50 protein-coding genes (1 of these 50 only partly in view) are annotated in these 57,671 nt (G+C 58.2%); 19 read left to right on the top strand and 31 right to left on the bottom strand.

Features of this window, described 5'->3' with window-relative positions; all coding sequences use genetic code 11:
* Positions 1-17 precede the first annotated feature (17 nt).
* From ACXAD0_RS12665 to ACXAD0_RS12645, 5 genes are all read left to right on the top strand, one after another.
* Positions 18-668: a YiaD family glycine zipper/OmpA-like lipoprotein gene (locus ACXAD0_RS12665; protein ID WP_475088830.1), complete on the top strand. Its 651-nt coding sequence runs from the start codon at positions 18-20 to the stop codon at positions 666-668.
* Between the two features lie 106 nt (positions 669-774).
* The gene (locus ACXAD0_RS12660; RefSeq protein WP_475088829.1) at positions 775-1,233 is read left to right on the top strand and encodes a hypothetical protein; all 459 of its coding nucleotides are present in this window, start codon (positions 775-777) and stop codon (positions 1,231-1,233) included.
* A gap of 331 nt (positions 1,234-1,564) precedes the next feature.
* Complete coding sequence (locus ACXAD0_RS12655) at positions 1,565-2,035, top strand: hypothetical protein (RefSeq protein WP_475088828.1); 471 nt, start codon at positions 1,565-1,567, stop codon at positions 2,033-2,035.
* 76 nt (positions 2,036-2,111) lie between these two features.
* Positions 2,112-2,480, top strand: coding sequence for a SpoIIAA family protein (locus tag ACXAD0_RS12650; RefSeq protein ID WP_475088827.1), 369 nt, complete (start codon positions 2,112-2,114; stop codon positions 2,478-2,480).
* A gap of 151 nt (positions 2,481-2,631) precedes the next feature.
* A complete protein-coding gene (locus ACXAD0_RS12645; RefSeq protein ID WP_475088826.1) occupies positions 2,632-3,435 on the top strand; it encodes a class I SAM-dependent methyltransferase in 804 nt (267 codons plus the stop codon).
* 30 nt (positions 3,436-3,465) lie between these two features.
* Here ACXAD0_RS12645 and ACXAD0_RS12640 read toward each other — a convergent pair whose 3' ends face one another.
* The 4 genes from ACXAD0_RS12640 to ACXAD0_RS12625 all read right to left on the bottom strand — a co-directional run bounded on the left by ACXAD0_RS12640 (position 3,466) and on the right by ACXAD0_RS12625 (position 9,657).
* Complete coding sequence (locus ACXAD0_RS12640; RefSeq protein ID WP_475088824.1) at positions 3,466-4,851, bottom strand: L-serine ammonia-lyase; 1,386 nt, start codon at positions 4,849-4,851, stop codon at positions 3,466-3,468.
* A 163-nt stretch (positions 4,852-5,014) separates the two neighbouring features.
* Positions 5,015-5,989, bottom strand: a complete 975-nt coding sequence (gene cmoB / locus ACXAD0_RS12635) for a tRNA 5-methoxyuridine(34)/uridine 5-oxyacetic acid(34) synthase CmoB (protein ID WP_475088822.1) — start codon at positions 5,987-5,989, stop codon at positions 5,015-5,017.
* Positions 5,986-6,732: a carboxy-S-adenosyl-L-methionine synthase CmoA gene (cmoA, locus tag ACXAD0_RS12630; RefSeq protein ID WP_475088820.1), complete on the bottom strand. Its 747-nt coding sequence runs from the start codon at positions 6,730-6,732 to the stop codon at positions 5,986-5,988. Before cmoA ends, cmoB begins: the two co-directional genes overlap by 4 nt.
* A gap of 15 nt (positions 6,733-6,747) precedes the next feature.
* Positions 6,748-9,657: an insulinase family protein gene (locus tag ACXAD0_RS12625; protein ID WP_475088818.1), complete on the bottom strand. Its 2,910-nt coding sequence runs from the start codon at positions 9,655-9,657 to the stop codon at positions 6,748-6,750.
* A gap of 202 nt (positions 9,658-9,859) precedes the next feature.
* On the opposite strand from ACXAD0_RS12625, the gene ACXAD0_RS12620 reads away from it, so the two are divergent.
* From ACXAD0_RS12620 to ACXAD0_RS12610, 3 genes are read left to right on the top strand one after another with little or no spacing between them, the layout of a single operon-like run.
* Complete coding sequence (locus tag ACXAD0_RS12620; protein ID WP_475090385.1) at positions 9,860-10,567, top strand: DUF599 domain-containing protein; 708 nt, start codon at positions 9,860-9,862, stop codon at positions 10,565-10,567.
* A gap of 21 nt (positions 10,568-10,588) precedes the next feature.
* Positions 10,589-10,912, top strand: a complete 324-nt coding sequence (locus ACXAD0_RS12615; protein WP_475088817.1) for a nucleotide pyrophosphohydrolase — start codon at positions 10,589-10,591, stop codon at positions 10,910-10,912.
* Positions 10,905-11,681 (top strand): methyltransferase domain-containing protein, encoded by a 777-nt coding sequence (locus ACXAD0_RS12610; protein ID WP_475088815.1) that lies wholly within the window; start codon positions 10,905-10,907, stop codon positions 11,679-11,681. The genes ACXAD0_RS12615 and ACXAD0_RS12610 overlap by 8 nt, the downstream gene beginning before the upstream one ends.
* Before the next feature lie 15 nt (positions 11,682-11,696).
* Here ACXAD0_RS12610 and ACXAD0_RS12605 read toward each other — a convergent pair whose 3' ends face one another.
* On the bottom strand, positions 11,697-12,203 hold the full coding sequence (locus ACXAD0_RS12605) for a J domain-containing protein (protein ID WP_475088813.1): 507 nt from the start codon (positions 12,201-12,203) through the stop codon (positions 11,697-11,699).
* A complete protein-coding gene (locus tag ACXAD0_RS12600; protein ID WP_475088812.1) occupies positions 12,191-13,516 on the bottom strand; it encodes a porin family protein in 1,326 nt (441 codons plus the stop codon). Before ACXAD0_RS12600 ends, ACXAD0_RS12605 begins: the two co-directional genes overlap by 13 nt.
* Positions 13,517-13,657: 141 nt before the next feature.
* Between ACXAD0_RS12600 and ACXAD0_RS12595 the strand changes: the two genes are divergently transcribed.
* Together ACXAD0_RS12595 and msrA are read left to right on the top strand one after the other, a co-directional pair.
* Complete coding sequence (locus ACXAD0_RS12595; RefSeq protein WP_475088810.1) at positions 13,658-14,278, top strand: class I SAM-dependent methyltransferase; 621 nt, start codon at positions 13,658-13,660, stop codon at positions 14,276-14,278.
* A gap of 45 nt (positions 14,279-14,323) precedes the next feature.
* Positions 14,324-14,953: a peptide-methionine (S)-S-oxide reductase MsrA gene (gene msrA, locus ACXAD0_RS12590; protein ID WP_475088808.1), complete on the top strand. Its 630-nt coding sequence runs from the start codon at positions 14,324-14,326 to the stop codon at positions 14,951-14,953.
* 61 nt (positions 14,954-15,014) lie between these two features.
* On the opposite strand, the gene ACXAD0_RS12585 is transcribed toward msrA, so the two are convergent.
* The 10 genes from ACXAD0_RS12585 to phhA all read right to left on the bottom strand — a co-directional run bounded on the left by ACXAD0_RS12585 (position 15,015) and on the right by phhA (position 27,223).
* Complete coding sequence (locus ACXAD0_RS12585) at positions 15,015-15,860, bottom strand: sulfurtransferase (RefSeq protein WP_475090383.1); 846 nt, start codon at positions 15,858-15,860, stop codon at positions 15,015-15,017.
* A gap of 140 nt (positions 15,861-16,000) precedes the next feature.
* The gene (gene glsA, locus ACXAD0_RS12580) at positions 16,001-17,065 is read right to left on the bottom strand and encodes a glutaminase A (RefSeq protein WP_475090381.1); all 1,065 of its coding nucleotides are present in this window, start codon (positions 17,063-17,065) and stop codon (positions 16,001-16,003) included.
* The gene (locus tag ACXAD0_RS12575; protein WP_475088806.1) at positions 17,055-18,347 is read right to left on the bottom strand and encodes a DcaP family trimeric outer membrane transporter; all 1,293 of its coding nucleotides are present in this window, start codon (positions 18,345-18,347) and stop codon (positions 17,055-17,057) included. Before ACXAD0_RS12575 ends, glsA begins: the two co-directional genes overlap by 11 nt.
* A 350-nt stretch (positions 18,348-18,697) precedes the next feature.
* Positions 18,698-20,323, bottom strand: coding sequence for an alpha/beta fold hydrolase (locus ACXAD0_RS12570; protein WP_475088804.1), 1,626 nt, complete (start codon positions 20,321-20,323; stop codon positions 18,698-18,700).
* A 42-nt stretch (positions 20,324-20,365) separates the two neighbouring features.
* Entirely contained in the window at positions 20,366-20,980 is a 615-nt protein-coding gene (locus tag ACXAD0_RS12565; RefSeq protein WP_475088802.1) for a trimeric intracellular cation channel family protein, read from the bottom strand.
* A gap of 69 nt (positions 20,981-21,049) precedes the next feature.
* Positions 21,050-22,234, bottom strand: coding sequence for an acyl-CoA dehydrogenase (locus ACXAD0_RS12560; protein WP_475088800.1), 1,185 nt, complete (start codon positions 22,232-22,234; stop codon positions 21,050-21,052).
* 252 nt (positions 22,235-22,486) lie between these two features.
* Positions 22,487-23,656 (bottom strand): cation:proton antiporter, encoded by a 1,170-nt coding sequence (locus ACXAD0_RS12555; RefSeq protein WP_475088799.1) that lies wholly within the window; start codon positions 23,654-23,656, stop codon positions 22,487-22,489.
* 151 nt (positions 23,657-23,807) lie between these two features.
* On the bottom strand, positions 23,808-25,469 hold the full coding sequence (locus tag ACXAD0_RS12550) for an aminotransferase class V-fold PLP-dependent enzyme (RefSeq protein ID WP_475088798.1): 1,662 nt from the start codon (positions 25,467-25,469) through the stop codon (positions 23,808-23,810).
* Positions 25,470-25,587: 118 nt separating this feature from the next.
* Positions 25,588-26,058: an Lrp/AsnC family transcriptional regulator gene (locus ACXAD0_RS12545; protein ID WP_475088796.1), complete on the bottom strand. Its 471-nt coding sequence runs from the start codon at positions 26,056-26,058 to the stop codon at positions 25,588-25,590.
* 349 nt (positions 26,059-26,407) lie between these two features.
* Positions 26,408-27,223, bottom strand: a complete 816-nt coding sequence (gene phhA / locus ACXAD0_RS12540; protein WP_475088795.1) for a phenylalanine 4-monooxygenase — start codon at positions 27,221-27,223, stop codon at positions 26,408-26,410.
* A 199-nt stretch (positions 27,224-27,422) separates the two neighbouring features.
* On the opposite strand from phhA, the gene ACXAD0_RS12535 reads away from it, so the two are divergent.
* Positions 27,423-28,862 (top strand): TyrR/PhhR family helix-turn-helix DNA-binding protein, encoded by a 1,440-nt coding sequence (locus tag ACXAD0_RS12535; RefSeq protein ID WP_475088794.1) that lies wholly within the window; start codon positions 27,423-27,425, stop codon positions 28,860-28,862.
* A gap of 22 nt (positions 28,863-28,884) precedes the next feature.
* Here ACXAD0_RS12535 and ACXAD0_RS12530 read toward each other — a convergent pair whose 3' ends face one another.
* Positions 28,885-29,220 (bottom strand): Mpo1-like protein, encoded by a 336-nt coding sequence (locus ACXAD0_RS12530; protein ID WP_475088793.1) that lies wholly within the window; start codon positions 29,218-29,220, stop codon positions 28,885-28,887.
* Positions 29,221-29,365: 145 nt separating this feature from the next.
* Between ACXAD0_RS12530 and ACXAD0_RS12525 the strand changes: the two genes are divergently transcribed.
* Positions 29,366-30,589: a CaiB/BaiF CoA transferase family protein gene (locus ACXAD0_RS12525; protein ID WP_475088792.1), complete on the top strand. Its 1,224-nt coding sequence runs from the start codon at positions 29,366-29,368 to the stop codon at positions 30,587-30,589.
* Between the two features lie 71 nt (positions 30,590-30,660).
* Here ACXAD0_RS12525 and asnS read toward each other — a convergent pair whose 3' ends face one another.
* The 6 genes from asnS to ACXAD0_RS12495 all read right to left on the bottom strand — a co-directional run bounded on the left by asnS (position 30,661) and on the right by ACXAD0_RS12495 (position 39,874).
* The gene (gene asnS / locus ACXAD0_RS12520; RefSeq protein ID WP_475088791.1) at positions 30,661-32,061 is read right to left on the bottom strand and encodes an asparagine--tRNA ligase; all 1,401 of its coding nucleotides are present in this window, start codon (positions 32,059-32,061) and stop codon (positions 30,661-30,663) included.
* A 286-nt stretch (positions 32,062-32,347) separates the two neighbouring features.
* Positions 32,348-32,902, bottom strand: a complete 555-nt coding sequence (locus ACXAD0_RS12515; protein ID WP_475088790.1) for a DUF934 domain-containing protein — start codon at positions 32,900-32,902, stop codon at positions 32,348-32,350.
* Complete coding sequence (locus ACXAD0_RS12510) at positions 32,886-34,547, bottom strand: nitrite/sulfite reductase (RefSeq protein ID WP_475088789.1); 1,662 nt, start codon at positions 34,545-34,547, stop codon at positions 32,886-32,888. The genes ACXAD0_RS12515 and ACXAD0_RS12510 overlap by 17 nt, the downstream gene beginning before the upstream one ends.
* A gap of 496 nt (positions 34,548-35,043) precedes the next feature.
* Positions 35,044-35,274 carry a DUF2970 domain-containing protein gene (locus ACXAD0_RS12505; RefSeq protein WP_475088788.1) on the bottom strand — a complete coding sequence of 77 codons (231 nt, stop codon included), beginning with the start codon at positions 35,272-35,274 and terminating at the stop codon, positions 35,044-35,046.
* Between the two features lie 27 nt (positions 35,275-35,301).
* On the bottom strand, positions 35,302-38,997 hold the full coding sequence (gene metH, locus ACXAD0_RS12500; protein ID WP_475088787.1) for a methionine synthase: 3,696 nt from the start codon (positions 38,995-38,997) through the stop codon (positions 35,302-35,304).
* Positions 38,998-39,178: 181 nt separating this feature from the next.
* On the bottom strand, positions 39,179-39,874 hold the full coding sequence (locus ACXAD0_RS12495; protein WP_475088786.1) for an MBL fold metallo-hydrolase: 696 nt from the start codon (positions 39,872-39,874) through the stop codon (positions 39,179-39,181).
* Between the two features lie 186 nt (positions 39,875-40,060).
* Between ACXAD0_RS12495 and nfuA the strand changes: the two genes are divergently transcribed.
* Positions 40,061-40,663, top strand: coding sequence for a Fe-S biogenesis protein NfuA (gene nfuA / locus ACXAD0_RS12490; protein ID WP_475088784.1), 603 nt, complete (start codon positions 40,061-40,063; stop codon positions 40,661-40,663).
* A 37-nt stretch (positions 40,664-40,700) separates the two neighbouring features.
* Here the strand turns inward: nfuA and ACXAD0_RS12485 are convergent, their stop codons facing one another.
* From ACXAD0_RS12485 to murI, 6 genes are all read right to left on the bottom strand, one after another.
* Complete coding sequence (locus tag ACXAD0_RS12485; RefSeq protein ID WP_475088783.1) at positions 40,701-41,291, bottom strand: hypothetical protein; 591 nt, start codon at positions 41,289-41,291, stop codon at positions 40,701-40,703.
* Positions 41,292-41,407: 116 nt separating this feature from the next.
* Positions 41,408-42,052: a thiopurine S-methyltransferase gene (gene tmpT / locus ACXAD0_RS12480; RefSeq protein WP_475088781.1), complete on the bottom strand. Its 645-nt coding sequence runs from the start codon at positions 42,050-42,052 to the stop codon at positions 41,408-41,410.
* A gap of 166 nt (positions 42,053-42,218) precedes the next feature.
* On the bottom strand, positions 42,219-43,292 hold the full coding sequence (locus ACXAD0_RS12475) for a 3-deoxy-7-phosphoheptulonate synthase (protein WP_475088779.1): 1,074 nt from the start codon (positions 43,290-43,292) through the stop codon (positions 42,219-42,221).
* A gap of 173 nt (positions 43,293-43,465) precedes the next feature.
* Positions 43,466-46,918 carry a UvrD-helicase domain-containing protein gene (locus tag ACXAD0_RS12470; RefSeq protein WP_475088778.1) on the bottom strand — a complete coding sequence of 1,151 codons (3,453 nt, stop codon included), beginning with the start codon at positions 46,916-46,918 and terminating at the stop codon, positions 43,466-43,468.
* Complete coding sequence (locus ACXAD0_RS12465; protein WP_475088777.1) at positions 46,918-49,608, bottom strand: PD-(D/E)XK nuclease family protein; 2,691 nt, start codon at positions 49,606-49,608, stop codon at positions 46,918-46,920. The genes ACXAD0_RS12470 and ACXAD0_RS12465 overlap by 1 nt, the downstream gene beginning before the upstream one ends.
* A 73-nt stretch (positions 49,609-49,681) precedes the next feature.
* Positions 49,682-50,530, bottom strand: a complete 849-nt coding sequence (gene murI, locus ACXAD0_RS12460) for a glutamate racemase (protein ID WP_475088775.1) — start codon at positions 50,528-50,530, stop codon at positions 49,682-49,684.
* 133 nt (positions 50,531-50,663) lie between these two features.
* On the opposite strand from murI, the gene ACXAD0_RS12455 reads away from it, so the two are divergent.
* From ACXAD0_RS12455 to ACXAD0_RS12445, 3 genes are read left to right on the top strand one after another with little or no spacing between them, the layout of a single operon-like run.
* Positions 50,664-52,052: a DNA recombination protein RmuC gene (locus ACXAD0_RS12455; RefSeq protein ID WP_475088774.1), complete on the top strand. Its 1,389-nt coding sequence runs from the start codon at positions 50,664-50,666 to the stop codon at positions 52,050-52,052.
* A gap of 6 nt (positions 52,053-52,058) precedes the next feature.
* Complete coding sequence (locus ACXAD0_RS12450; RefSeq protein WP_475088772.1) at positions 52,059-53,003, top strand: AEC family transporter; 945 nt, start codon at positions 52,059-52,061, stop codon at positions 53,001-53,003.
* Between the two features lie 15 nt (positions 53,004-53,018).
* On the top strand, positions 53,019-53,483 hold the full coding sequence (locus tag ACXAD0_RS12445; protein ID WP_475088771.1) for a DUF2489 domain-containing protein: 465 nt from the start codon (positions 53,019-53,021) through the stop codon (positions 53,481-53,483).
* Positions 53,484-53,522: 39 nt separating this feature from the next.
* Here ACXAD0_RS12445 and trmA read toward each other — a convergent pair whose 3' ends face one another.
* Positions 53,523-54,611 carry a tRNA (uridine(54)-C5)-methyltransferase TrmA gene (trmA, locus tag ACXAD0_RS12440; protein ID WP_475088770.1) on the bottom strand — a complete coding sequence of 363 codons (1,089 nt, stop codon included), beginning with the start codon at positions 54,609-54,611 and terminating at the stop codon, positions 53,523-53,525.
* A 232-nt stretch (positions 54,612-54,843) separates the two neighbouring features.
* A complete protein-coding gene (locus tag ACXAD0_RS12435; RefSeq protein WP_475088768.1) occupies positions 54,844-55,368 on the bottom strand; it encodes an ester cyclase in 525 nt (174 codons plus the stop codon).
* Between the two features lie 68 nt (positions 55,369-55,436).
* Here ACXAD0_RS12435 and ACXAD0_RS12430 point away from each other — a divergent pair, with 68 nt between their 5' ends.
* The 3 genes from ACXAD0_RS12430 to ACXAD0_RS12420 form a co-directional block, all read left to right on the top strand.
* Entirely contained in the window at positions 55,437-55,991 is a 555-nt protein-coding gene (locus ACXAD0_RS12430; RefSeq protein ID WP_475088767.1) for a MerC domain-containing protein, read from the top strand.
* Positions 55,992-56,123: 132 nt separating this feature from the next.
* Positions 56,124-57,128 carry a CobW family GTP-binding protein gene (locus tag ACXAD0_RS12425; RefSeq protein ID WP_475088766.1) on the top strand — a complete coding sequence of 335 codons (1,005 nt, stop codon included), beginning with the start codon at positions 56,124-56,126 and terminating at the stop codon, positions 57,126-57,128.
* A 90-nt stretch (positions 57,129-57,218) separates the two neighbouring features.
* Positions 57,219-57,671, top strand: partial view of a hypothetical protein gene (locus ACXAD0_RS12420; RefSeq protein WP_475088765.1) — the 5' end (the start) only. Its footprint extends 471 nt past the window's final position; only the first 453 of its 924 coding nucleotides appear in the window; it begins with the start codon at positions 57,219-57,221; the stop codon falls past the right edge of the window.

The raw sequence follows: 57,671 nt of genomic DNA, 5'->3' as shown, positions 1-57,671 counted from the left end.
ATTTAGGAGAAGCTTTTATGAAAAAATGGGTCGCTATTCTTGCCGTCACTTCCCTGGCTGGTTGTACCACCCTGGATCCTTATACTGGCGAAAGCAAGACCAGCAATGCCGCCAAGGGCGCCGGCGCAGGAGCCGTTGCGGGCGCGATTATTGGCGCGGCGACAGCCAGCAAGAAAGATCGTAAGAAAGGCGCTCTGACTGGCGCAGTGGGTGGTGCTGCGATTGGCGGTGGTATCGGTTATTACATGGATCGTCAGGAAGCGGCCCTGCGCCAGCGTCTTGAGGGAACCGGTGTCCGTGTTCAGCGTGAAGGCGACAATATCCGCCTGATCATGCCGGGTAATATCACCTTTGCCACAAATCGTTTTGATATCCGCCAGGATTTCTATCCGACCCTCGATTCCGTCAGCCTGGTGCTGAAAGAGTTTGATCAGACTGCAATTCGCATCAGCGGTCATACTGACTCGACTGGTTCTGACGTCACTAACCAGACCCTGAGTGAGCGTCGCGCGAATTCTGTCGCAGGATTCTTTGGTGATCGCGGCATCGCCGTTGGTCGTCTGCAGGCAGTTGGCTATGGCGAGCGCTACCCTATCGCCACGAACGATTCCGATTCGGGCCGTCAGGCGAATCGTCGCGTAGAGCTGGAGTTGCTACCGCTCAAATAATGTGAGAAAAAAAGGGGCACAACAGTGCCCCTTTTTTTTGTCGAATCCCATTCAACGGCGATCATCAGAAGTCACGATCGAAGGGCACGATGCAGGAGGCTCAAAAATGGACGACACCTATATTGGCGCCTTGAGAAAAGCGATAGGCCGCGGGGTCACCGTGGTGGTTTTGCTTTTGTCCGTCAGCCCGGTTATTGCGTCGAGTAGTGACGCCTTGTTGGCAGAACGTTATCAGCGCGCCGCAGTGGTTGCGCAGGTACAGATTTCAGCAGTGCACCGACAGGTGGACAACGCGCTGTCGGAGCTGGGAATGGTCGCGATACAGGGCTATGTCTACTCTGGCGTATCCCATCAGGTCTGGAAGGGGGAGGTCTCCAAAACCATGGCCTTCCGTATCGGTATCGAAGCGTGTGAAGAGAAACTGTCAAAAGGCGGACGCTACCTGATCTTTGCCAGTCCAGACAGTTACGGTCGCTTGCAGGTTGCAAGCTGCGAGGAAGCCGTACCCGAGCAAGAGGCGGCGCCTCTCCTGTCACAGCTGGAGCAGATTCAGAAGCAGGGCTAAAACACCGTTGTTATGGTGCATTGCGGATACTTCGTTCGACCACGCTAACACCTCTCCAGTCCGCTTTTCTGCGGGCTATACAACTTATGGTTTTAAAAACCGCTCCCGATACGTCAATCTGAACTTGATAAGGGGAACGTTGTTCCTTGAAGAACGGCGTTGGCGGATTATTCTTATCAATATTGGCGTCGGCATCGTCTTAAGCTTTCGGGCCTGGAGCAGCTGGCATCAAAAACCAGGGTCGTGAAGGGCCGATCCCCGGCTGGCGGCGCCCCGACATCTTGTTCTCCCGGATATCGCCCAGCGCGTGCAGGGCCAGAGAGGTATTGATATGGCCAGACTACTTATCCCGTTAATCATTCTGCTGTTGATCATTGGATGGTTTATGTCCCGTGGTGGTGATCAGACCGCCAAGGACGCGTACGACTCGCTGGATTCACCGAAGAACGAGTCGATGGAAAGCCAGACGCCCCCAGACACCGGTTCTCCGACCCCGGATGGCATGGGTACGACACCTGGTGCGACGCCTCCTCCACAGCCGGAAACTCCCGAGACGACGCCTCCTCAGTCTGAGTCTATGCGGGACAAAGTGGAGGGCGCGGCCGAGTCCGCCGCCGGCGCCGCTGATGACGCGGTGGACGCCACCAAGCGCGCAGTGGAAGACGGTGCGGATGCGACCAAGCGTGCCATCGAGGATGGCGCCGAAGATACAAAGAAAGCGGCTGAAGATTTGATGAACAAGGCCGACGAAGAAGTCGACAAGATGAAGGACAAAAAGGACGAGGAATCCGGAGGTAACTAACGCCGCGCTTGTCTAGACTGAAAAGAACCGCTGCAAAGTTGTCTCTGCAGCGGTTCTATTCGTTTCGGGGTTTGAAATGATTGAACATCGCTGGAACCATAATCACGACATTCTGGTGGTGCATCCGCTCGCCCCATTGTCGGAAGAGGACTTCTCATCGCTTGCCGCCCAGGTGGATCCGGTAATCGCAGAGGACGGCAGCCTCAGCGGTCTGATGATCGTTGCTACCGATTTTCCTGGTTGGAAGAGCTTTTCGGCCTTGATGGATCATCTTCGTTTTGTCCGCAACCATCATCGTCATATTCGAAAAGTCGCCGTTGTGTCCGATGAGAGTCTGCTCAAATTCATGCCGCGTATCGTCGGCCATTTTGTCGGCGCTGAGGTCAGGCCGTTTCCCAGCGACGAAGAGCAGGAAGCGTTGGGCTGGTTGTCGACACCGGGCTGAACCCGGTTATTGATGGGACGCTGCTGACCCCTGAATTGCGCTTCCGGAGCGTGTCTCGATAACGGCTTCCGGTAATTTTCTCCAATGAGTCGAATTTTCTCGGCGCGCGCCATAGAATGCTCCGCGAAGTCCTCATCGATTTGAATGTCTAGTGTCCCAGAATCTAGCGGTCGTCGCCGACAGCGATTATTACCAGCAGCAGGCCAGCAACTTGGCGGAAGCCCTGGGCCTGCCGTTTGTCGGTATTTCTCCACCTTCAGCGCTGACAGAACCCGCTCAGGTGATTGCCGTTGGTGAGCGGATTGCGCTGTGCGCCACCGGCCGAAAAGCGCCCGGGCCCGTATTCGTCGACTTTGTCGGCGGTGCTCTGGCACACCGTCGTCGCTTTGGCGGCGGAAAAAGCCAGCAGATTGCCAAGGCCGTCGGGATTCGCGGCGGTTTCCTTCCGCGTGTCTTTGATGGCACAGCAGGCCTCGGGCGGGATGCCTTTGTCCTTGCCTCGCTCGGGTGTGAGGTACAGATGCTCGAAAGAAATCCCGTGGTCCGCGTGCTGTTACAGGACGGTTTACGGCGTCTGCGAGCGGCGGCTGCGGACGACAGCGAGCTCGCGGCGATCTCCGTGAAGCTGTCGCTGCTGGAAGAGCAGGTGACTTCGGAGGACTGGCTGCGCGGACAAGCGGAAGCGTCTGTACCGGTGGTCTATCTCGATCCGATGTTCCCCTCGCGAGAAAAGACCGCCAAAGTAAAGAAGGAAATGGTCGCGTTTCACCATCTGGTCGGCACGGACGACGATGCCGATCGACTGCTCGAGCCCGCGTTGACGGCGTGCTATTACCGTACCGTTGTAAAGCGGCCGCGGCAGGCCCCGTTTCTTGCGGGGCGGAAGCCCAGCTTATCCCTGGAGGGGAAGTCCGGCCGCTTTGATATCTACACCAAGCATGGTGTTCCCGGCTGAGGGGAAAGTCGGAGAGCGGTATCGGCGCAATCAGCAGTTGACTGCGTTAACCGCCAGGCCTCCCAGGGAAGTTTCCTTGTACTTGCTCTGCATGTCGATGCCGGTTTGGCGCATGGTTTCGATGACACTATCGAGCGGCACGATATGCTCGCCGTCTCCGCGTAGCGCCAGTCGCGCTGCATTGATGGCTTTCACCGCTCCCATGGTGTTGCGTTCGATACAGGGCACCTGAACCAGTCCCCCGATGGGATCACAGGTGAGTCCCAGGTTGTGTTCCATACCAATCTCAGCCGCATTTTCAATCTGCAGATTACTGCCGCCTTGCACGGCTGCGAGTCCCGCTGATGCCATAGAGCAGGCGACGCCAATCTCGCCCTGGCATCCGACTTCTGCGGCAGAGATTGAGGCATTCTTCTTGAACAGCATCCCGATGGCGCCCGCGGTTAGCAGGAATTTAACGACCTGATCGCGGAGCTCACCATGCTGTTGCGGATCGTGGACAAAGTTCACGTAGTAGGCAATGACCGCAGGGATGACGCCTGCCGCCCCATTGGTGGGTGCGGTTACAATTCTTCCCCGGGCTGCATTTTCTTCGTTCACGGCCAGCGCATAAAGACTTACCCAGTCGAGAATTGCCAGCCCCTTGTCCCTTTCCTCAGTGCTTTGTTTACGTAGCTCGTCATACAGCTCGGCCGCACGACGCCGGACTTTGAGTCCGCCCGGAAGGAGCCCATACTGGCGACAACCTCGCTGGATCGACGCATCCATAACCTTCCAGATCGCCCAAAGTGATTCCTTTACCGCAGATTCCGAGCGGTAGGCTTTTTCATTCTCGAGCGCCAGGCGAGCGATTGACCAGCCATGTTGGGCGCACACCTCCATCAGGTCGCTGGCGCTGTCAAAGTCATAGGGGAGGAGGGTGGCGATATCTTCTTTGTGGGAAAAATCATCCTCTGACAAAACGAATCCACCACCAATGGAATAGTAGTTTTGCTGGTAAATCAGTTCGGGGCCCTGATAGGCACGACAGGTCATCCCGTTGGCGTGGCGCTCGAGAAACTCTTCATTGTGAAATATCAATGAGGAATCGTGTTCAAACGGCACTGGCTGAACGCCGTTCAGCATCAGTTGGCCAGTGTTCTCGAGATCGGCGAGTTTATCGTCGATAGTGTCGACGTCGATGGTATCTGGCTGCTCGCCAAGTAACCCCATTACCACCGCCATATCGGTGCCATGGCCAATACCTGTCAGTGCCAGGGAGCCGTACAGGTGTATCTCCACGCGTTCGGTTCGCCGGAGTAAACTGCGTTGCTGGAGATCCATGACAAACTGACGTGCCGCAACCATTGGGCCGACGGTATGGGAGCTGGACGGCCCGACCCCGATTTTGAACAACTCGAATACACTGATGCTCATTACCCGCTCTACCTCGCAGCGCCATCTGGCGTTACTGATACTGTCGGGAAAGTGGCGCAATCACTTCCCGTATTCAAGATAGACGGGGTCATTCCGAACGAAATGCTATGGGGAGTGGATTAGGCGAAATTTACGCTGGTGAATGGTGCGGGGACGAAACAACCTACGGTGCATTTGCGACCAAAACGGCCCGCTTGGGCGGGGGGTGACCTTCCGCAGTTGCCGCTTGATCCTCGCTGAGGAAATCCTGCAGCGATTCGAAACGCATCCAGTCGGTCCGACGCTGCTCGCCAACTGAAGTAACCTCGACATCCACGGTGCGCGGGTTGACGAAGCCTGACTTGCGCAACCAGCTTTCCAGCGTCTCGCAGCTGGGCAGGAACCAGACATTACGCATTTTGGCATAGCGCCCCTCCGGAACGAGGCTGTCACCCAGTTCGCCATCCACCACCAGGGTCTCCAGAACCAGCTGGCCGCCCGGACGCAAGGTCTCGCGTAGCTCGCGCAGGTGATCCATCGGCGAGCGTCGATGATAGAGCACGCCCATTGAAAAGGTGGTGTCGAAGGCCTCCAGCCTGGGCGGCAGGGCTTCAATGCCAATGGGCAAAAGGTCTACGGGGCGGTGCGGCCCCAGGTAGCGTTTCAGGGCATAAAACTGCGCGACAAATTTTGCCGAGGGGTCGATCCCGATGACCCGGCGCGCCCCAGCACCGTACTGTCGCCAACAGTGATAACCGTTGCCGCAACCGACATCGAGCACCAGGCGATTCTCGAGGGATTCCAGATGTGGCAGTACCCGGTCCCATTTCCAGTCCGAGCGCCATTCGGTATCAATATGCAGGCCAAAAACATCCCAGGGACCTTTTCGCCAGGGATGCAGTGCTCGCAGGTGTTCTTTCAGTGTCGCGCGCTGTTCATCGGAAATATCTGCGGTGTGCCCGATGCGTACGGACTCCGCTAACTCTATCGACGATGGGGTGAGGTTTGGCAGGGCATTCAGCGCCGCTTGCCAATCCGGCATATCACCCCAGCGCGAGGGGCTTAACCCCTCTGCGATTTGGGCGGGGAGTGTGGCCAGCCAGGATCGCAGCTGGGGGATGTGTTGCAGCCCCTGGTACAGGCTCGAGTAATTGATCATGCCACAGCCTCGTCGGTCTTGATGGCGATCATCGAGGCAAAGTTAAAGCACTGGAACCAGACATCGACGCTGTCGAAGCCAACCTGGCGTAATCGCTCGCGGTGCTCCTGCAGCGTTTCCGGTATCAGGACATTCTCCAGTGAAGTGCGCTTCTGTGCGATTTCGAGGTCACTGTAACCGTTGGCGCGCTTGAACGAGTGATGGAGGTCGATCATGAGCTCCTGATGGTGGGCATCCGAAAACGATACTTTCTCAGAGAGAATCAGCACGCCGCCGGGCCGCAGTCCCTGATAAATTGCACTCAGAATTTCCACGCGCTCGGAGACAGGGATAAATTGCAGGGTGAAATTCAGTACCACCACAGAGGCATTTTCGATAGGTACCTGCTGCAAGTTATCGCAGATAAGTTGCACCGGTACCTGACCGCTGTCGGCTTCGAGCACCGTGCGTGCGCGCTCCACCATCGCGGGGGAGTTGTCGACCGCGACGATTTCGACATTGGCGGCAGGAATCCGGTGTCGCATGGCCAGGGTCGCAGCACACAGCGAACTCCCCAGGTCGTAACAGCGACTGCCTGACTGGGCGTAGCGTTCCGCCAGGGTGCCGATCATGGCCACGATCGTGGTGTAGCCCGGCACAGATCGCTGGATCATATCCGGGAATACGTCGACAACGGATTGGTCAAAGGCAAAACCCGCTACTTCTCCGAGCGGGTTTGCGTAGATACTGTCGCGCTTGCTCATACTTCCGCTCGGCTATTACAGCGTCTCTTCTTCCAGGCCCAGTGCAAGGCCGGCGTCGCGACCCTGGGCACCGGTTACCACAGCAGTGCCTGCCATTTGAGGCTGCAGGTAGGTGGCTGCTACCCGTTGCAGATCTTCCAGCGTGACCTGCGTCACCTGTTGGCGGAATGCCTGGCGCACGGCATGCGTACGACCGTAGAGCGCCGCATGGAAGGCCTTTTTGGCTTCTCCGGCCGGTGAGCCGGGCTTGTCCAGTCCACCGACCACCCCGAGGATGGCTTCTTCAACCTGAGACGCCTGATGGCTATCCCCTGCGAGCCATTCCAGAGAGGCATCAAAATCCTGCAGTGTTTCCGCCATACGAGGATCGCGATAGGAATAGAAGCGGAACACACCCAGGTTGGAATCATGACTCGCACCACCGCCGTAGGCGCCCCCTTGCTCGCGAATCGTACGATGCAGGAAGCCATTACGCAGGAACCCGCCCAGTACTGCGAGAGGTGCCGCATCCGGGTGGGTCATTGGAACGGTTGCATAGGCCTTCGCGCAGAAATTGACCTGGCTGTTGGTCATCCACAGCTGGTTTGTCGGCGCGGCGCTAAAGGCACGCGTATCGACGCCATCAGAGGCCTGGCCTGCAGTTGCCATGGGTTTCAGGGAGTTGGAGAAGGCATCCAGTCGTTCGTCTTCGCCGATTAACAGGAATCGTTTCTGTGCACCGGCGATCTTCTGGTGAATCGCGCTAAAGATCTGCGCCACCTGTTCCAGGCCATCACCGTCGAAAGATTTCACCAGTGCCTTCAGTCGGCGCAGGCCCAGTAGCCCGCCGGTCGCGTGCCCTTCATGGGCGGCCAGGCTGAAACCGGCCCCGGCTGCTGACATGGCGAGTGCATGTCCGTTGCCGACGATACCCTGTTCGCGCCGGGCGAGGGTCTGCATAAAGAGTTCCCGGATTCTGGGTAACTCGTCAAAACGTGGCTGCTCGAGAGTGGCTTGCATCAGTTCGGACAGGCCAGCCTGATTGCGTGCCAGGGCTTTGCCCGAAAGGATGAAGTGTCCCTGCAGATGGTTCAGATCTTCGATACCGGTACGGCTGCTGGTAAATCCATGCAGGGCACCGCAGACTTCCGCCTGCCATTGCTGCACCTGCAGGTAGTCTTTGTCACCCAGGCCAACTTCGCAAAGGGTCTGGCAATAGTACGGCAGTAGCTGCTTTTCCTCCTCGGTCAGGTCGGGCAGGGCGCAAATTGCCTGCTGGTAAACCAGCCCATTGGTGCCGGCATTGTACCGGTCCAGCGAACAGCCATTCAGCTCGACCTGCTGACCTTCGACCTGACGCAGTTCCGGTGGGATGTCTTCGACACCAACCTTGGGCAGGATGGAGGGATCATCTTCACGCTGTTGTCGATCGAGCAGCGCCTTGGCAGTTTGCACAATATGCTGCTTCTGCTCCTCAGTCAGTCCGGCCTTGATACCGGCGAGCTCTTCTTTTTCCGCCTGGTCTTTGCGGGCAGCCAGCTGGTCGTCGGGGGCGAGGATCAGGCGCACCCGATGCTGGTTTTCCAGCAGCAGGGAGCGAGCCTTGTCGGCAATAAATTTGGGATCCTTGATTTGCTCGCGGAGTTTCTCCAGCGTGGCATCGATATTCAGCAGGCCAATGGCATCGCCGCGGTGGGTGGCGCCGGTCAATGCCGTCAGAATCAGCTGCAGGCCATAAGGATAACCGTCACCGCCAATTTCGCGCTGTTGGAGTTCCAGCTGGTGCAGGCTGGCGGCAACCTGTTCATAGGGCACGCCTTTTTCGGCGACGTCACGCAGAACATCCAGTACCTGTTTTTCCAGGGCGTCGGCGCGATCTCGTTCACTACCTTCAATACCGCAGACAAACATCATCTCGCGCTGGGAGTCATCCAGGCCCAGCAGAGGGGATGGGGAGGTGCCCAGATCCGTCGTTTCCAGCAGCTTCATCATCGGCGAGGCGCTGTTATCCAGCAGCACACCGGCCAGTAAGTGCGCTGTCAGGGCTTCCTCCAGATCGGTGACGTCTCCCAGCAGCCAGGCCAGCACGATGTGGGTCTTTTCACTGGTGCCGCCTTCCTCGCTGAGCGGATAGCGCTCTTCAACGGACACCGGTGCAAGATAGCGGTCTTCCCGGCCGACACTAATCTGCTTGTTGAGACGCTCGAACTTGTGCAGCGCGCGCTCTTCGAAGGCAGCCTGGTGCTCCGCGGCAGGAATGTCACCGAACGTCATGAAAATGGCATTGCTGGGGTGGTAATGGGTGCGGTAAAACGCCTTGAGTTGTTCGTAACTGAGCTTTGGAATATCCGCGGGCTCGCCGCCAGAGTTGTAGTGGTACGTGGTTGTCGGGAACAGGTATTTACTGAGCGCTTGCCACAGTTGCGAGCTGACGGAGCTCATTGCGCCCTTCATTTCGTTGAACACGACGCCCTTGTACAGCAGTTCACTGTCGGGGTTGTCGGGCTCCGCGAACTCGAGGCGATGTCCTTCCTGCGCGAAATCCAGCGGGTCCAGCCGCGCAAAGAAGACCGCGTCCAGATAGACATCGAGCAGATTGTCGAAGTCCTTGCGGTTTTCACTGGCAAACGGGTAAGCGGTCCAGTCCGAGCTGGTAAACGCATTCATGAACGTATTCAGTGAGCGCCGGATCATCATAAAGAACGGATCGCGAACCGGGTATTTATCGCTCCCGCACAGGGCGGTGTGCTCAAGGATGTGAGCCACGCCAGTGGAGTCCTGGGGCACGGTGCGCAGTGCGACGAGAAAGACATTCTCGGGGTTATCTGCAGCGATATGCAGGTGCTGGGCGCCGGTGGCGGTATGTCGGTATTCTTCTACCTGTACGCCTAAGGACTCGATTTCTGCGCGGGTAACCAACTCAAAAGCAGGATGTGCGTTGCTCAAGGTACACTCCGTGGGGTTTATAGAATTCTCCGTGAAGCCAGTGCAAGGCCGGTCGACGGTGCAAAGAGGGCGCTATTCTAACGCTTCGGTGATACGGAAAAACAGTGTTGACATGGACGCCGGCAGGGCAAAAACTGCGCTCAACACCCGGTTGCCGAAGCAGGGTAAATGTAGACGAAAACGGAGACACGCGTTGACCTGGATGGATTACGCCAGTTTGGCTGGTTTTTTGCTCACCTGGGGTGGTTACACCATCTTTGCCCGACGTATCGCCAAGCGCTCCTGGTGCCTGGCTTCTTCTATGCAGTGGTATCGGGTGGAATGGATGCTGCGCATGCTGGAACGGGATGTCCGCATTCAGGATGTCACGATCCTGGGTAACCTCGAACGGGTGATCGGCTTCTTTGCCTCTACCAGCATCCTGATCCTCGCGGGTCTCGTTACGGCACTTGCGGCCAACCAGACTGCGGTGGACCTGCTGGGGACGCTGCCATTCTCGAGTACGGTTACGGTCGAACAGTTTGAGATCAAGATCCTTCTGCTGATCCTTATCTTTGTTTTCGCCTTCTTCAATTTTACCTGGTCACTGCGCCAGTACTCGTTTGCCAATGTGCTGATCGGCGCTGCGCCAAATACCGCGGACGAGACGGCGACCGAGGAAGAGCGTCATCGTTTTGCCGTGGGTACCGCCAAGGTGATTGATCAGGCCGGCCACAGCTATAACTACGGGCTGCGTTCCTTCTACTTTGCCATGTCGGTCATGGCGTGGTTTATCCATCCGGTCCTGTTCACCATTGGTTACTTAATCGTCGCGCTGGTGCTCTATTCGCGTGAGTTCCGCTCAAGAACCCTGCAGGTCATCCTGGCCGCAGAGGGACGCAGCCTTGGCGCGCGCAGGGAAAAGCAATAGCGGCACCGGAGGCCCTCAGACATGAATGTTCAGCAGATCCTTGCGGAGTTTCACCAGATCGCCGAGGCGCGCGACTGGAGTCGCCTGCACACGCCCAAAAACCTGGCTATGGCGCTCACGGTGGAAGTGGGCGAACTGTTGCGACTGGTTCAATGGCGCAGCGACGACGAACTCCAGGGATTGTCAGATACCGAGCGTAGCGCGCTCGGTGAGGAGCTGGCCGACATACAGATGTATCTGGTCAAGCTCAGCGATACGCTGGGTGTCGATTTGGGCGCGGCGGTGGAGAGCAAGATGGCTTCGAACCGCGAACGCCACGCGGGGCACAGCGCAACCAATGAGTGACCGCAATTTCGATGATCTGGCGGAACGTTTCCGCAAACGCATCTACGGTGGGCTCAAGGGGGACATTCGCCTTGCGGTATTAAACCGGGATCTGGCACCGGTCATTCACCCCGAATCGGGCATTCTGAATATTATCGATGCCGGGGGCGGGCAGGGCCAGTTTGCACTGGATCTGGCGGAGGCCGGGCATCGGGTGACCATTGCGGATATCTCCGCAAACATGCTCCAGCTGGCTAAAGACGCTGCCGCTGAACGTGGTGTGAGCGGTGTGCGCTTCGAGCAGCAGCCTCTACAGGGGCTCGTTGAGCTGGACGCGCTGCAGGGCGCTGACCTCCTGCTGTGCCATGCGGTGCTGGAGTGGTTGGCCGAACCCAGGGCTGCGATTCGATCGCTGGCTGAACTGCTGTCGACCGGCGGCTTTCTGTCGCTGACCTTCTACAATCGCTTGTCGCTGGAGTTTCGCCTGTTACAGCGGGGCAGTTTTCGCCAGCTTGATCGCAACCGGGACAGCGCCGACTGGAGTGGGCATCCCGGGAGCCTGACGCCGAACAACCCCTTATTGCTGGAGTGGGTGCGGGAGTGGTTGGCCGAGGCTGGTTTTCGTGTGGTGACCCATAGTGGCATCCGTTGCTTTCACGATTACATGACGCCGGTGATTCGCGAGAAGTTACCCGTGAGCGCCATTGTTGAGAAAGAGCTGGAGTTCTCCCGCGTGGATCCTTATCGGCAATTGGCCCGCTACGTCCATCTGCTGTGTGTGAAAGAGTGACGCCCCCGGCCCAGATTAGTCTTGCAGCTCCTTCAGGAGTAGCTCCTTCGCCGCATTCACCCGCGATGCCAGATAGTCGCTGCCACCGCGATCCGGATGCAGTTTTTGAATAAGGCGTCGGTGGGCGTACAGGATCTCATCTCGATTAGCCCCGGGCGCAACACCGAGAATACGTCTGGCCTCGGCGGGTGTGAGGGGGATTTCCGACTGTGCTCCGGTGTCGCCCTCCATTTTCTCTTTCTGCGTACCGCGGGCATGCTTACTGATCAGCGGGGCAAGCCACGGCAGGTGGCGTATCAGGAAGCTGAAAAACTTTCCGAGTACCGGAATAATCACCGCGACGGCGGCACCCACCCAGTGGAGGCGGCCCGTGACGGCAGCCAATACCGCCACAATCGCGAGGCCAATCAGTGACCATTGCAACAGGAGTTTGCGCCGCTCCTTCGGTGAACTGGCATTGAACTTCTGCCAGGCAATCCAGGCACAGATACCTAGCGCGATAAGAACGATCAACTGGCCCACTTTACTTCCTCGATGCTGGCTGGGGACGACAGCATATCAAATGTCGATACGTACGCCGACCGCGAGGAAGCCATCAAAAACCGGCTCTGCGTTTCGGGTGCTGTCGCTGTAGCCACCCTCGAAGTACAGCCGAATGCGTTCATCCCAACGATACTGGGCGCCGAGAAAGTAGCCAGCCACGCGAAATTTGTTGCCGTCCAACAGTGTTCGCTCAAACGCACTGTCATCAGATTCGAGGATATTGTGGCCGCCGTAAACGGAAAAGCAGTCGTTCGCGCCCCAGGTATAACTGATAAAGGACTCGGACCCTTTGGCGTCGTAGAAGTTGGTGCCTCCCTCCACTGTGCCGGGTGGGGCCAGTTCATTGTTCTGTGAGCGTTGGAACACCAGGGCCGCGTAGAGCCCTGCTCAAATGCGCCGCGACCGTAGGCACCACCAACGGCTAGCGCCCACGAGTTACTGCTGGCATCGAGTTGAATATCGTCTCGGATCAGGATTGGCGCTTCCGGTGCGGTGATGTCGAATAGCAGCCCGCGTTCGGTGGAAGCGTCGATCTGCGCACGGTTGTAGGTCGCCCCCAGAAACAAGCCTTCGCCGATATCCCGTTGCCAGGTAAATGAGATGCCGTGAGAAATGTCGTAGACACATTCGCCCTCGGGACAGACCAGCAGGGTATTTTCGCCGGCAACATCGCGCAGCTCGATCTCAAACTCCGCGACGTGGGCCTGATACTGTAGGCCAATCTGCATTTCCCCACAGAGTGCGGGGAATTGCTTGCGCCAGGTCAGGGCGGCATCGGCGCGGCCCGTGCCGGTAATGCCCCCATCGGAGCTCAGGGAAAAGGTACCGGATCCAAGCCCCCCGGAAACGTGATACCAATCTGTAATACGGGTTACGTCGTAATACACAGACCACTGTTTACCGGCGACCAGCTCTCCCCAGTAATCGTGTTCGGCAAACGCGTGCCCCTGGCGCAGAAACAGCGAGTCACCGGCATCGCCAGGTGCTGTTTCCTGGTCGCCCTTAATGACGATGTTGCGGGAAGAGGAGATCGCATTGATCCCCCATTCGAGGTTGAAGCCAACATCCCAGTTGCCGGCGGCGGGAACAGTCAGGCCGATTCGCAGGCGAGAGGGGCCATCCTGAAGCGAGGTATCTCCGTCCGCGTTGAGCTGGTGCGTGGCGAAAAACCCGGACATGTACAGGGTTGCCTGCTCCGACTCAAAAATTGGGACAGCAGAACAGAGGGTGCCAAGCGGAAGCAGAAAGATGCCCGCCGCACAAGCCTGGTAGTGGCGTAATTTTGCGCGCATGGGTCAGCCGGATTTCGGTGCTGGGTTCAAACAAAATAGCCGACGCTGCTGAAACGCCAAGCGCGCGGGGTTAAACTTGTGCATGTTGGTTCCATCAACCGTTCAGTAAACCCCCGCAGCGGAGAGAGCAGAGGTACGCCGGTGGCAGCGAAACAAACCCATACGCGAACGCTCTTCGGTTTAGAAGTGCGTCAAAATGCCCACCCGGATATGCGCAAGCTGCGCCGGGAAGCGGGGGATGCCTCGCTGCATGGCAACAAGTTCTGGAAAAGCTCTTGCCTGATGATGGAGTACCTGCGGCGGCATCCGTTGAAACCCGGGGCCAAAGTGCTTGACCTGGGGTGCGGCTGGGGACTCGGGGGTATTTATTGCGCGAAGTCGTTCAATGCCCGGGTTACGTCGCTGGACGCGGATCCGAGTGTGTTCCCGTTCCTGCACTACCATGCGGCGCTCAATGGGGTCCGTGTGAGCGACTGGCAGTGTCGCTATGAGCGCGTTACCGCTGCTCAACTGGCGGATTTTGATGCCGTGATAGGAACCGATATTTGTTTCTGGGACAAGCTGGAGCGTCCGCTCTACAATTTGACTAAGCGTGCGCTGGACTCCAGGGTGGGGCGCGTCATTTTGGTTGACCCGGGTCGCTCTCCATTCCGGGGCCTTGCGGAACGCGCAGAAGAAAAGTTGGGCGCGCGTTACATGGAGGTTTCCGTTGAACGGCCGGTCAAAGCCAGTGGCTGTATTTTGGAAGCGCGCCCGGATTAGCGGGCCGCGAGAGGAGTGTGCCTCGAGCACAAGAGATAGGTAGCAATGCAATACGATAAGTTCAAAATGCCCTGTGCCGACCAGATCCTGCCGGGTCGTCCGGATCCGATGGAGATTTCTGGCAAGCACTTTGTCAATGGCAACTCGATGAAAGCGCCATTTCCCGAGGGAATGCAACAGGCGATTTTTGGCATGGGCTGCTTTTGGGGTGTGGAGCGGTTGTTCTGGGAAATCGACGGCGTTTATGTCACGGCCGCCGGCTATGCGGATGGCTGTACTGAAAACCCCAATTACGATGAAGTCTGCAGCGGCAGAACCGGACACGCCGAAGTGGTGCTGGTTGTTTTCGACCCCAGCAAAGTCTCTTACAACGATTTACTGCAACGGTTTTGGGAAGAGCACGACCCGACGCAGGGCGAGCGTCAGGGGAACGACATCGGCTCGCAGTATCGTTCGGTGATTTTATGCTTCGATGATGAACAGATGGAAGAGGCCAAGCGGACCAGGGAAGCGTTTCAGAATGCGCTCAAGGAGAAAGGCTTTGGCGAAATTACCACGGAAATCGATTCGCTAAAGCCGTTCTATTACGCTGAGGAATACCACCAGCAGTATCTGGCGAAAAACCCTGATGGATACTGCGGTCTTGCCGGTACGGGAGCGTGCCTTCTCCGCTAGAACGCGTTCTCCAACGAGAGTTTGGCACTTCGAAAAAGCGGCAGGAAAACTGCCGCTTTTTTTATTCCGCTCCAGTCGCCTCCTGATGGAGGATATGCGCGCACCAATCGCTCCAGCTTCCCGCGTACAGCCTTGCATCCTCTTTGCCGAGCAGGTGAAGGGACAACAGATTGACACAGGCGGTCACTCCGGACCCGCAGTAATTGACCAGAGGTTGGTCAGAGGGCACGCCTTGCCAGCGTTGGGAAAGGGCGCTCGCATCCAACAGCCTGCCGTTTGCATCGGTCACTTCCAGCCAGGGCCTGTTAATCGCAGTCGGGATATGTCCGGCGATAGGATCGATCGGTTCCTCGGTTCCGGAAAAGCGCGCTGGATCGCGAGCATCGATCAGCTGCCAGGGCGGCGAGGGAAGACCCGCGAGCACGTCTTCATATGTCAGCACCAGGCTTTCGTCGGCGCGCGCCTCGAAACTGCCAGATTCCACTCGGGGCGCTTCACCGGATTCCAGGGGGAGGCCAAGTTCGCGCCAGGCATTGAGACCGCCATTCAGTACCGCGACATTGGTATGCCCAAAATATCGCAATAACCACCAGGCCCGTGCAGCAAATGCGAGCCGGTTTTCATCGTACACAATGACGGTCGACGCAGGGCTTATTCCGACAGCGCGTGCGAAAGCAGAAAACTGGTCGGCAGAGGGTAGCGGATGACGTCCTCCAAAGCGTCCAAGGGGGGCCGATAGGTCTGAATGCAGGCAAGCATAGTGCGCGCCGGGTATGTGACCCTCCTGATAGGCCACTCTGCCGGCATTTCCGTCGGCAAGATCATAGCGGCAATCCAGTACAACCGTACCGGGATCGTCCAACCGCAAACAAAGGTCTTCAGGTTCGATTACAGAGGTGTGTTGCATGGTCACCGAGCTAACCGGACTAAAGCATTCAAATTACGGGGAAAGTGTACGCTTGTCCAGTCGGTACCAGAGCTCCGGAGGGGGAGATGAGGCAAGCCATCTCTGCGGTTGGGGGGAAATGGCTTGCCGACGATGTGTTTTTAGTTGGGGGCGAAGGGATTACCGTCCAGCGCGTTGGATATATCGGTGATCGCTTTTTGCGCGCGAACGCTGTTACCTGCCTCATCCAGTGGAGGCGAGACCACTGCGATACCAAATTTGCCCGGGCTAACCGCCAGTATGCCACCGCCTACACCGCTCTTGGCGGGAAGGCCCGTGTGGTAAAGCCATTTACCCGAATCGTCATAGAGTCCGGCAGTCGCCATGATCGCTAGAAGGCCTGGAACGTACTTGGAGTCCAGAACCTTTTTGCCCGTAATCGGATTGGTACCAAAGTTGGCCAGAGTTGCCGCCATTGTGGCGAGATCTTTCGCGGTGACGTTGACCGAGCATTGCTCTGTATAGATATCCGTTGCTCGATCCGGGTTGTCCTTGATGTAGCCATAGGCATACATCAGTTGGCCTATCGCCTTATTGCGCTGGTTGGTCTCTGCCTCGGATTTGAATACCTCCTCGTTCACTGACAGCGGTCGACCAGCAAAATCACTGTAATAGTCGAGGATCTTTTTCCAAATCTCGTCACGATCATTCCCTTTAACCATGCTTGTGGTCGCAATGGCTCCCGGATTGACCAGAGGATTCATCTCTGGCCCCCCAAAGAGGTTCTCCGACATTTCAATGGAGACAATGGAGTTAAAGCGCATACCGGTGGCGTCCACTCCGATCGTGTTATAGATCAAGTCGGCACCACTTTCCTCCATTACTTTTGCGGCGGTGAATGGCTTCGATACCGACTCAATCGCGACCTCTGTTTTAAAGTCACCGGCGGTATAGATTTTGCCGTCGACGGTCACCAGCGCAAGACCGTAAATGTTGGGGTCCACCTTCGCAAGTGCCGGAATATAGTCGGCATTTTTACCCTCTTTCAGGCCTTTGTATTTTTTGTACGCCGCATCGAGTGCGGCCTGGATTTTTTTGGGGTCCAGCTGGTGATCGTCTGCTTGAACGAAAGCAGGTGAGCCCACGAAAATCACAAATAGCAGAATTGTGAGGATCGCTGTCAACCCTGGATGTTTCGTAACCACACGTGTGCCACTAGTCGCCATCTCTATCACCTATCAGGTTCATATCGAACATGTATTTAACGGAAAACTGTAACCGGACGTCATGGGACACAAAGCCGTCTCTGGCGTTGTGCCGTTCAGACCACTGGAGCTCCGGGCCGAGGAAGAACTGTTTGACCGGGTGGTAAAGGAGATTGACCAGCGCGTATTCCCCTTTTTCGAAGGCAGAATCGCGTTGTCCATCCGTGGTATCAATATCAACAACGGAGTAGCCGATCGTCGATGTCCACTTGTCGTTCCAGTTGATGTCGAGGAACGCCAGGCCGCCGAATACAGGCAAGGCTTCACCGGTAATCGGGGTAACCCGATTTTCGGGATTCAGCACAATGCCAATATCTGCCGGCGCATCGTTCATGTAGTTCTCGATGCCTTCCCCGTACACGGCCTGCAGGTGGAGCTTGGTATAGCCCATCTTGATGTTGGAGCTGATATTGACGCCCCAGCCGAACTCTTCACCACTGAGTTCAAATTCATCCAGGAGGATATCCTCCCACTCGATGTGACGGGCAATGGCGGCCAGCTGAAAGTGCCCCCAGTCGGTTCCCACTCGATACTGAGCGGATAGGTCGGGATAGCGGAAGTGGCCGCGGATGTCGTTGATTTCAATGCGGTCTTCGAAGTCGGTCAGGTCACGGCTGGCGCCGGGCCGCTCAAACGCGAAGGCAAAGCGCGAATCTCCGTCCTGCCATGGCGTCCACCGGAACTGAACGTTTCGGAAAAAGACCATGCCGTTTGGTCCCCAGTACTCAATGGAGTTCGGGAACACATCCGGGTCCATAAACAGACTCCAGGTCTGTCCGGCACCAATCTGACAGAACTCGCCCCAGGCATGGCGGAGACGAAAAGTCGTTTGGCCGGCATCCTCACCGACACCAAACAGCTCAAATTCGAAATGTGTTTTGACTTCACCGCAGTGGGTTTGTGTCGACCCTTTGACGCCAAAGCGCGTTTGGCGCACACCGGTATAGTAATTCCCGTTGGGCGCATATTCGTTCTTAAACGAGGGGAGCTTCGTTGGGCGGTTGACGTCGAACCACAGCGGGTCGCTCTGCTTATCCTGAAAGCCTGTATCCAGCATGATGTTGGTATACAGGTTGAGTTTTGGCGCCCAGAAGTCATCTTCGAAGCCGAAGGACGATGCGGTCGACGGGTTGCTGAATGTCAGGAGCATACCCGCCATCGCCAGCGCAGCGGGCTGCGCCGCGCGACGACAGAAACCCTCTGACCGCCGGCCCGGTTCGAGGTGCGATGGTGTGCGGCACATAGTGACACTTCCTTGTCGATGCCAGACTGAATACAAGGTTCCATGCCGCTTGGGTGGCACGGAAATCGAGGCCGGTATTCTCAAAAATAGCCGGCAATAAATAGTAGACAACGCCAGAGCACGGGGGAGGAGATACGGTGAAATCTGTGTAGGGTGGGGCGACGGGCGCGACTCAGGTTGCGCCCGGGAGTGAGTGGAATACTTCCTTGAATGAGGAATCGCTTCCGGCAATTGACGCCGATGACGGTGTAAGGCGGCGTCGTAGATTACCTGTCACCGCCGCATACCGACAACCGGCGAGCATCTGGAACCGGCAACTCCAATTGTCGCTGACCCAATACCTCCCGCGTCTAGTCAGACGAAAGCCTGGGCTCTTCAGCCGCTGTACCCGTCGCAGGAGGGGCGGACTCAGCCTCACCGGCGTCGTCGCGGGCCTGCTGCTGTTGTTCCAATTCGCGTTGCCGGCACTGCATGGCTGGCTCTGCCACTTGCTCCTCTGGGGCATCGAGGAAGTGCGCGGCAGCACCCTCTGCGCAATCACTCGCAGAGATCACGTCGTGAGAGAGATGGGGAAACAGAAGCCATTGATGATTCGGCAGGCTTTTCCGGGCCTTGTCGACATCTTCTGCTGCCAACACCGGATCCAGTCCGCCGTGCATTACGAGGGCCGGCAGTGGGGTGTTGATCGGCTGCCCTTCGATCATTGGTGCTGACGGTATTGCCCAGATACGACATTGCACCTGCATCAGATCCAGATCTGTGCGCGCGGCTGTTGCGAGCGGACCCGCATCGGCTGCTTCCTCCCTCGCCTGGTCAAAATCGACAAAGGGCGCCTCTTCGTAACAGAAGTGACTGACCCCCGCGGCATCGCCAAAATAGGGGTCCAGGATGATGTTCATGAATTTGGCGATAGGCGCGCGCGCGGTAGCGGATTCGCCTTTTTCGAGTTCCTCAATCAACAGGGGCAGCTTGGGGTAGAAATTCTCGTTATACAGCGCCTGGAATAACACCCGCAGAAGGCGCTGGCCGGTCAGAACAAAAGGATATTCTTTTTTACTGTACAAATGATTGATGTTGACGGTCAGCGGCGTTTCGTCGAGGGTCTCGACCAGCGTAACCAGACGTTGTTCAAGGTTGGGGTAGGCCTGGTTGCATTCCGGTTGCTGCTTGCAGAAATCGAAGCCACGCGCGTAGGCGGCGATGGAATCAGCGGCCAGCTTCTGCGTGTATTTGATATCCGGAAATACTGCACTGTTCAGTACCAGGGAGCGAACGGCATCGGGGAAGTCCCTGGCGAGCGTGAGCGCGTAACGCGTACTGTAAGACACGCCGTAAAGATCCAGTTTGACGACGCCCAGCTGTTCCCGCAGCGCCTCCACATCCCGAGCAATGTTTGCACTGTGGTATTGGGCAAGGTCTGCCTGATCGCTCAGGCGTTCATAGCAGCGCTCCATGCTGAACGTGAACACACGCCCTTCTTCATCAGTGGCGAGCGGCCGGCGAAAAGCCGTGTCGGCGTCGCGGATAAACTCGGTGCAGGAGAGCCGGGGCTCGGCCATGCCGGTACCGCGCGGATCCATCACGATGAGGTCGCGACCGTCATCAACGGTCATATCCGCATAGTTAACCCAGAGCCACTCTGTGGCGTTCTCGGGTTCGAGTCCGAGACTGGCCCCGGGACCGCCGGCACCAAGATGGAGGAGGGGGGCTTTGTCCGCTGCGGGCTCAAAAGCCTGAAAGCGCACGACGGGGAAGCGGACCTTGCGACCTTGCGGACGCGCATAATCCTCTGGCACCTCCATCATGTAGCACTGGGTTTTGGGCCAGCTGGAATCCCGCTTGAACCAACAGGACTTGCTAATCAGACGATAAGGGCTGGGTTGCTCGACACTATCGGCGGGCTCATTAGAGTCGGCACAGCCGGACAGGACCAGGGCAGACAGGAAAACAGCGGGGAGAGAATGTTTAAAAAGCAAAATAACTCCATCAGCAGATGAGTGCCTGCAGCGCAACGTCGTTCAGCGCCCACCAATTCGGGTGATCGGCGCTGACAGATTCCAGCGAAGGGCCGCCAGTCGAATCGACAGCGTTACAAAAATGGCGATGGCCACCACCAGTTCACCCGGTACAGCAACCTTGTCGAGCAATACCAGCACAGTGGCGCCGCTCAGCGCTGCCGTTGCGTAGATCTCGCGTCTGAGCAGCAGGGGAATGTCCCCAGCCAATACATCGCGGATTACGCCTCCAAAAGTGCCGGTCATCACGCCCATCACAATGGCAATGGTAGGGCCATACCCCAGGTCCAACACTTTTTGCGTGCCGATGACGGCGAACACCGCCAGTCCCATCGCGTCGGCAATGGCCAGTAGTTTCGTCGGGACTTGCAGGTATCGAATCAGGTAAAAACTGATAACACCGGTCGTTGCCGCAATCCAGAGGTAGTGACTCTGATCGAGCCAGAATACAGGAATATTGAGGATGATGTCGCGGGTCGTCCCGCCGCCGGTTGCGGTAACGCAGGCGAGAACCACTGCGCCGAACAGGTCCATCTGCTTGTGGCCGGCGGCCAGCACGCCGCTGAAGGCGAAGACGACGATGCCGATCAGGTCGCACCAGTACAACAATTGAGCCATAGCCAGCCCGTATCCTTGTGCCGTGCGATCAAGGCGCCCCTGGAAACGGGGCGCCTGGCAGGCTGGGGGTTAGAAGAATGCCTGAAGGCCAGTCTGTGCGCGTCCCAGGATCAGGGCATGGACGTCATGCGTACCTTCATAGGTGTTGACCGCTTCCAGATTCATCACGTGACGAATCACATGGAACTCGTCGGCAATCCCGTTACCACCGTGCATGTCCCGCGCGACACGGGCGATATCCAGTGCCTTGCCACAGTTGTTGCGCTTCACCAGCGAAATCATGGTGGGATCGAAATCCTTGTTTTCATCCATCAGGCGCCCAACGCGAAGCGAGGCCTGCAGTCCGAGGGTAATCTCGGTTTGCATGTCTGCCAGCTTCTTCTGGAACAGCTGGGTTTGCGCCAGGGGACGGTTGAACTGCTTTCGATCCAGACCGTACTGGCGCGCTGCATGCCAGCAGTATTCTGCCGCACCGATCGCGCCCCAGGAAATGCCGTAACGGGCGCGATTCAGGCAGCCGAACGGCCCGCGCAGTCCGCCGATATCCGGGAACTTGTTTTCTTCGGGGACAAAGACGTTGTCCATGACGATCTCGCCAGTCACAGAAGCACGCAGGGAGAATTTACCCTCGATTTTTGGTGCGGTGAGACCCTCCATGCCTTTCTCAAGCACGAAGCCACGAATCACATCGTCGTCATCCTTCGCCCAAACCACAAACACGTCTGCAATAGGGCTGTTGGTAATCCACATCTTGGCGCCGGAGAGTCGGTAACCACCGTCGACCTTGCGCGCACGCGTCTTCATGCCGCCGGGGTCAGAGCCGGCATCGGGTTCAGTGAGGCCGAAACAGCCGACCCACTCGCCAGTCGCCAGCTTCGGCAGGTATTTCTGTTTCTGCTCCTCACTGCCGTATGCGGAGATGGGATACATCACCAGGCTTGACTGTACGCTCATGGCCGAGCGATAGCCGGAATCCACGCGTTCTACTTCGCGGGCGACCAGGCCGTAGGACACATAGTTCAGACCGGCGCAGCCGTAACCTTCGATGGTGGAGCCGAGCAGGCCCAGTTCGCCCATCTCGTTCATGATCTCCCGGTCGAAGATCTCGTCGCGGTTGGCCTTGAGCACCCGCGGCATCAACTGACTTTGACAGTACTCATGGGCAGTGTCGCGCACCATGCGCTCTTCATCGGTCAGCTGTTGGTCCAGCAGCAGAATATCGTCCCAGTTCGCCAGGGGCTGATGTTTGCTCATTCTTCGTCTCATCCGTATACGATGTCAGGGGCACCGGGAAACGCTCCCGGCGTCGGTTTTTTGCAGTGTAATCAGTCGCCGGGGCAAACCCACTTGATTTACGGATTGACCAGACAGGCCGTCCCGGTCCCGTTTACGCCGGCGAATAAATTTGTGATCACTTTTTTCGAGAGGCAATCATACCGAACTTGAAGCGCCGGGCACACCCCCGCGGTACAGGGGAAAGCGGTAATATTTTCTGGTGCTGACTGTTTAGTCGCGCCTCAAGTGGTCTTTCACCGCAATGGGGTTGGGGAAGTTCATCACCACAATGTAGGAAGAGGCCAGGAAAGTCAGGATGGCGGTGGCCTGAATCATGTGTGAAGCCTCCTTGCCGATGAGTTGTTGGCCCACCGCCAGGAACGCGATCAGCAGCGAGAACTCACTGATCTGCCCCAGTCGGAAGCCGACATCCCACGACAGAACCTCTTGCTCGCTCTGTTTGCCGAGCAGGCAGCGAAACACCAGCGGTTTGACCGCCAGCACCGCAACGGCGGCGACGATTGCCGGGAGGGCAATGTCCGGCAGTACGTTGAGGTCGAATTGCGCCCCCAGGCTGAAGAAAAACAGGATCAGGAAGAAGTCCCGCAATGGCTTCAGGTTGAGCGCGATGTACTGGGAGATCGGACTGGTGGCGAGCGTGATGCCTGCAAGGAACGCCCCGATCTCGCGAGACAGTCCCATCAATTCGGCCACTTCGGCCATACCCATGCACCAGCCGAGCGCGAGCAAAAAGACGTATTCATGGAAGCGATCGAACCTGGTCAGGAGGGGCAGCAGTACGTATCGCACCAGCAGCCAGGCCAGCAGAATCAGCAAGGGCAGGGCGGCGAATGTGAGCCCCAGTGTGGCGATATCAAAGGATCCGGTACTGCCGTTCAGCAAAACCACCAGGCAGAGAATGGCGACAAAATCCTGAAACAACAGGAGTCCCACCATGATTTCACCCAGATGCTTGTGGTGCAAAACGGTCGTTGGCAACAGTTTGATACCGATGATGGTGCTGGAAAACATCATCGCCATACCGATAACCCAGCTCTCAATCTGGGTAAAGCCAAACAGCACGCCAATCCCGTACCCCATGAGCAGAAACACGATACAGCTTGTGATGCCCACAAACGTCGCTTTGCGCATGACGGAGAGCAGCGCTTTGGGCTGCATGTCCAGCCCAAGCAGGAAGAGCAAGAACACGATGCCGATATTGGACATCTCTGTCAGCAGTGAGACGTTGTCAATGAGCGCGAGACCAGAGGGGCCAAACAGGACGCCCAGCGCAATGTAAGCCACGAGCAGCGGTTGGCGACCATAGAGGGCCAGGGAAGCGACGACCGCTGCGCCGCTAAAAATCAGAAAGAATGACTGGAAAAGGGAGGTGTCCGCCACTGCCGCTCCTTGAATCTAATGGCGTTGCCATCCGGGCAACTCCTGAATTCTATCTACGGATGGGGGATCGAGGGAAGGGCGGAGCATCGACTCCCGGGCAGACCGGGGTTTGCCGGGCCAATTGGCCCGGCAGTATTCAGTGCCGTCTGGCTCAGAGGTTAAACCAGCGCAGGTTCTCACCGGGTTCGGACAGAATCGGTTGTTCGCAGGTTTCTCCGGTCGGGTTTTCGAGTATGCGACGGGCTTCCGCCAGCAGGTCGGCGAGCGGCGTGGACAGGGGGATGTCCGATTGGTTTGCGGCACGGTCGAGGCCGATCGAAAGCTTCAGTGGCGCCGGGCCCGCAGCGCCCTGATAACGCCAGACACCGCTGCCGGTGTCATATTGGTAGTAGGGCAGCAGGCGATAGCCGAGATCGGCGACCATTTCGATTGCCGAGATCAGGTAATCTGCGGTTTCCTCGTCGAAGAAATAATTGAAGTTGAGGCGTACCCATCCCGGCTTCAGAATGCTTTCACCTTCACTGACCAGTTTCTCAAGCGCGGCACTTTGATCGTCTGTGAGGTGCAGCAGTTGATGTCCGTACGGGCCTGCACATGAGCAACCACCGCGCACCTGAATGCCGAACAGGTCATTCAGCAGGGCGACAACGTAGCCGTAATGCAGGGGCTTGTTGTCCTTGAGGATATGCAAGGAGACGATGCTGACGCGAGGCGCCGTCGTGCCCCCGAGGATTTCAATATTTGGGTTCTGTGCCCAGCGTGCGAACGCGCGATCCAGCCAGTGGGCTTCACGCGCTTCAATTTCCCTGGCGCCCACCCTGTCTTTCAGCGCAAATACCATGCCTGCGCGAATCGATTCGACGATTGCGGGCGTCCCGGCCTCTTCGCGGCGTTCCCCCGCAGGCAAGTAGGTATGGGTATGTGGGCCGACCCAGGAGACCGTGCCACCGCCCGGAACCGCGGGCTGTTCGCTGGGCAGCAGCGAACGCTTGATCACGAGAATCCCCGGAGTGCCCGGTCCGCCGACAAATTTATGCGGGGAAATGAACAGCGCATCTTTCGCGCTTTCTTCCCCATCGCCCTGCATATCGATCGCAACGTAGGGGCCGGCTGCGGCGTAATCCCAGAGGGAGAGCGCCCCGTGTCGATGCAGCGTCCGAGTCACTGTGTCCACGTCGGTACGGATGCCGGTCACATTGGACGCCGCAGAAAAGCTGCCAATCCGCAGAGGGCGATCTTTGTGACGCTCAAGGGCATCTTCGAGCGCGGTGATATCGACACCACCCTGTTCGTCCTGGGGAATGGTGACCACGTCGGCGATGGACTCCCGCCAGGGCAAATCGTTGGAATGGTGCTCGAATGGGCCGATGAATACCACTGGTCGGGCGCTGCCCGGGATCTCGGTGGGTTCGATGCCCAACCGCTCGTAGTGATCGCGGCGTAATCCCAGGCAATCCACCACACGATTCACGGCGGCAGTAGCGCCCGCGCCACAAAAGATAACAGCGTGGTCATCGCCCGCATTTACCGACTTGCGTACCGCCGCGCGCGCCTGCTCGCGAAATGCTGACGTTTGACGGCCGGTCGCCGATGTTTCCGAATGGGTGTTTGCGTACCATGGCAATACGTCCTCGCGAATGGCCTGTTCGATAAACGACAGGCTGCGGCCGGACGCTGTGTAATCGGCATAGATCAGGGGGCGATCACCGAATGGGGTCGCGATGGCCTGGCGCTCGCCGATGACGCTCTCCCGGATACGCTTGAGTAGTGCTTCCTGCTGTGGGTTTCCTGATTCAAATTCGCTGTGCGCCATATTTACCCCTTATCCGGACTAAACAAGTCGGGCGCGAAGTCTTCGGGCCCGACTTGAAAGAATTATTTTTAACAACGTTTCGCGCGAGGTTACACGAGGTCTACCATCTGCCGCTTGATTAATCTCCTGGCGGTATGGGCAACTCCGTGGTGCTCTTGATCTGTTCCATGGCGAAGTACGAAACAATATCGCTGATGCCGACTTGCCGTATCAGCTCCTTATAGAAGCGGTCGTAGGCGGCGATATCACTGACCACAACCCGCAGGATGTAGTCGAATTCCCCGGCCATGCGATAGCAGTCCACCACCTCTGGCATGGCGGCTACCCGGGCGGCGAATGACTCTGCCCACTCGGGTGTGTGCTCGTCGGTTTTTACCTGGGCAAAAACCGACACTGGCAGGCCGAGCACTTCCGCGTTCAGGAGCGCTACCTTGCGGCGAATGATCCCGCTCTTCTCGAGTTTTTGAATCCTTCGCCAGCAAGGGGTCTTCGTGAGGCCCACACGCTCAGCCAGCTCTTCGATAGAGAGGCTAACATCTGCTTGCAGAATGGCAAGGAGTTGTCTATCGATTGCGTCGAGTGAGGACATTTTTCTAAAAACTCCAGAAAATGGGGCTTTTATGCTGTTCTGGCGCGGCGGTAAGAGTTGTGCGGGAACAGCGTACCCCGGGTAATTTTTGTGTTGACGCATGAGTCCGACATTTCGAGCCGCTGGACTCAGCTCACACAGACCACTGTAACGATAATCTCCGTATCGCCTTGTCAGTAGTCGGGATTCCCTCGCGGGGCGTGTTGATTCCATCTTGCCCTGTCTTGCAGGGAAACCAGGCGAAACCGGGTCGCGCAAATTACGCGATTACTGGGAAGGGGATGTTATTGGATGGCAGTGTCGGCAGGCGCGCCGGGGCCGATCGGCCCCGGGCGGTGACAGGTGATAATCAGGCGGCGTCTTTGGGTGGGAAGCGCGGCTCGAACAATCCGAGGTCCATTGCTTCGCGCACCTTGGCCATCAGGTCGATTTCGGTGAGCGACTGCAGCTGGTTGAGGTCGCTCAGCATGTAGTAGATGGGCTGCACGATATCGATGCGGTATGGCGTACGCAGCGCATCGAGCGGATCAAACTCGAAGCGCTCGGGAGCGTCGCTCAGTGCGTAGAGCGTTTCTTTCGGGGAAGACAGAATACCGCCGCCGTAGATACGCAGGCCATCGCTGGTCTGCAGCAGGCCAAATTCTACGGTAAACCAGTACAGGCGGGCGAGGTAGCCGCGTTCCTTGGGTGATGCCGCGAGGCCCAGTTCGCCATACTTCTGAGTGAAATTGGCAAAGGCGGGATTCGTCAGCATGGCGCAGTGGCCGAAGATCTCGTGGAAGATGTCCGGCTCCTGTAGATAATCAAATTCTTCCGGGGTGCGAATGAAGGTCGCTACGGGAAACTTGCGGTCAGCAAGCAGCTTGAAAAAGGTTTCGAAACCAATCAGGGCAGGCACGCGCGCCACTTCCCAGCCCGTTTCCCGCCGCAATACGCTGCTGACTTCCTCTAGCTGAGGAATGCGGTCGAGGGGCAGGTTGAGCAGGTCAAGGCCGTGCAGGTACTCATCGCAGGCGCGTCCTGGAATCACCTGCAACTGACGGTCGATCAGCTTGCTCCAGGTTTCGTGTTCGAGGTCGGTATAGTGGATGGTACCGTTGCTGTCCGGGGTGCGGGCGACATATTTGCTGGGCTTTTTGCCGGTGGTCGCGGGCTTATTGTTCATGCTTGCCGTACTCCTGTGACGGCTCTCCGATCTGCGGTGACTGCCTGGTGGGCGGTGAGTCGGGGCCGAATTGTTTGTTATCTGATCCCCTCTATTTTTAGGTGGCAAGGGGCTCGAAGGGGAGTGAACGGAGGGCTGCATCCGGGTGAAAACTGCGTCGCTCTTCAATTATCTGTAAAGAATAGTTTACAGTAGTCTCATGCGAGTAGAGATAACCTGTGATAATCGTGTGGGCATTTTGCATGAAATTATGCAGATATTTGCCGATTTTCGTATAAACGTGACCTCTGGTGAGTTGGGTGGTGATAGCGGAGACAAGGTGTTTCTCGTCGCGCCTTCAATGCTGGAGACGCAATATCGCGCCATCGAGAAAGCGATTCAGTCGCTGCGCGGTGTCCGCCGGGTTCGCCGAATCGCATTAATCCCGTCAGAACGCCGTCATTTTGAGCTGGATGTGCTGCTCCGGCATGTCGATGCGCCGGTGCTGTCCGTGGACCGCCAGGGCAGGGTCGTTGTCGGTAACCAGGCTGCGGCGCGGGCGTTCGGGGTCGGGCTGGATCAGGTGCCCGGTATCCAATTACAGCGTTTTCTGCCGCTATTGCATGTGGCCGAATTGTTGCGGGACTTCGAAGTTCCCCGCTACGGAATCCCCGTGCGGGTGCGCGGTGTCGACTATTCACTTGAATGGGCGCCCATTACATTGGAGAACGCCCCGGCCGCGCCGGATGCCGCTGAGCCGGCGAAGTCTCTGGCGGGAGCAGTTCTCACTCTGCAGCGGAGTATCGTGACGTCGGCCGTTTCACAGCCGTCATTGCAGCCTCTCTGGGATTTTGACCGGCGTCGCGAGGCTTGCCTGCGACTACAGGAAATGGCGGTCATGCCCGCGCCCATGATCATTATCGGGGAGCCGGGCACCGGTAAGCGTACCTTTGCGGTCGCAGCCCACACGATGTCATCGGCTGCCGCCAGGGGGGATTGTCGGGTGCTGGCGGCGGAGAATGCCGAAACCATTTTGCGAGAACAGCACATCGAGAATGGGTCTCTCGTCATTCTGCTGCCCGAGCAACTCGATGCTGAAGGTCAGCTTGGGCTGACCCGGGCGCTCCAGAGTCTGCCTTCTTCGGTGCGCTGCATCGCCACCTGTGTCTCCATCAATGATCTGCAGCCCGGATTACGTCAGTATTTTGAGACGCTGTCATTGTCGCTGCCGCCACTAAGGAGTATGCGACCCGCGCTCAGTGCGTTCGCCAGGGTCGTGTTGCAGGGGATTGCGGAGCCAGAGAGTGATGCCGTAACGCTGGAAGACACATGCCACGATCTGTTGGCTGCGCATGACTGGCCACAAAATTTCGTGGGGTTTTGCCAGTTCTTGTCGGCGGCTTATGGACGGAGCCGTGCGCGGGGCGGAGCCTCGATCACGCCGGCGGACTTGCCGGATGTCCAGCGACAGGCGCTATTGCCGATGCGGGATTGGGCGCGGGGGCTGGATCACGCCGAGGTGATGGCAAGGGCAGAGAGGCAGCTGCTGCAGGAGCTGCTGCCTGATTTTCCGAGTACGCGTGCATTGGCCGCACGCCTGGGGCTTTCCCACACGGCGGTGGCGAACAAGCTGAAAAAGTATGGGCTGAAGCCCCGCTAGCTACCGTCCCTTTGAAGCGCGATTAGCGCTCGATACGGCCAAGGAGCATGTCCCGGAACATGACAAAGTCGCCCAGCAGGCTATAGAACGGATGCTTGAACGTGGCGGGACGGTTGTGCTCGAAAAAGAAATGGCCAATCCAGGCAAAGCCATAGCCAGCGACTGGCATTGCTACGAACAGGAGATTGTTGCCGGTAATGATGGCTGCGATCAGCAGGCCGATGACCAGCGTGGTACCAACAAAGTGCAGCCTGCGACAAGTGAGGTTGCTGTGCTCCTGAAGGTAAAACGGGTAGAACTCAGTGAAGGACTTGAAACCTTCCGTATTAGGCGCTGTGTTGTTGTGCTCGGTGCTCATGACACATTCTCCGGGCTTATTATTGGATGTCGTTGTCTGGCAGTGTACGGCAATTCGGCCTGCGGCCAAACCACAGCGTGGTCGCCCGGAATCTGCTAGGCTTGCGCCAATTTTTTGTTACCAGTCAGTCAGCCGCGAGGACGTTATGGCCGGCCCTTTGTCACATATTAAAGTACTCGACTTAAGCAGAATCCTGGCAGGGCCGTGGGCCGGGCAGGTGTTTGCCGATTTCGGTGCTGAAGTTATCAAGATTGAACGCCCGCAGAAGGGCGACGACACCCGCCATTGGGGGCCTCCCTATTTACAGGACGCAGAGGGCCAGGACACGGCCGAGGCGGCCTACTATCTGAGTGCCAACCGGGGCAAGAAGTCGGTTACCGTCGATATCACCAAGCCAGAGGGGCAGCAGCTAATTCGCGATCTCGCCCTGCAGTGCGATGTGGTGCTGGAGAACTATAAGGTGGGCGGACTGGCCAAATACGGACTCGATTACCCGTCCATCAAGGCGATCAAGCCCGGCATTATCTATTGCTCGATCACCGGGTTTGGACAGACCGGGCCTTATGCCAGTCGTGCGGGTTACGACGCGATGATTCAGGGGATGGGCGGCTTGATGAGTCTGACAGGCGTGCCCGAAGGTGAGCCCGGGGCGGGCCCGCAAAAGGTCGGCGTCGCGGTGGCTGATTTAATGACCGGGATGTACGCGGTGTCTGCCGTGCTCGCCGCCTTGCTCCATCGTGAGCGAACGGGTGAGGGGCAGCAGATCGATTTGGCCCTGCTTGACACCCAGGTTGCCTGGTTGGCAAACCAGGCACAAAACTACCTGACCTCAGGCCGTAATCCCCAGCGGCAGGGCACCGGCCACCCGAATATTGTGCCTTATCAGGCGGTGCCTTCGTCGGATGGCTATTTCATGCTGGCTATTGGCAATGACGCCCAGTTTCGACGTTTTTGCGATATCGCCGGCATTTCCGCACTTGCCGATAATCCGGATTACGCGACCAACGCCGCGCGTGTTGCCGCGCGTGCGGTACTCGTGCCTATGGTCGAGGAAGCTACCCGGCAACAGGAGTCGGCCTGGTGGCTGGAAAAACTCAGTGATGCCCATGTGCCTTGCGGGCCGATCAATACGTTGGACCAGGTGTTTAACGATCCGCAGGTGCAGGCACGGGGGATGGTGGTGGAGCAGTCGCATCCCACCGCCGGTAGTGTTCGCACAGTGAGAAACCCCGTGGTCTTTTCTGAAACGTCGCTGGATTATCAGCAAGCGCCGCCTGTACTTGGGCAGCATACCGAAGAGGTACTTGTTGCAATGGGTAAGGACCCCCAGGCGATCGCCGAATTGCGCGCGCAGGGTGTGATCGAATAGGGTAGCTTTGAGAGGTGTCCTGCGCCCACCAGAGCATTGTTGGCCTGGTGAGCGCAGGAAAATACGTACGCTTAGAAGGCGACGTTTTTCGGTGTGCGCGGGAAGGGGATCACGTCGCGGATGTTGCCCATACCGGTCACGTAAGAAACAATCCGGTCAAAGCCCAGACCGAAACCTGCATGGGGCACGGTGCCGTAACGGCGCAGGTCGCGATACCAGTCCAGGTGCTCTTTGGGGATGTCCATCTCGTCCATGCGAGCGTCGAGTTTGTCCAGACGCTCTTCACGCTGTGAACCACCGATAATTTCGCCGATGCCTGGTGCCAGAACATCCATCGCGGCAACGGTCTTGCCATCATCGTTCATGCGCATGTAGAAGGCTTTGATGTCCTTGGGGTAGTTCAGGACGATCACAGGCTTCTTGAAGTGCTTCTCTGCCAGGTAGCGCTCGTGCTCCGATGCGAGGTCGATTCCCCAGGATACCGGGAACTCGAACTTTTCCTTGCAGTTTTCCAGAATCTCGATGGCTTCGCTGTAATTGATGCGCGCGAATTCGTTATCGATGATGTTTTCCAGTCGCGAGATCGCCTCTTTATCGATCCGCTGGGCGAAGAACGCCATGTCGTCGGCGCGCTCTTCGAGCACGGCTTTGAACACGTACTTGAGCATTTCCTCAGACAGGTTCGCAACGTCCGCCAGATCGGCAAAGGCGATTTCCGGCTCAACCATCCAGAACTCCGCCAGGTGACGGGTGGTGTTGGAGTTTTCCGCACGGAAAGTCGGGCCGAAGGTGTAGACCTTCGAGAGTGCCAGGCAGTAGCTCTCGACGTTGAGCTGGCCAGAGACTGTCAGGAAGGTTTCTTCACCGAAGAAATCCTTGCTGTAATCCACATCCCCTTTGTCTGTGCGTGGCAAATTCTGCAGGTCGAGGGTGCTCACGCGGAACATCTCCCCGGCGCCTTCACAGTCGGAGGCGGTAATCACCGGAGTGTGCACCCAGTTGTAACCGCGCTCGTGGAAAAAGCGATGAATCGCCTGGGCGATGCAATTGCGCACGCGCGCTACGGCACCACTGACATTGGTGCGCGGGCGCAGGTGGGCATGCTCACGCAGGTGCTCCATGGTATGGCGCTTGGGTGACATGGGGTAGGTGTCCGGGTCTTCGACCCAGCCAACGACGGTGACACTGGTTGCCAGCAGTTCGATTGACTGGCCTTTACCCTGTGACGCCTTGACCGTGCCCTCGATATCGACAGCGCATCCGGTGGTCAGGCGCAGTACTTCAGACTGGTAATTATTCAGGTCAGCCTCGACGACCACCTGAATGGGGTCAAAGCAGCTGCCATCATGGACAGCGAGGAAAGACAGGCCGGCTTTGGAGTCACGGCGGGTGCGAATCCAGCCTTGTACGCGAACGGACTCGCCCTCGCGGCCCCCGGATTTCAATAGAGTATCTACAGACTCAACTTGCATGGTTTTTGTTTACCTGAGCTTTGCGATTCACGGGCGCTGCGGATGTTTTTTGCACGTTTTGCGCAAATTTAAACAGATTACGCCCGGTTGGTTACGGCGGGCATATTGACGCTTTGCCCGGCTGAAATCCAGCCCCACAACACAACCGTCAGTGGGCGCCTGATATTGACCAGACCATTTTGGATCAATCGCCAGAGGATGCCAGTGGTACCGGGTAAATGGTGGAAGGCGATGGGGAGAGTGGCCCGGCCCCAGAAAGGGGTCGGGCGTGCGCGAGGGCAGGGACTCAGGCCGCGAAATCTCTGCGGCGGAATACCGGCAGGGGTTCGTCCACGGCAGCCTGATAGCTGTCGCTGAAATCGTTCATTGAGTCCAGCATCTGGTCCAGGGGCGTCTCGCCCTCGGACGCAAAGGCATTGAAGCCGCAGCGGCGCAGGTAAGTGAGCTGGTCGCGAATAAATCCACCGACCGCGCGCAGCTCGCCGGCAAAGCCGAAGCGTTCGCGGAGCAGGCGTCCGGTAGTGAAGCCTCGGCCATCGGCAAAGGCCGGAAAATGCACGGCGATTAGTGGCAGCTCACTGGCCTGGTTACCCAGCAGCTCCGCGCTCTCATCGCTATCCAGCCACACGCCAAATTCTGCCGCAAAATTGCCCAGCTGATCGCGCTGCGCTGACCAGGTGGCGAAGGGCAGGATGACCTTGCCCTGCAGGTCAGACAGGCAGAAGCCTTCGGTCGCCGCTTGTTCACGGGTAACCAGCGTCCACTCATTTGCAACAATGCTGCCGTCAACGATCAGGTTGGCGGGATTGATTGGCTCGGGGCCCTTAGCTGGCTTTGGCATAAACTCTCTCCTTGAACGGCTGCAGGCCGATGCGGTGGTAGGTATCGGCGAACTGCTCGTCGCCCTGGCGCTGCTCGACATACAGGTCGAGAATCTTGCCGATCACCTCGGGTACGTCGGCCCGGCTGAAGCTCGGCCCGAGTACTTTGCCGATACTGGCGTTTTCTGAAGAGCTGCCACCAAGCTGTACCTGGTAGAATTCTTCGCCCTTCTTGTCGACGCCGAGAATGCCGATGTGCCCGACATGGTGGTGGCCACAGGCGTTCATGCAGCCGGAAATGTTCAGGTTCAGGTCACCCAGGTCGTACAGGTAGTCCAGGTCATCGAAGCGACGCTGGATCGCCTCCGCGACCGGAATGGACTTGGCATTGGCGAGCGAACAGTAGTCGCCGCCAGGGCAGCAGATCATGTCGGTCAGCGTGCCGATATTTGGTGTGGCAAAACCGTGCTTACGCGCGGCCTGCCAAAGTTCGTACAGGGCATCCTGGCGGACGTCTGCCAGTACCACGTTCTGGTCGTGGGTGGCCCTGGCTTCTCCAAAACTGTAGAGATCTGCCAGGTCTGCGATGGCCTCAAGCTGGCGATCGGTTACGTCACCGGGCGGTACCCCGGTCGGCTTGGTTGACAGTTTGACCGCTCGGTAGCCGGCTACGCGATGGCGGAAGGTATTCCGCTCGAGCCAGCGGGAGAATGCCTTGTCTTCAGCGGCCTGCTGTTCGAGTGCCTGGTCGCTGGCCGGGCCGTCCAGCTCGGCATAGTCCGGTGCCGGGAAGAACGATTTCGCCCATTCCAGTGCCTCTGGTGTCAGCTTGTCGGCACCTTCGCGAATGTGGGCCCATTCTTCGTCAACACGCCGTCCAAACTCCTCGGGGCCCATGGCCTTGACGAGAATCTTGATACGGGCTTTGTATTTGTTGTCGCGGCGTCCCAGCTGGTTGTACACGCGTACGATGGCCTCGAGATACGACAGCAGGTCTTCTTCCGTGAGGAAATCATTGATCAGCTCGGCCAGCAGGGGAGTACGGCCCTGGCCGCCGCCAACATAGACGGCGAAGCCCACCTGTCCGTCCCGCTCCACAATCTGGATGCCGATATCGTGTACACGGATGGCCGCGCGATCAGCATCTGCACCATTGACGGCGATCTTGAACTTGCGCGGCAGGAAGGCGAACTCCGGATGGAAGGTGGACCACTGGCGAATCAGCTCGCAGTAGGGGCGCGGGTCGACGAGTTCATCACGGGCCACACCGGCGTAGGGGTCGGAAGTGGTATTGCGAATGCAATTACCGCTGGTCTGCACTGCGTGCATTTCGACCTCAGCCAGTTCGGCGAGGATATCGGGCACATCTTCCAGCGCTGGCCAGTTGAACTGCAGGTTCTGACGCGTGGTGAAGTGGGCGTAACCCTTGTCGTAATCGCGACTGATACGCGCCAGACGACGGATCTGGGTGCTGTTCAGCAGCCCGTATGGGACGGCGATACGCAGCATGGGGGCCAGGCGCTGCACATACAGGCCATTTTGGAGGCGTAGGGGGAGAAATTCCTCCTCCTTCAACTCGCCGGCCAGGAAGCGTTCGGTCTGGCCGCGGAACTGGCGCACCCGATCGTTAATGATGGCGCGGTCCCGTTCGTCGTATCGATACATAACAGCTTGATTCCATTACCGTTTTCATCTTGCCGAGAACTGCGGGTACAGCATCTCGAGCTTCACAGTGGCGCCTAACATACCAGCGTCCTTATGCAAAAAGTACGAATATTTTTTGCTAGGTTTCTAACTATTGGTTATATGGCGATGTGATCGTTGCCGCACACCGGAATTCGGCGGCTTGCAGGGGGAGGGGGGATTTGATCTACTTGAGATAACCGTGACTTAGCGGTACAGCTACCCTGATATAAGAATAATGCGAACGGAGTATTCCGATGAGTGAAGATGTAGTAGTTGTTTCCAACGATAGCGATAATGCGGTAGATGCCATTGCGGCGGTCGCGCTCGTGGCAATATTTGTTATCACCTGTATCTACTGGGTAGCTTCCCAGTAAACCGCCCGGAGCTGCCCGGGTCGAGTATTACCGGGTGAGCCCCTTTCTGGTTCCCTGAATCCTGCACCTGGCTGGGCCCGTCCGCGGTCACGCTTTCTCCTTCACGCGCCAAGATTACCGAGCACCGTTTTTACGATCAGTACCAGTACCAAGACAAACAGGCCGGTAAACAGGATGCCCGCCACAATATAGGTCTTGATACTGCCTCCGCGAAAATCCCGTTCCCGATTGCGGTTGCTTTGCACCCCGATCGCGGCGGCCAGCGTGCTGAGCACGACTTGCCAGAACGAAGGCGTGTTCGCCGGTCTTACATCCTCGTTTTGGTCTTCCAAAACCGAATCCTCTGGTTGATGCCCCGGTCAGTCCTCGAGGTTTGGCCGTAGCCAACGCTCCAGGTCAGAAGGGTTGGTCCCTTTGCGCTCAGCGAGACTATCCAGCTGGTCGCGGCCGATCTTGCCGACGTTAAAGTATTTGGCTTCCGGATGCGCAAAATACCAGCCGCTTACAGATGCCGCAGGCAGCATGGCGAAATGTGACGTCAGGCTGACGCCAGCTTGTTGCTCCGCATCCAGCAAGCGGAATAGGGTTTCTTTTTCGGTGTGATCCGGGCAGGCCGGGTAACCGGGGGCCGGGCGGATTCCGCGATAGGCTTCCTTAATGAGCTCTTCGTTACTCAGGCTCTCTTTCGGGGCGTAGCCCCAGTAATGGGTGCGGATCTGCTTGTGGAGGTACTCGGCGAACGACTCCGCCAGGCGGTCGGCCAATGCCTTCACCATAATCGCGTTGTAATCGTCGTGTGCAGCCTCGTATTCTGCTGCAAGCTCGTCGGCGCCGATCCCGGTCGTCACTGCAAATCCGCCGACATAATCGGCAACCCCAGACTCTACGGGAGCGACGAAATCTGCCAATGAGCGGCAATAGCCATCTCCGCCGCGTTTCTGCACTTGCTGGCGCATGTGGTGGAGGCGCCCCAGTTCTTCAGAGCGAGACTCGTCTTTGTAAACGATGATGTCGTCGCCGGTGCTGTTGGCAGGCCACAGGCCAAATACGGCGCGTGCGCGCAGGCGTTTGTTGTCGATCAGGTCAGACAGCATCTCCTGGGCATTTTTGAACAGGTCCGTTGCGGCTTCCCCGACCACTTCGTCATTGAGGATGGCTGGATACTTGCCGGCCAGATCCCAGGAAATGAAGAACGGGGTCCAGTCGATGGTGTCGACCAGCTTTTCCAGCGGGAAATCGTCGAGGACCGTGATGCCGGGAGATTGGGGTACCGCCGGGACATAGCTGTCCCAATTAAATTCGGGGCCGGACGCCATCGCCTCAGAGTAGCTCAACCGGGTGTCGTTGCGCCGGCGATTGGCGGTACGGTGACGGACCTTTTCGTATTCTGCCTGCACGTCCGACACAAACTTGGGTCGCAGTTCGTTTGACAGCAAGCTGCTGGCAACCCCCACCGCGCGGGAGGCGTCGGCGACGTAAACGACCTGGTTGCGATCAAACTGGGGATCAATTTTTACGGCAGTGTGAGCCTTGGATGTGGTAGCACCGCCAATCAGCAGGGGAATGTCGAAACCCTGGCGTTCCATTTCAGCGGCAACGTGCACCATCTCGTCCAATGAAGGAGTGATCAGCCCTGACAAACCGATAATGTCGCAGCGGCGTTCTTTCGCCGTCTGCAGAATAGTTTCTGCGGGCACCATGACGCCAAGGTCGATAACCTCAAAATTATTACAGGCCAGTACCACTCCGACGATGTTCTTGCCGATATCGTGCACATCACCCTTGACCGTTGCCATCAGGATGCGGCCATTGGATTTGTTCTCTTCGGTCTTTTCCGCTTCGATATAGGGCTGCAAATAGGCGACGGCCTGCTTCATTACGCGGGCTGACTTAACTACCTGGGGCAGGAACATCTTGCCCTCGCCGAACAGGTCGCCGACCACGTTCATGCCATCCATAAGGGGGCCTTCGATCACGTCGAGCGGGCGGGTTGCAGCCTCGCGAGCGAGTTCCGTGTCTTCCTCGATAAAGTTGGTGATGCCCTTGACCAGCGCATGCTCAAGTCGCTTGTTGACCGGCCACTCGCGCCATGCGAGGTCTTCCTTGCGTGTCTGTCCGCCGCCATCGCCGCGGTATTTTTCCGCAATTTCGAGCAGGCGCTCGGTGCCGTCCAGGCGCCGGTTGAGTACGACATCCTCCACCCGCTCGCGCAGCTCCTCCGGCAGATCGTCGTAAACGGCGAGCTGCCCGGCATTGACGATCCCCATATTCAGGCCAGCTTTAATGGCGTGGTAAAGGAAGACGGAATGGATTGCCTCACGTACCGGGTTGTTACCGCGGAACGAGAATGACACGTTGGACACTCCACCGGAGACCTGGGCGCCGGGCAGATTCTCGCGAATCCACTGAGCGGCCTCGATAAAGTCGACGGCATAGTTATTGTGCTCGTCGATACCCGTCGCCACGGCGAAAATATTCGGGTCGAAAATAATGTCGCTTGGATTGAAACCGACCTTGTCGACCAGGACCCGGTAGCTGCGCTCACAAATTTCTTTTTTGCGCGCGAAGGTGTCAGCCTGGCCGCTTTCGTCGAACGCCATGACGACCACTGCCGCGCCGTAGCGCAGGCACAGGCGAGCCTTTTCGATGAAGTCTTCTTCGCCTTCCTTGAGGGAGATGGAGTTCACAATTGGCTTGCCCTGGATGCACTGCAAGCCGGCTTCGATCACCTCCCACTTAGAGGAGTCCACCATAAACGGCACTTTGGCGATATCGGGCTCGGTGGCTGCCAGGTTCAGGAAGCGGCGCATGGCTGCCACCGAGTCCAACATGGCTTCATCCATGTTGACATCAATAACCTGAGCACCATCTTCTACCTGTTGCGCGGCAATCTGCAGTGCGGTGTCATAGTCCTCTTCCAGCACCAGACGCTTGAAGCGGGCAGAGCCGGTCACGTTGCAGCGTTCGCCCACATTAACGAAGAGGGCGTTTTCGTCCGCGACAAAGGGCTCCAGGCCAGACAGGCGCAGTGCAGGGGGAATTTCCGGCAGTTTGCGTGGCGGGATGTCTTTGACCGCTTCGGCAATCGCGGCGATGTGATCGGGCGTGGTGCCACAGCAGCCGCCGAGAATATTGAGGAAGCCACTCCGGGCGAACTCCGCCACGATGGCGGCGGTCTGCTCGGGTGTTTCGTCGTACTCGCCAAATTCATTGGGCAGGCCGGCATTGGGGTGCGCGGAAACCTGCTCGGCGCAAACGCCTGACAGCGCCTCGACGTATGGTCGCAGCTCGGTAGCGCCCAGGGCGCAGTTCAGGCCGACACTGAGCGGTTTGGCATGCGCGACCGAATAGTAGAAGGCCTCGGTGGTCTGGCCGGACAGGGTGCGTCCTGACGCGTCGGTAATGGTGCCCGAAATCATAATGGGCAATTCGTAGCCCAGTTCTTCGAACAACTGCTGTACGGCGTAAATGGCCGCTTTGGCATTCAGGGTGTCGAAGATGGTTTCAATCAGGATCAGGTCGCTGCCGCCCTCAACCAGTGCCCGGCCGGCCTCGACATAGTTGACCACGAGCTCGTCAAAGGTGACGTTCCGTGCGCCCGGGTCATTGACGTCGGGAGAGATACTGGCAGTGCGTGAGGTAGGGCCCAGTACCCCAGCCACCCAGCAAGGGCGTTCCGGGGTGCCGACCGCATCCGCCGCGCGTCGCGCCAGTTGCGCGGACGCCAGGTTGATTTCCGGGACCAGGTCTTCGAGCGCGTAATCCGCCTGGGACAGACGTGTCGCGTTAAAGGTATTGGTCTCAATAATATCCGCACCGGCTTCGAGATATTTCCGGTGGATCTTTTCGATCAGGTCTGGCCGGGTAATGCTCAGCAGGTCATTGTTGCCCTTGAGATCCCCCGGGTGATCACCAAAGCGGTCGCCGCGATAGTCTTGTTCCTGGAGCTTTTCCCGCTGAATCATGGTTCCCATGGCGCCATCCAGAATCAGGATGCGCTCCTGCAGCGCGGTCTGGAGTTGCTGAAGGCGGGTGGCACGGGACTGCTGGGACATGGGTGATTCCTTTACCTCAGGTGCGGGGTCTTAAAAAAATGGCGGCCATATTACCACTGTCCCGGCAGTCGTGTGCAGCATCAATTCCTGTGACGCCGCGTTTGTGCCGTATTTCTCGCTCCGGAGGAAGGGGCGGCCAGGTGCGGATTCTCTGGGCTAGCCGACCGTCATCTCGCCGAGCTCAATTGGGCTTGCGGTTGTTTCTGAAGGGTTTGCCGTGTCCGGGCACAATCCAGTCTGCGCGGTCGGCAATCAGCTGGCGGGATTTCTCCAGTGCCTCCGGGGCTTCCGCGAGTGGGTCCTTGTCTGGCTGATAGCCGGGCTGCCACCAGACGTGGGTAAACGCATAAGTACCCTGCGGTGTCTCTACCAGCAGGCTCGCATCCTGATCGGTGTGCCCCGGTGTTCGCACGACGGTAATGCCTGGCGCCACTTCCCAGTTGTCCGGGTGATCGGCCCAGAGGTCGTCTTTGTAGGTGCCCCAGAAGTCCACCACCGTAGCGTTAGGGAAGGCGCCCAGCTTGGTCAGATGGTCCGGATGGTGGTGACTGATAAAGACGTGGGTAACATCCGCGGGGGACACCCCGAGCGCTGTCAGTTGTGAAAATATTCGCTCCCAACTGCCCGCGGCCGCCATACCGGGATCTACGATCATGACGACCCCTGGGCCTTTTATCAGGGAAATGGTACTGCCGGCCTTCCGCGCACCGTCAGGTTTTGCCCCAGGAAGGAATTCGCGCCCCTCGATGGGCTGAACGAAGCCGTGATGCAGTATATGAACCTCATTTGGCTGCTTTTCCGCCGCTGTCGCACCAGTCACCAGGGTGACCAATATGATCATTGTGACCAGTGGGGCTGCCAGTATCCTTGCTTTCATCGCATCTCTCCTTGAACTTGCGGTCAGGTATAGCAAACCTCGTTTAACGGCTTTATGGGGCACGGCGCTGTAGGGAGAGATAGCGCCAAATGGGGTTTTTCCTCGCGTTGGGAAAGTGCTGGTTTATCTTACCGGTCTGGGAGAGTAAAATACCCGACTATCAGGCTAGGTTATTTGAGAATCACTATGTCAGACCAGAGTTCAGAGCTGAACGTCACGATCACGGAATCTGCCCAGGAATACCTGAAAGAGCTGCTGGAAAAGCAGGACTGCGAGGGCATCGCCATTCGCATGTTCGTCTCCAGTCCGGGTACGCCCAATGCAGAAACCTGTATCGCCTACTGTCGCCCCGGTGAGGAGCAGGAGGGCGACGTCATGCTGGAGTTGAACGGCCTCAAGGCGTATTTCGAAGGACGTTCTGTGCCTTACCTCGACGAGGCGCGGGTGGACTACTCCTCCGACAAGATGGGTGGCCAGCTGACGATCCGCGCGCCCAATTCCCGTATGCCCAAGATCACCGACGACAGCCCGATTGAAGATCGTATCAACTACGTGCTGTACAACGAGGTGAACCCCGGCCTTGCCGCCCATGGTGGCCAGGTCAGTCTGGTTGAGTTCACGGAAGATAATTACGCAGTGCTCAAGTTCGGTGGTGGCTGTCAGGGTTGCGGCATGGTCGATATGACCCTCAAGGAAGGTGTCGAAAAGACGCTGAAAGATCGTATCCCCGAACTGGCCGGTGTAAAAGACATTACCGACCATTCGGACAAGTCGCAGGCGTATTACTGATCGATTGAACGGCGTACGCCAGGCAGAGAAGGGGAGCTTATTGCTCCCCTTTTTCGATTTGGCTGATCCCCGGTTCGCTGGGATTGTCGTTCGCCGTAGCCCGCTTGGATTCGTACGCTTCGTATTCACGAATGACTAACTGTGGGTCAATCAGAAGGTCGGTTTCAGAACAGTCTCCGGCCGAGCTCTGTCGGCTTTCTCCTCTACGCAACACGGTCGTGCCGTCGGAATAGACTGTGGCCATCACCCGTTCAAACTTCTCGTTGAATTCGCAGGAGCCGTCGGAATTGTTGGTGACCTCCTGTTCGACACTTGGCTTCACGACAAACTCGAAACCTGCGCTGCAGTTAGGGACTTCCAACGGCTTACGCCAGGTGTTGCCGTCGCTTTCCGATGGCACCACCCAATTTGAACCGGGCTCGCAATCAATGCTCACGCTGGGGTAGCGGAGGGATAGTTCGTCTTCGTTCAGGTCGCTGTATTTCGTGTAAGCGGCCGAGAGCGCCTGTTGCAGCAAGGCGGCTGCGTCGACATTGATCATTTGTGAGCGGGGTGATTCCGACGCTGATGCAGTGTGTACCGCCGTCAGGGCGGCGACCATCAGGGATACCAGGTGAATGCGATCCATCGCGGTCTCCAGACAAACTTATTGTCTAGAGATTTTAGTTCAGCGTTTTCTGGTTGGCCGACAGGCGCATCGGGATGGCGTAAGACACAACAACCAATGGGCCATTGGGCGCACAATCAACGATCGTTTGGGGTCAGTAGCCAGACATGCTCGACGGCGGGATACTTGCCCTTCAATCCGTTGGGTACCGGCTTTGTTTCCAGACGGTGAACGCTGTAATGCTGCTGGTACTGGCGTTCCACCTCGGTCTCATCAACCGAGAAGGGTGGTCCTTCCGCCAGTGTCTGATCGTAAACGAAGGCCAGTAGTAATTGTGGCGCCGTTTCGCTGATTTCGATCAGATGGGCGGTATAGCGATCACGCATCACCTCCGGTAACGCAACCAATGCAGCACGATCGTATATCGCAGCGATAGGGCCCAGCGTTTCGCGATCCAGCGCGAAGATGTCTCCCTGGTAAATATCGAGACCTGGCGCGCTAAAGCGGATCAGTTCACCGAAGGTTTCCACGGAAGGCTCAACATCCAATTCCTCGAAGAGCTGCCTGACAGCGAGTTCGTTGAGCTCCGCGCCGACCACCTGATAGCCATTCTCGAGTAGCCAGCCAATGTCCAGAGTCTTGCCACACAAGGGAAGAAACAGTCGGGCAGCCTTGGGAAGCTTGAGTGCACTTATATGGTCCACCAGCGCGGGGTTCGCCCTCTCGACATGGAACCCGATATCGTTGCTCTTCCATTTGTTGTGCCAGAAATCCGCTTCCATCCGTTTTACTCCGATGTATTCAGGCTATGGGAATGGTATTGGTTTGAGCGAGATATCGAAAGTCACCGGGGAATTTGGCGGTTGCCATGGCTTGAGACACCGGTGAAGATCTGTACGAAAAAGGGGCCCGAAAGGCCCCATAAAATTCCGGTATGACTGACGCTGCTTAGCCTTGCCGCTCCTTTAACGAGGTGCGGAGCTGTTCCGCCATTTTCAGCAGCATTGACTCTGTCGTTTCCCAGTCAATGCACTTGTCGGTGACAGAGACGCCATATTCCAGCTGGCTCAGATCGTCGGGGATCTTCTGGTTGCCCGGCTTCAGGTTGCTCTCCACCATAATGCCGATGATGGAATTGTTACCATCGATAATCTGGTGGGTGACGTTGTCGACGACCAGCGGTTGCAACTCATGATTCTTGTTGGAGTTGGCATGGCTGCAATCCACCATGATATTGGCCGGCACGCCCGCATCATTGAGCTGCTGTTCGCACATGGCGACGCTCACGGAATCGTAGTTCGGCTTGTCGTTACCGCCGCGGAGGACCACGTGGCCGTAGGCGTTGCCAGAGGTATGAATGATCGATACCTGTCCGTTGGTATTGATCCCCAGGAAACGATGAGGATTCGCCGTGGATTGCAGCGCGTTAATCGCCACATCCAGGCTGCCGTCAGTACCGTTCTTGAAGCCAACAGCGGAAGACAGGCCGCTCGCCATCTCACGGTGGGTTTGCGATTCCGTGGTACGGGCACCAATGGCCGACCAGGCGATCAGGTCCTGCATGTACTGCGGTGAAATCGGATCGAGGGCCTCGGTTGCGGTGGGCAGGCCGAGTTCAGCGATATCCAGCAACAGTTTGCGCCCGATATGCAGGCCGTCCTGAATCTTGAAGGAGTCGTTCAGGAAGGGGTCGTTGATCAGGCCTTTCCAGCCCACAGTGGTACGCGGCTTCTCAAAATACACGCGCATCACAATCAGCAGTGTGTCCGACACTTTTTCGGATAGCGCCTTCAGGCGGTTGGCATAATCGATCGCCGCATCCACGTCGTGCACGGAGCAGGGGCCAATCACAACCATCAATCGATGATCTTTGCGATCGAGGATATCGCGCACGGCAGAACGTCCGGCGCCGACAGTGGCCTCTGCGGTTTCGGTGACCGGCAGCTCTGCCTTGAGCTGCTCGGGGCTGATGAGGATCTCCTGGGAGACGACATTAAGGTCGTCGAACTTCTGTGTGGTCATCTTCTGTGGTCACTTCTAACGGATTGTCGTCAGGTAATACCTACCTGCACTCTGGGACTGCCTATCCTACTCAGCGCGAGACAGTAGGGCCAGTGTTTCATATGTAACCATTTGATCTCTGGCCGTTAGGATGAATCTTTCAGGTCTGTGACTTTGCAAAATCGTGAAACTGATCAGTCTACCGGGAGTAAAACCTGTAGCAGGGGGAAGTAGAGCGCGCAGCGCACGGCGCGCTCTCCACGCTGATAAAACAGTTCCCGGTAGCGGTCGAGTTGTCCCCGATAGTGCTCGGCTTGTTGGGCGAGAAAGTCGTCGCGATTCTCGCCATCGGCGGGCTCAGCGGTCTTGTAATCGACGATCCAGCGGGTGCCATCGTCATCGATAAAAGTACGGTCAACAATGGAACGCCGTAGTTGCTTGCCCCCGGAATGCAGCTCCAGCTCGCAGGCCGAGTCCCGGTGACTGCCATCGAGTAGCCAGCGCCCCGTGGCGCAGTCCAGCGTTCGCAATACCGCTGACTCGACCTTTTCGAGAGCGTATCCCATGTCGGTTGCGCCCAGTCCCAGTTGGCGCAGCCGCGCCAGCCACAACGGACGTTGCTTTTCGACAAAGCTGTGGTCCGCAAAGCGCTCGCTGGATTCGGTCAGGGTTGCCAACGCTTCGTGGGCGACGGTACCCGCATGGCGCTGCCAGCGCTGGCGGACGTGTCCAATCTCGGGGAGGTTGGATTCCTCGCTGTCCCTGGGTTGGTAGTCCGGCATCCTGAAGGGGGCGAGCCACTGACCATGCTGGATTGCAGGCGGACGCCAGTCAGATGGCAGTCTCAACAGATAGTCAAAGTTGGCCTGCTTTCCGGGGGTATCGGTAGTCGCGGGCGTCTCCTCTTGGTGCCAGACACACCAGTCCTCCGACTGATTGATGGCCGGCCAGATACTTGCCAGCAGCGAGGCTCGGCCCGGTGATTTGAACTCGGGTTTGTCGCCATTGTGCTCGACACAGGCAAGCAGGTGCAGAGAGCGTATGGCACGGGTGCAGCCCACATAGAGCAGGCGGGTACCCTCGAGTCGCTCGCGCTCATTATTGTCGTGCTTGAGATAATCGAATAGCGCATCGGTGCCGCCGCGGGCGCTTTTGGGGGCGAGCAGGAAGCGAGGTTCACCAGAGGCACTGTGCCAGCTGGCCCAGCGAAGCAATTGATCCCCTCCGGGCTTGCCGCCACGATCGAGACCGGGGATAAGCACATGTTCAAACTCGAGACCCTTGGAACGATGGATCGTCATCACCTGCACCCGGGCAGTCCCACCGGGGCGAGCGAACAGACGTTCGAGCGCCAGCTGGAATTGCTGCCAGTCGCCGATGCCGAAACCATTATCGTGTCGTTCCAGCAGGGCAAAGAAGTCGGGTAAATTTTCACACTCTTCCGGATTGGACACGCTGGATGGGCCGCCCAGGGCCAGCCAGGTGCCCTCGATCCATTGGCGCAACGGCTTGCGTGCACGTTGCTGCCAGGCCGTCAGCAGTACCTCCGCAACCCGTTCAAGCCGGTGCTTGCCATCGTCGCTCAGCCCGTCAATGTCTTGCCGCTCCTGCAGCGCCAGCAGCAGGGGTCTGGCTGCGCTATCGCTCACGTGGCGATCACCATTGCCATACTGGGCAACGGTGTGCAGGTCGGTCAGGCAGAGACCGCACCATGGCGCGCGCAGCACTGATAGCCAGCTGAGTCTGTCACTCGGGTCCAGCAGTGCCCGCGTTAAACTCAGCAGGTCGATAATCGACATTTTGCTCGCCAGTGGTGCGAGTTCTGGCGCCTGGTAATCAATACCCGCCGAGTTCAGTGCCGGCAGAATGGTTTCCAGATGACGCTTCTTACGTACCAGAATCGCGATACGGCTATCGGGGTCATCCAGTAACCGCGCCTGTACGATTTCTGTAATGCGCATGGCTTCTGCGGTGCGCTCCGGATCATCGATGCAGCCGTGGAACTGCACCGGAGCGGAGGGCCACTTGCGCGGGCGAAAGGCCACGGATGGCAGATAGCGCACCGCGCCGCGGCTGATATTGTCCCGCAGCGGGAAGGCCTGGGTGAACACGGTATTTACCCACTCTACGACCGGTTCCTCGGAACGGAAATTGACACTCAGATCCAGTGGCTCCAGTGCAACAGCACCGATGCCGGTCTCGCGGGCCTCGAGAAAGATACCCACATTCGCATTGCGGAATGCATAACACGACTGCATGCCGTCTCCGACGATAAACAGGGTGCGCCCGTCGTCAGTTTGCCAGCCTGCGGTCAGTTTCTGCAGCAGCTGCAATTGCAACTGCGAGGTGTCCTGGAACTCATCCACCAGAATATGCTGCACCTGTACATCGAGCTTCAGCGCGAGATCCGTGGGTGCGTCCTCGTCCCCGAGTGCAACCAGCGCGGCCTGCGACACTTCGGTGTAGTCCGTTGCGCCCAGCTGCTGGAAAACCATTTTCAGGTGAGCGACCAGATGCGGAAGTACCTCGGCCATAGCCTCCAGCAATTGCCACTGGCTGTCCGGAAGCGCCGCCGGCAGGTTCCGCAGTTCCTGTAATGCTTCGAGAACAACATTTTGTGCAGACAGCTCTCCGACGAGATCAACCGCGCGAGCCTTGAATGCCTGCGCCCGATCGTATTCGGGGTCGCTTTTCTTCGGCGAGATAAAGCCGATTGTTTTGGTAAAGCCGCGGCTACTGCGCCAGCCTCCCTGTTTGGTGAGTAGCAGATCGGTGAGGGCCAGCCAGTGTTGCAGCCCCTCCGGTGATGCGCTGGGCAACTCGACCATACCCGCGCACGTCGCGATCGGGTTGTCAGGGTTCAGATCGACCAGCTGACTGCCTGCGTAGTCTGCCAGCATCACCAGCTCACCGGTAAATGTGCCGAGCGCGAGTGTTGCCTCCTGAATCTTTTCGCGGACCAGCTCGTCAATCACCTGGTGGAAATAGTCTTGCGCGCCCGCCTGGCCAACGCCAAGTAGTTCCCCGAGCCACTGTTCCCTTTTCTCCAGGAGGGTTTCCAGTAGCTTGTTGAGTTGCCCGAGATCGTTGTCCAGGTGCAGCAACAGTCGTTGCAGGGATTTCGGCGGCTCTGGTTTGTCGAGCTCCCCGAGCAGACGGGTTACCGCCATTTCGAAGGCTGTGCGGGTTTGCTCCAGTGGCTCGCCCGGACTGCCAAGGCCGCTCTCGATAGGCAGTTGGCTTGCGAGGCTGCGACACAGTCCGTCGATCGTCTGGAAACGCAGCCGCTGTGGTGATTCCAGCAATCTCCAGCCAAGCTCCTGGTCGCGCGCGAGTAACTTGCGGGCAAGATCCCAGGTGAGCGCATCATTGGGGCTATCCGGGCGCGGGTTGTCCTGCGCATACTCCAATGCGTGCAACAGGCGCTCACGCATTTCCCCGGCGGCCTTACGGGTAAAGGTAATGGCCAGAACTTCTTCCGGGTGCTGACTGTGGGCGAGTAGTTTGAGTACCCGCTGGGTCAGCAGGCCTGTCTTGCCGGATCCAGCAGGCGCGGAAACAGCAAAACTGCGACGAATATCCAGTGCAGCGGAGCGTGCCGCGGCGTCTGCCGGCTGGGTGTAGGTTGTGGGTTGATCCTGGCCCATCACACTTCCTCCGCCAGTGCCCTGCGCTCGGGAGAGCGGTTGAGCGGCCACAGCGCTGGGTCATCGTCTGCTGCGCGGTCAAATGTCAGTGTCGCGACGCCATGGCGGTATTCCGCCGCCAGCGTGGCCAGGCTCGATTGCCAGTGTTCTGTTAATGCGTTCCAGGTAGCGAATTGGTCGGAGCGATCCTGATCGGCAACCGGCTTAATGCCGCTAATGGCCTCACTGAGCTCACCGCAACCTCGCCACTTGCAATCGCCGTAGCGAACCTGGCCAAACGCAATGGCCCTGGCGTCGGGCTGGCTCAGCGCATAAAGCGGTAACTGGGGCTCGCGCACTCTTGCCTGCAGCCAGTCAGAGACTGCCGGTACACCGGTTTTATAATCGATGACGAGCTGCTCACCCTCCGCCAGCTGATCGAGTCGGTCGAGGCGCAGGCGAAAGCGCAGGCCTTCGATCTCCACGGGTTGTTCCCATTCAACGCGCGAAACATCGAAAGTCGGTCGATGTTGTTCGAGCTCGAGCCACTGATTCAGTAAGCGAACGAGGCGCTGTTGTTCCAGGGACCAGAAACCTTCGGGTAGCTCGGGGTGCCGCGGGCGGATCTGCCGCAGGGCGCGGACGGAGGCCTGCTCCAGTTTCTCCTGCAGAGACTCGCTGTCTAGCGCGGCAAGCTGAGTCGAATTACCACAATACTCCCAGAACTCCGCGAGTGCCTGGTGCACCAGGTTGCCGCGTTCAGCGGCACTGAGGCCGGGCCCGGGAGTTTCCAGTGCGCGTGCGCCGAGACGGTATCGCAGCTGCGCATTCAATGGGCATAGCGCCTGGGCCTTCAGGACACTGGCGCCGCCGCGGACCTGAGCGCGCTCGGCCGCCGACAGTGCGGGCATTTGTGCATCGGAAATTCGCTCGAGTTCGATGGAAGCAGGCGTGGGAGGATCGGGCAGTGACAGACCAAGCTGTGCGCCGGCCGGGAAGAGTGCGCTCAGCGATTGGGCCACACTGTCGAGTTCCTGCGGATAGCTCACTACGATCTCGTTGCATGCACCGATAATGCTGTTGCCCAGTTCGCGGGCCAATTCCAGCTCACGCTCCGCGCTCGCGCGCGGCATCTTCCAGTGCTTTTGCCACTGGAGCGGCAGTAACGGATTGGGGGAGGGGGCTGGCGGCCACTGTTGTTGGCCAAATCCGACCATCCACAAGTGTTCGAATGCGAGTCCGCCGGCCTCGAGAACGCCCAGAATCTGCACCGGCCCGTCGCGGGTTTCAGCTTGAAAAGGGGTTCGGCTGGCGATGCGGCGCAAGTGCTGCAGTGCCTGGTTGGTGGTCAGGTTGCCCGCATACGGGCCCAGGTTTGCCAGCGATTCGATGGCGCCTTCCCAATGCAGCAGTTGCTGGTACTCCTGGCTGTCCGGAATCCGCTGCCCGGGCCAACCGAGCATCTCCAGCACCGCGCTGAATCGTTCGGCCCATTTGTCAGCCGGCGCCTTGTTCCAGCGTCGCGTTGCATCGCCAATGCGCTGCAGTCGTGCGCTCAACACCGGAGTCTCGATATCGAGCTTGGCCGCCTGTCGTTCACATTCGTAGCGGAGCACATCACCGGAAATACGGTGGAGCTCCCGTTGCTGCAACTGCCGCAGTAGTGCGCTGCGCAGCGACAAATCTTGCGGATCGTCAGTACCATTCCCCCAGAAGGGATTAAACAGGATGTTCCTCAACTGGCCGTAATCCCAGTCTTCCTGCAGTAATTCAAGCAGCTGGAGTGCGCTGGCCCCAACCGGCGTGCGGGCAAGCGGTGTCCCCGCGGAAAAGTTAAAGGGTAACGTGTAGCGATGCTGCTGATGATCGAGCACCTGAGGCTCCAGCACCTTGGCGAAAGTCCCTTCCACCAGATCGCGACATTGGCCCAGGTTGTTCACCACGATACCAATGCTTGCGTGCGGGTTGCCCTCAAGAATGGATGCGGCCCAGTGCGCGGCTTGCGTGAGCTCTTCTTCCAGGGAGGCGCAGCCGGCTACCGCGACCGACTGCTGGCAGACCGGTGCATCAGCATGACGCACCGTATCGGCACCGATGTTCACAAGATGTTGGGCCAGTGGGGCGATCTGCGAAAACCCGGCCAGGCAAATTTCCGTGTGCCCAGGCAGCCGATCCTCTGAGAACGCCTGCACAATCAGCAGGTCGCGCTGATCCGGGGTGATCGCCTGACAAATCTGCAGTTGTTCGCCGAATGCATCGATCATGTCCAGTAGCGGAGCGGACGCGCGCTGTAAGGCAAATTCGTCCAGCAGCGGCTCGAGCGTGCGCGTGTCCAGATCTGGGGTAGAGAGCAGACGCCATTGAATGAGCTGCGAGAGGGCTGTGTCCGCATCTCGACACAGCTGGACGCTATTCAGTAACTGGCGCTCCAGCGTAGCATCGAGCGCTTTTTGCCACAGTAACTGCCGCTGCTCCGGGTTCAACACGGGCACCAGCGCCGGGGCCCAACCTTGTTGCTGTAGTTGATTCCATAACCCCTCGATCCAGTCCCGCAATGAGGCGACCGGTGGCGGTGCCCAGTTTGGCCGCTGTTGGTGCCGGGCGAATACCTGCTGACACCGATTGCGCAACCGGTTGTTGGGCGTGAGTAGCAAGCCGCCTTCCGGGAGGTCGGCTAGCAGTTCGAGTAACGGGAAGGCCGGTTGCAGCATATCGGGTCCGTAGCCGTCGGTAGTGGCAGAGTGATCAGGCGTTGTTCGAACGCACCGCGAGCGCGCTGGACGGTCAGCTGGATGGCGCGTCAAAGGCCACAATCATACTCTTCTCCGGCTGGAATTCGGCAAATGCTTTTGCGTTTGCGTCGTCGGTATCGGGGCCAGAGGTCATGAGCAGGCCGCGATCTGGCGCGTCGGGTAGGGCGGCGCCCAGCTCTTCCAGCCACCAGGCAACCCGGCGCGCAATAGCGTTACCTGAGTCCAGCCAGTGGATTGGGCGCGGGGCCCAGCGTGTCAGCTCTTCGCGCAGCAAGGGAAAATGTGTGCAGGCGAGCACGGCCGTATCAATGCGCCCGCCGCCATCGCCGTCGAATATTCTTTCCAGCACCGGCGCTAGCTGCTGCTGGCTGATGCGCTCGCCGCGCAGTTTGGCCTCCGCCAGGTGGACCAGTTCCGGAGCCGGTACATTGATCACTTCGTGTTCACCGGCAAAGCTTTGGATCAACTCACGGGTATAGGCGCGATTGACAGTACCCTCGGTAGCGACCAGGGCAATGGAGCCGCTACGGCTAGAGCTTGCCGCCGGCTTTACAGCAGGTACGACGCCCACCACCGGCTGGTCAAGTGCCGCACGAAGTCCGGGGAGTGCGAGGGTGCTGGCCGTATTACAGCCAACCACGAGGATATCGGCTCTGCAGGCAGCCATCATTTGCTCTGCGCAGGTAATAATCCGCGGGCCCAGCAGAGTCTCTGGTTTGTTACCGTAGGGGTAATAGGCGTTATCGACCCCAAAATGCAGGGTGAGTCCCGGGAGCAGGGTGCGGATCTCCCGCGCGATGCTGATGGCACCGACACCGGAGTCAAAGATCAGGGCACTTGGGGCAGACAGCTGCCCCTTGGTAGAATCAGCGTTTCCCAAGGACATCACTCAGAGTGGCTTTGGGCAAAGGATAACAAACTCCGCCTTATGTGACCGCGTCCTCTTGAGCGTATTTTGAACGCATTGCGTCGTCCGGCCGGGTTGCCCACAAGATTTGATAGTGAGACTCCCGATGATTGCCTTCCCCCTGACCCTGACCGCTGAACAATTGGCGCTGGCCGGGTTACTTGCCCTGGTATTGATCGTTGTGTCGATCCTGCTCGCGAGGGCGCCACTCCAGCGTCGTCTCCGGGATGCCGAACAGCGGGGGGCTGAATCCGGTGCCGAACTGGGGGCTTTACAGGCGCGACTAGAAGATGGGCGCGCGCGGGAGCTTGCTTCTGCCCAGCAGCTCGAGGCGTTGAGAGCAGAAAACCAGGACAAGGCGCAGCGGTTGGCCCGCAGCCAGGTCCTGGTGGAAAAGACCGAGGCGGCCCTGGCGGAACAGCGTCAGCAACTGGAGCAGACCCGCAAGGCCATGGCGGAGCAGTTCGAGAACCTGGCCAATCGTATCTTCGAGGAGAAGCAGCAGGCGTTCGTGCGACGTAGCGAAGATAGCCTGCGCAAGAGCCTGGACCCGCTCGAGCGACAGCTAGGGGATTTCCGCAAGCGGGTAGAGCACGTCTACGATCGTGAGAACGCCGAGCGCAACAGTTTGCTGGGGCAAATCAAGGCACTGCGGGAGCAGACCCAGCGGATCAGCGAGGAAGCCATTAACCTGACCTCTGCGCTGAAAGGTGAGAGCAAAGCGCAGGGTAACTGGGGCGAAGTGATTCTCGAGCGTCTGCTGGAAGAGTCGGGCCTGCAGAAAGGCCGCGAGTATGAAACCCAGGTGACGATTACCACCGAGGGCCAGCGTCGCCAGCCGGATGTGATCGTTCGACTGCCGGAAAACAAAGACCTGATCATCGATGCCAAGGTTTCCCTGCTCGACTATGAACGCTTTGTCGCCGCGGAAACCGAGGAGGAACGTGAGCAACACCTGAAAGCCCATGTGAATTCCCTCCGCGCGCACATCAACGGCCTGAACAAGAAAGCTTACGAACAACTTGAGGGCGTACGTACCCTCGACTTTGTCTTTATTTTCGTGCCGGTCGAGCCGGCGTACATGCTGGCGTTGCAGGCGGACCCGGGACTGTTCCGCTACGCCTATGACCGCCATATTGTTTTGGTCAGCCCGACCAGTTTGATGGCGACACTCCGCACCGTGGAAAATATCTGGCGTTACGAAAAGCAAAATCGCAACGCCGAGAAAATCGCCGCAGAGGCCGGCAAGCTCCACGATCAGTTTGCCCTGGTGTTGGAATCACTGGATGAGCTGGGTACCCGAATTCGCCAGACCGACGAGGCTTACCAGCAAACGCGCAAGCGCCTTGCCAGCGGTCGCGGCAATGCCGTGAATCGAATCGACAGCCTGCGCAAGCTGGGCGCCAAGACGCGCAAGCAACTGGACGCCGGGCTGAAGGAAGACGCAGAACTGTCCCACGAGCAGGCGAGTTTGCCGGAACCCGAAGGCGCTTAAGCCAGAATGGAAACCCTTGCCTTTGCCCTGTCTGTCACAGGGCCGATTTTCCTGACGCTATTGGTCGGCCTGGCTTTGTCCAAGCTGGGATTACTCAGCGACGCCTTTGTCGATGAAGCGTCTCGGCTTGTCTATCAGGTGGCGCTACCGGTTCTCCTGTTTATCAACATCTACGGTGCCGAAGCGGCGTTGGCGGAAGAGATGCCGCTCTTGCTGGCGGGCGCTGCGGCGACGTTAGTGAGCCTGCCCCTGGCCTGGTTCGTCGCGCGGGCGGTCCCGCGCGCAGACCGATCCGTATTTATCCAGGGCAGTTATCGCGGCAACATCGGCATTATCGGTCTCGCATGGGCTGCCAGTGCCTATGGGGAGAGCGGATTGGCGCAAGCGGCGCTGGCAATGGCTGTCATTACCACCATCTACAATATTGCTGCGGTGTCGCTGTTCGCGGCTTACGCTGAGCAGGGTGGCGTCCGCTGGCGAAAGCTGGCGTGGCAGATCATTAGTAATCCGTTGATTATCGCCATCGTGTTAGCGCTGCTGGCGCGCCAGGTGTCTCTGCCAATACCGGCAATGCTGCTGCAAACCGGCGCCTACATTGCCGGTATTACCCTGCCATTGGCGCTTCTGTGTATTGGCGCAAGCCTGGACCTGTCAGAAATTTCCCGCACGTCGATAGCGGCCGTCGGGTCCAGCTTGTTCAAGTTGCTTCTGGTACCGTTGCTCATGGTTGGCGGCGGCCTGATTGCTGGGCTGGGTGGCCAGGAACTGGGGGTTCTGTTTTTGTTGGGAGCAGCGCCAACGGCGACGGTTTCGTTTATTATGGCGCGCGCCCTGGGCGGCAACAGCCAGCTGGCGGCGAATATCGTTGCGCTCAGCACGGTGCTTTCGATTGTTTCCGCGAGTGTCGGCCTGGCGGTTCTGCCAGCGATTGACAGCGCGATTTCCCGATAACGTATGGAAGGTGGTATGACGTCAATTCCAAGCTGGATGCTGGTCGTTGCAGGCTTGATTATTTTTGTTCTGGCGGTGATCGCAGGCTATTACGTGCGCAAGTTACAGCTCGCGCAACGGCGGCAGGCGGAGCAGTTGGCAGATCTGGAGAAAGCGGCTGCGGATCAGCGTCGCCGGGTCAATGACAGTATCCAGATCATCGCCCAGACGTTGCTCGATGATGGCGTCGGGATGACTGAGGCTTCGATCCGCATTCGCGTATTACTGGACGCGTTGCAGGTCGATGAGTCGGTGCGCGAGGAATTCGTGACCTTTTACAAAATCGCCGAGCATACGGCCCACATCCCGATTCTGGGGGACTGGAAGAAACTGTCCCGTAAAGAACAGTTCCAGTATGAAAAAGAGATGGCGGCACTGGAGTCTGAATATCGGGATTTCGCCCTCGACGCCGCACGCCGAATCCTCGGGCGCTCATTCTGAGCGCCTGCCCGAAGACACAGCGTCACCGAATAGTGAATATCACTTCTTGACCAGTAGCAGGCCGGACTCGGTGTGATCGGTATAGGGGAACTGGTCGAACAGGGCAAAGCGCTCCACCCGATGGGTTTTGCTGAGCTCCGCCAGATTCTCCAGTTGGGTTTCCGGGTTACAGGAAATGTACAGAATGCGCGGAAAACGCGCGACCATCTTGCAGGTATCTGCGTCGAGCCCCGCACGCGGTGGGTCCACCAGAACCGTACTGAAGTTGTAGGTCACCAGGTCAATATCCTTTAGGCGTCGGAACGGGCGTACGCCGTCAATGGCCTGAGTGAACTCCTCACTGGAAAGTCGTGCGATCTTCAGATTGTCGATGCCATTTTTGGCAATGTTTTCCTGCGCCGCTGCCACGGATACTTTGGAAATCTCGGTAGCCAGCACCTTGTCAAAATGTTCGCTCAACGGAATGGTGAAGTTACCGTTACCGCAATAGAGTTCGAGCAAGTCACCTTCGGCATTCGCGCAGGCGTCTTTGGCCCAGCCGATCATCGAGCGACAGATTTCGCCGTTGGGTTGGGTGAAGCTCCCCTCGACCTGCTTGTACCAGTAGGTGCGGCCACCAATCGGCAGCTGCTCTACAACGTAATCGCGCTCGAGTACCAGTTTTTGCTTGCGCGAGCGTCCCAGCACCGGGAAGCCGAGTTTGTCCTGCAGTGCGCGGGCTTCCTGCTCCCACTCTTCACCCAGAGGCTTGTGGTAAATCAGGGTGACCAGCGCATCGCCACTCAGGGTGGTCAGGAATTCCGCTGAGAACAGGCGCTTTCTTAAAATTTCACTCTGGTTGACGGCTTCCAGGACCTGCGGCATCAGCTGGTTGATCAGCTCGGAGCCCACGGTGAACTCGTCGATAATGAAGGGCTTTTTGTATTCGCCCTGCTTGTACATGGCGTAGTCTGCGCGTCCCTTCTCCTGCCATACCTTGAACTCCGCACGCAGACGGTAATGGCTGGGTGGGGAAGGGAACAGCTCGGGAGAGAGGCCCGTGTAAGGGCGGAAGGCCTGCGCAAGGCGATCAGCCTTGTCTTGCAGCTGCTGCTCGTATTCCTCGGGTTTAACGCGGTATAGGGCCATGGGTACTTGTGGATCTGGCAAATCTGGGGCGCGGATTATAGCCCTCTGAAGGCTGGATAGGGAAAGATCCGCGGCTATCGAATGTTCTGCAATCTGACTGCCGCAACACCAGCGGGTACAGCACAACCGCCATTCCGAAATACGGGTGGATCCCAGCTCCCAACCATATGGTACATGCGCCCCGCAGGAGGGCTGATCTGTCGCTGCTGATCGGTCGCCATCTGGCTGGGGTCTAGTGTGCTGTGAGACCCAGCTCGCTGCGGAGCGAGTAGAAATCCCATACCACCCAGCTCTCTGCGATCTTACCGTCGGCATGCCGATCGATTTGTACGCCGGTCCAGCTTACAGCTTTGCCTGACGCCTCGCGGCCGAGATAGGTTCCGGTATTGGTGCCTGAAAAGCGCCAGTGCGTGGCAACACGGTCGCCTTCCGCAATCTGGCCAATGATCTCCACCCGGAGGTCAGGAAAGGCCTTATGTACCGTCTCAACGATTTCGGCCCAGGTTTGCAAGCTGACATCTCCCGTGCCGCCTGTGGCGAGCGGGGCCTGGTGGTTGATGTAGCCGTCGGTAAATAGGCTTTCGTCAATGGACGCATCACCCGCCCACATGCCGATAGCCTGCTGCGATCGCTTCTTTTCCATCGAGAGATCCTTGTCTACTGCAGCGGCGTCTGAAGCCAGCTGGAGCGGCATCAGTATTAACAAACAAAGGAGCGTACGGAGTTTGTACAACTGGGGTTCTCCCTTCCTGTCCATACGCCTCTCCTGATTGTTGTGAATGGGTTAGGGCGGGGGCCTTCTGCGGCTTGCCTCATCCAACTGTAGTGGATCGCCCCGCGGGACCCGGGTCCCGAGAGGTTTTCTGCCGCCGTCTTTTGTTGGCGCGGATTCTTACTGGTGCAAAAAGATGTTATAACGTAACAATTATTGTCAGGAGCCAGTTGTCGGCCTGTTCGGAGCGGGAACGGCAAAGCGTCAAGCTTGAGGATTACGTGAGAGATAGTGCGGGAATTGTCGCCTCAGGCATCTGCCTGGCGCATTGTTTACTGGCATCAGTATGGCCAGCGATGGCTGCCGTAGGTATAGCGGGCATTGGGCCCACGGAGAAGTGGATACATGGCGCGCTGCTTCTGCCGGCCATCTGGTTTGCATTGATCAGCTTTCCGGCCGCGCGCAGCGTGCATCGACACCAAGGTGTGTTGCTGGCTGGGATGGCGGGTGTCGTGCTTTTACTGTGTGCGCTGTTATTCGAGGGGACCTGGGAGTTTCTGGCGAGTGTGTTTGGCGGACTGTTACTGGTCGCTGCGCATTGGAGCAACCGCAGACTCTTACTGGTGGCGGCGCAGGCGAAGCCGGTGCTTGGGACCCCATCACATTAGGTTGCAATGGCGAAGTGTTATAGGGTGGTTTGCCGCATGCGTTGCCGTGAGGGCGAGAGGGCAACGACCATCGCCAGAGCGCGCAAACTTTGACTTAAATTTTGGATTGGATCGATCCCGACAGAGGTAACAGTGACGAACAAACAGAGTATTCGGGGCGTACCGGTCAATGTCATTACCGGTTTCCTTGGTGTTGGCAAGACCACAGCCATCCGTCACTTACTGCGTAATCGACCAGCGGACGAACGCTGGGCGGTGCTCGTCAATGAGTTCGGTGAAGTTGGCGTTGATGGTGAACTGCTGGATGCCGAGCGCAATGCCCAGGTGTTTATTCGTGAAGTACCCGGCGGCTGTATGTGCTGTGCGGCGGGTTTGCCCATGCGCGTGGCGTTGAATCAGCTTTTGAGCCGTGCACGGCCACATCGATTGTTGATAGAGCCGACGGGGCTAGGGCATCCGCGAGAGGTTTTGGAGGCACTGTCGGAGAATGTCCGCGCGGGCGTACTGGAGTTACGCGCCACGCTGACACTGGTCGACGCACGCTGTATTGAGGACGATCGCTACTTGCGCAACGAAACCTTTCAGCAGCAGTTGGAAGTGGCCGATGTGGTGGTCGCGAACAAATCGGATTTGTATATCGCGGACGAATTGCAGAGCCTGGAGCGCTTTATCGCGTTTCTGGGCGGCGGCACCGAAAAGCCCGTGTATACGGTCGCTCAGGGACAGATTGAAGGTGAGTGGCTGCAGGCGCCCAGCGGGTTCAAGACGTCATGCGCTCATGGTCACGATGCGCCTTCAGCAGCGGCAGTGGTGGATGAGGCACCCCTGCCGGAATCCGGTTATACGCGGCTCGAAAATACCGGGGAGGGCTTTCACAGTTGCGGTTGGCGCTTTGCTCCGGAATTTGAATTTGACTATGACGCCTTGTTTTCCATGATTTCCGGCATGGAGGCGGAACGCGTCAAGGGTATCTTCATCACGGCCCAGGGCGTGTTTGGCTTCAACAAGGCGGGTGCCGTATTGACGGTGCTGGACGTCGATGATGCCCTTGAAAGTCGTGTGGAAGTGATTGACCCGTCAAAGCAGGATTGGAGCCATCTCGAGAAACGCTGGCTGGATACTATCCAGTCTGCGTAAAGGTTCACGGCCTGTAGAGAGACCGGCTTTCCGGAAGGGAATCACTACATATACTTGCGGATAGTGAACTGATTCCAAGCCCGTGAGGCCATGTCGAGTAATTCTGCACGACGAGTGATTCCCTGGCGCATCACACTGGTTATCTGCGCTGTCGCCGCTGTCCTGCTACTGGTGGCCCAGCAGGTTGCCCCGCATGCGGGCATGGTCGTACTTGCCGGATACTCGACCGGCGTGTTGTGTGCGCTGTTGTCATTCCCCAAAACAACATTGCTGACGCTGCTGGCAACGTTTGCCAGTGTGGCGCTATGCACAGTATTCCCCGGCCCGGCCTCTGCCTATATGGCGGTGGCTGTGCTGATTACCCTCGCGGCTTATGACGCCCATGCTACCGGCAGCCGTGCGGGGATCCCCGCCATCAATGGGCTGTTACTGTATCTACTGGTGCCGGATGAGGCGCGCAGTTTTGGGCTGCTGGGAATTTTCGCGCTCACCGCATTTATTGGAGTGTTTGTTGTACGGTTTGAGGGGGCTACCGGAGCTGGC

It is taken from the genome of Microbulbifer sp. ABF4_148 (assembly GCF_056158985.1).
This window is presented reverse-complemented; position numbering and strand designations above follow the sequence as displayed.

Excerpts from the sequence above, each read along its gene's own strand:
- glsA (WP_475090381.1), bottom strand. The coding sequence starts at position 17,065 with ATGGCGACTAGTGGCACACGTGTGGTTACGAAACATCCAGGGTTGACA.
- msrA (WP_475088808.1), top strand. The coding sequence starts at position 14,324 with ATGCAATACGATAAGTTCAAAATGCCCTGTGCCGACCAGATCCTGCCG.
- ACXAD0_RS12610 (WP_475088815.1), top strand. The coding sequence starts at position 10,905 with ATGAGTGACCGCAATTTCGATGATCTGGCGGAACGTTTCCGCAAACGC.
- ACXAD0_RS12455 (WP_475088774.1), top strand. The coding sequence starts at position 50,664 with ATGATTGCCTTCCCCCTGACCCTGACCGCTGAACAATTGGCGCTGGCC.
- ACXAD0_RS12655 (WP_475088828.1), top strand. The coding sequence starts at position 1,565 with ATGGCCAGACTACTTATCCCGTTAATCATTCTGCTGTTGATCATTGGA.
- ACXAD0_RS12470 (WP_475088778.1), bottom strand. The coding sequence starts at position 46,918 with ATGGGCCAGGATCAACCCACAACCTACACCCAGCCGGCAGACGCCGCG.
- ACXAD0_RS12550 (WP_475088798.1), bottom strand. The coding sequence starts at position 25,469 with ATGGCGCACAGCGAATTTGAATCAGGAAACCCACAGCAGGAAGCACTA.
- ACXAD0_RS12575 (WP_475088806.1), bottom strand. The coding sequence starts at position 18,347 with ATGTGCCGCACACCATCGCACCTCGAACCGGGCCGGCGGTCAGAGGGT.
- metH (WP_475088787.1), bottom strand. The coding sequence starts at position 38,997 with ATGTCCCAGCAGTCCCGTGCCACCCGCCTTCAGCAACTCCAGACCGCG.
- ACXAD0_RS12535 (WP_475088794.1), top strand. The coding sequence starts at position 27,423 with ATGCGAGTAGAGATAACCTGTGATAATCGTGTGGGCATTTTGCATGAA.
- ACXAD0_RS12525 (WP_475088792.1), top strand. The coding sequence starts at position 29,366 with ATGGCCGGCCCTTTGTCACATATTAAAGTACTCGACTTAAGCAGAATC.
- ACXAD0_RS12510 (WP_475088789.1), bottom strand. The coding sequence starts at position 34,547 with ATGTATCGATACGACGAACGGGACCGCGCCATCATTAACGATCGGGTG.
- cmoB (WP_475088822.1), bottom strand. The coding sequence starts at position 5,989 with ATGATCAATTACTCGAGCCTGTACCAGGGGCTGCAACACATCCCCCAG.
- asnS (WP_475088791.1), bottom strand. The coding sequence starts at position 32,061 with ATGCAAGTTGAGTCTGTAGATACTCTATTGAAATCCGGGGGCCGCGAG.
- ACXAD0_RS12530 (WP_475088793.1), bottom strand. The coding sequence starts at position 29,220 with ATGAGCACCGAGCACAACAACACAGCGCCTAATACGGAAGGTTTCAAG.
- ACXAD0_RS12660 (WP_475088829.1), top strand. The coding sequence starts at position 775 with ATGGACGACACCTATATTGGCGCCTTGAGAAAAGCGATAGGCCGCGGG.
- ACXAD0_RS12650 (WP_475088827.1), top strand. The coding sequence starts at position 2,112 with ATGATTGAACATCGCTGGAACCATAATCACGACATTCTGGTGGTGCAT.
- ACXAD0_RS12495 (WP_475088786.1), bottom strand. The coding sequence starts at position 39,874 with ATGAAAGCAAGGATACTGGCAGCCCCACTGGTCACAATGATCATATTG.
- nfuA (WP_475088784.1), top strand. The coding sequence starts at position 40,061 with ATGTCAGACCAGAGTTCAGAGCTGAACGTCACGATCACGGAATCTGCC.
- ACXAD0_RS12515 (WP_475088790.1), bottom strand. The coding sequence starts at position 32,902 with ATGCCAAAGCCAGCTAAGGGCCCCGAGCCAATCAATCCCGCCAACCTG.
- ACXAD0_RS12615 (WP_475088817.1), top strand. The coding sequence starts at position 10,589 with ATGAATGTTCAGCAGATCCTTGCGGAGTTTCACCAGATCGCCGAGGCG.
- ACXAD0_RS12620 (WP_475090385.1), top strand. The coding sequence starts at position 9,860 with ATGGATTACGCCAGTTTGGCTGGTTTTTTGCTCACCTGGGGTGGTTAC.
- ACXAD0_RS12665 (WP_475088830.1), top strand. The coding sequence starts at position 18 with ATGAAAAAATGGGTCGCTATTCTTGCCGTCACTTCCCTGGCTGGTTGT.
- ACXAD0_RS12600 (WP_475088812.1), bottom strand. The coding sequence starts at position 13,516 with ATGCGCGCAAAATTACGCCACTACCAGGCTTGTGCGGCGGGCATCTTT.
- ACXAD0_RS12565 (WP_475088802.1), bottom strand. The coding sequence starts at position 20,980 with ATGGCTCAATTGTTGTACTGGTGCGACCTGATCGGCATCGTCGTCTTC.
- ACXAD0_RS12640 (WP_475088824.1), bottom strand. The coding sequence starts at position 4,851 with ATGAGCATCAGTGTATTCGAGTTGTTCAAAATCGGGGTCGGGCCGTCC.
- ACXAD0_RS12445 (WP_475088771.1), top strand. The coding sequence starts at position 53,019 with ATGACGTCAATTCCAAGCTGGATGCTGGTCGTTGCAGGCTTGATTATT.
- ACXAD0_RS12465 (WP_475088777.1), bottom strand. The coding sequence starts at position 49,608 with ATGCTGCAACCGGCCTTCCCGTTACTCGAACTGCTAGCCGACCTCCCG.
- ACXAD0_RS12450 (WP_475088772.1), top strand. The coding sequence starts at position 52,059 with ATGGAAACCCTTGCCTTTGCCCTGTCTGTCACAGGGCCGATTTTCCTG.
- phhA (WP_475088795.1), bottom strand. The coding sequence starts at position 27,223 with ATGAACAATAAGCCCGCGACCACCGGCAAAAAGCCCAGCAAATATGTC.
- trmA (WP_475088770.1), bottom strand. The coding sequence starts at position 54,611 with ATGGCCCTATACCGCGTTAAACCCGAGGAATACGAGCAGCAGCTGCAA.
- ACXAD0_RS12475 (WP_475088779.1), bottom strand. The coding sequence starts at position 43,292 with ATGACCACACAGAAGTTCGACGACCTTAATGTCGTCTCCCAGGAGATC.
- ACXAD0_RS12545 (WP_475088796.1), bottom strand. The coding sequence starts at position 26,058 with ATGTCCTCACTCGACGCAATCGATAGACAACTCCTTGCCATTCTGCAA.
- ACXAD0_RS12435 (WP_475088768.1), bottom strand. The coding sequence starts at position 55,368 with ATGGACAGGAAGGGAGAACCCCAGTTGTACAAACTCCGTACGCTCCTT.
- tmpT (WP_475088781.1), bottom strand. The coding sequence starts at position 42,052 with ATGGAAGCGGATTTCTGGCACAACAAATGGAAGAGCAACGATATCGGG.
- ACXAD0_RS12560 (WP_475088800.1), bottom strand. The coding sequence starts at position 22,234 with ATGAGCAAACATCAGCCCCTGGCGAACTGGGACGATATTCTGCTGCTG.
- ACXAD0_RS12585 (WP_475090383.1), bottom strand. The coding sequence starts at position 15,860 with ATGCAACACACCTCTGTAATCGAACCTGAAGACCTTTGTTTGCGGTTG.
- ACXAD0_RS12485 (WP_475088783.1), bottom strand. The coding sequence starts at position 41,291 with ATGGATCGCATTCACCTGGTATCCCTGATGGTCGCCGCCCTGACGGCG.
- cmoA (WP_475088820.1), bottom strand. The coding sequence starts at position 6,732 with ATGAGCAAGCGCGACAGTATCTACGCAAACCCGCTCGGAGAAGTAGCG.